The organism is Flavobacterium aciduliphilum, from assembly GCF_003268855.1.
Taxonomy (GTDB): domain Bacteria; phylum Bacteroidota; class Bacteroidia; order Flavobacteriales; family Flavobacteriaceae; genus Flavobacterium; species Flavobacterium aciduliphilum.
Genome location: NZ_QLSZ01000001.1, coordinates 11,369 through 69,039, shown reverse-complemented (window position 1 = coordinate 69,039; position 57,671 = coordinate 11,369). Strand labels below are relative to the sequence as shown.

Sequence of the window (57,671 nt, the reverse complement as noted above, 5' to 3'; positions counted from 1 at the left end):
TGGTTTTGCACCCCTTGAGGATGGATCGTATAAAAAAATTCCCCAAATAGGAAATGTCATTTTAGAAGATCATGTGGAAATCGGTTCTTGTACCACGATTGACCGAGCCACATTAGGTTCTACGATTATCAGAAAAGGCGTAAAATTGGATAATCAAATTCAAATTGCACACAATGTAGAAATTGGAGAACACACGGTCATTGCATCCCAAACAGGAGTAGCAGGCTCGACCAAAATTGGAAAGAATTGCATCATTGGAGGGCAAGTGGGTATTGTTGGACATATTACTATTGGAAATGGTGTGCGAATTCAAGCACAATCGGGTATTGGAAAAAGTTTAAAAGACAATGAGACCGTTCAAGGATCGCCTGCTTTTACCTATGGTGAGTGGACTAAATCGTATGTGCATTTCAAAAACTTGCCAACCATTGTATCAGATTTAAACGAATTAAAAAAACAAACCAAATAATAAACATAAACGAGTAAGGAATTATGGTTAAACAAAAGACCATCAAAAGTGAGATTACACTAACTGGTGTAGGACTTCATACGGGGAAAGAGGTTCAGATGACTTTCAAACCCGCCCCAATTAATAATGGGTTTACATTTGTACGAGTAGACCTAGAGGGAAGTCCTGTGATTGAAGCAGATGCAAATTATGTTGTGAATACGCAACGCGGAACCAACTTAGAAAAACTAGGGGTAAAGATTCAAACATCAGAACATGTTTTGGCTGCTTTTGTAGGGTGTGATGTGGATAATGTTATTATTGAACTGAACGAATCAGAACCGCCTATCATGGATGGTTCTTCAAAATATTTCGTGGAAGCGATTGAACAAGTAGGGGTTGTAGAACAAGAAGCAGACCGAAATTATTATGTGGTGAAAGAAGTCATTTCCTTTGTTGATGAAAACACAGGAAGTGAAATTATTGTGATGCCTGCCGATGAGTATCAAGTGACCACAATGGTTGATTTTGGTACGAAAGTACTAGGCACACAAAATGCAACTTTAAAAAATATTCATGATTTCAAAACAGAAATTGCTTCCGCCCGGACGTTTAGTTTCCTTCATGAGTTGGAAACATTATTGGATAATGGGTTGATAAAAGGAGGAGATTTGAATAATGCAATAGTGTATGTAGATAAAGAAATATCTCCCTCCACTATGGAAAACCTTAAAAAAGCGTTTGGAAAAGAGCAGATATCGGTAAAAGAGAATGGAATCTTGGATAATCTTACACTGCATTACCCCAATGAAGCGGCCCGTCATAAACTTTTGGATGTGATTGGCGATTTGGCATTGATTGGTATTCGTATTAAAGGTAAGGTGATTGCCAATAAACCAGGGCATTTTGTAAACACTCAGTTTGCCAAAAAAATGTCTAAGATTATCAAAATTGAGCAAAAGAATCATGTGCCTGTATACGATTTGCACAAACAACCTTTGATGGACATTCATCAAATAATGAATTTGCTGCCTCATCGTCCGCCATTCTTGTTGGTAGATCGAATTTTGGAAATGAGCGACAACCACGTTGTAGGGTTGAAAAATGTTACTATGAATGAAGATTTCTTTGTAGGACATTTTCCTGGAGCACCCGTAATGCCTGGAGTTCTTATAGTAGAAGCGATGGCGCAAACAGGGGGAATTCTTATTTTGAGTTCGGTTCCAGACCCAGAAAATTATTTAACCTATTTTATGAAAATAGACAATGTGAAGTTCAAGCACAAAGTATTGCCTGGAGACACATTAGTATTCAAATGTGATTTGATTTCGCCAATTCGTAGAGGAATTTGCCACATGCAAGCCAATGCCTATGCTAACGGTAAACTCGTAGCTGAAGCCGAATTAATGGCTCAAATCGCAAAAAAACAATAATTTTTGTTCCTTTGATGATTTGGTAAATTAGTGACCAATCAGAAAATAGCAAAGAACTAATTTAAGTAGATAAATTATGAATCAACCTTTAGCATATGTACATCCAGGCGCTAAAATTGCCCGAAATGTTGTAATTGATCCTTTTACAACCATTCACAACAATGTGGAAATTGGCGAAGGAACGTGGATTGGCTCAAACGTAACCATTATGGAAGGCGCGCGCATTGGTAAAAATTGCAACATTTTTCCAGGTGCTATTATTGCCGCAGTTCCACAAGATTTAAAATTTGGAGGAGAAGATTCTTTAGCCATTATTGGTGATAACACAACCGTACGTGAGTGTGTTACCATCAACAGAGGTACTATTGCTTCGGGTCAGACCAAAATTGGAAAAAACTGTCTTATTATGGCTACAGCCCACATAGCCCATGATTGCCATATTGGTGATAATGCCATTATTGTTAATGGGGTTGCTTTGGCAGGGCATGTTATTGTAGGAAATTATGCTATTATTGGCGGATTAGCAGCCGTACATCAGTTCATTCAAATTGGAGATCATGCTATGATTTCTGGAGGCTCATTGGTACGTAAAGATGTGCCGCCCTATACCAAAGCAGCTAAAGAACCCCTTTCGTATGTAGGAATCAATTCGGTTGGTTTGAGAAGACGCGGATTTACCACAGAGAAGATTCGTGAAATTCAAGATATCTATAGAATTTTATATCAAAAAAATTACAATACCTCTCAGGCTGTTGGGATTATTGAAGCTGAAATGGCAGCCTCTCCTGAACGCGATGAGATCTTGGATTTTATCAGAAATTCCTCTCGAGGTATCATGAAAGGCTACTCGGGATCGTATTAAAAAGAAATAAGCAAATACTAACAATAAATAAATTATAAAAAATGGCATCTACTGCAGATATTAGAAACGGACTTTGTATTAAACACAATCATGACATTTATAAAATTATAGAGTTCTTGCATGTAAAACCAGGTAAAGGACCTGCTTTTGTAAGAACAAAATTAAAATCATTAACTAATGGGAAAGTATTGGACAATACGTTTTCAGCAGGACATAAAATTGATGTAGTTCGTGTAGAAACACATACGTTTCAATATTTATATGCTGAGGGCAATGATTTTCATTTTATGAATACGGAAACGTATGAGCAAATTACCTTAAATAAAGACGTGTTAGATGCTCCAGAGTTGTTGAAAGAAGGAACGAATGTTATGGTTCAAATCAACACAGAAACGGATATGCCATTAGCGGTTGATATGCCTGCGTCTATTGTACTTGAAGTGACGTATGCGGAACCAGGTGTAAAAGGAAATACTGCAACCAATGCGACCAAACCTGCAAAAGTTGAAACAGGAGCTTCTGTAAATGTACCCTTATTCATCAATGAAGGCGATAAAATTAAAATTGATACAGCTACAGGAAACTATATTGAAAGAGTAAAAGAATAGTTTTGAAGTTCTCTCGTACACATACCCTAAAAGAAATTGCTCAAATAATAGGATGTACCTATATTGGATCCGATGAGTTCCCCGTGGAAGGCATGAACGAAATTCATGTGGTAACTCCTGGAGATATTGTTTTTGTGGATCACCCCAAATATTATGATAAAGCCCTTCAATCGGCGGCCACGATTGTATTAATCAATAAGGAAGTGGATTGTCCAGAAGGGAAAGCCTTACTGATTTCAGACGATCCTTTTAGGGATTTCAATACGTTAACGAATCATTTCAGACCTTTTACTGCGTCACATGCTGCGGTTTCTCCGTCGGCCAAAATAGGAGCAGGTACGGTGATTCAACCTAATTGTTTTATAGGCAATCACGTTACTATTGGTACTAATTGTATCATCCATGCTAATGTAACCATCTACGATCATTGTGTGGTTGGGAATGATGTGATTATTCATTCCGGAACGATATTGGGTGCTGATGCGTTTTATTATAAAAAACGCCCCGAAGGTTTTGATCAGTTGCGTTCTGGAGGACGCGTTGTGATTGAAGACCATGTCGGAATTGGAGCATTGTGTACCATAGACAAAGGGGTAACAGGAGATACTACTATTGGGGAAGGGACTAAAATGGATAATCAAGTGCATGTGGGTCACGATACGGTTATCGGGAAAAAATGCCTCATCGCGGCACAAACCGGAATTGCAGGTTGTGTGGTTATAGAGGATGAGGTAACTTTATGGGGTCAAGTAGGTACGACCAGCGGTATCACTATTGGAAGCAAGGCTGTTGTGTTGGGACAGACGGGTGTGACCAAATCTATTGAAGGAGGCAAAACCTATTTTGGAACCCCTATAGAAGAATCGAGAGAAAAGTTAAAGCAACTAGCGAATATAAAAAGAATCCCAGAAATTCTTAAAAAAATCTAATCATGTCACCAAAAGAAATTGTTCAGGATTTTTACAAAAATGATGTTATCCTCAATAAAGATGATGTAAAAGAATTTCTTCATGACGATTTAATTATCGAATGGAATAGTAGTAAAGGTTTTGTTCAAATGAACAAACAAGATGTACTCAATTTGTCAGATGAACTCAACAAGGCTTATATTCGTTCGAAAATTAGAATAACACACATGATTGCAGAAGGCAATCAGGTAGCAGTTCGTTATTCTCATTTTGTAAAAACAGTCGAAAATCCGAGAGAGGAAATGCTTTTGGCACACTTTTTTGTCATTTGGGAAATTCAAGACGGAAAATTGTATCGAGGGTATCAAATGAGTCAATTTTCATAAAGTATATATATAAATTTTGCAAAGAAGTAGTAAAAAACTTATGGCGAAACATGAATTACTAACTTAGGATTTTATACTTTTGCAACACATAAATTAGAAACACAATTTAATACACATACCATGAGCGTTTTAGTTAATAAAGATTCAAAAATAATTGTACAAGGATTTACGGGAAGTGAAGGAACTTTTCATGCATCACAAATGATTGAGTATGGAACCAATGTTGTTGGAGGAGTGACTCCAGGAAAAGGGGGACAAACACACTTAGACCGTCCTATTTTTAACACGGTTAAAGATGCTGTAGACCAAGCAGGAGCCGATACTTCAATTATTTTTGTTCCACCCGCTTTTGCTGCCGATGCGATTATGGAGGCCGCTGATGCTGGAATTAAAGTTATTATTTGTATCACTGAAGGGATTCCTGTTGCCGATATGATTAAAGCGTATTCTTACGTAAAAGAAAGAAATTCAAGATTGGTAGGACCAAACTGTCCAGGGGTTATTACTCCAGGAGAAGCAAAAGTAGGTATTATGCCAGGATTTGTATTCAAAAAAGGAACAGTTGGAATTGTTTCAAAATCAGGGACACTCACTTATGAAGCAGCAGACCAGGTTGTAAAACAAGGTTTGGGAATCACAACAGCAATCGGAATCGGAGGAGACCCTATCATTGGAACTACAACAAGAGAAGCTGTACAAATGTTAATGAACGATTCGGAAACAGAATGTATCATCATGATTGGAGAAATCGGAGGACAATTGGAAGCAGATGCTGCTAAATGGATTAAAGCTGATGGAAACCGCAAACCCGTTGTTGGATTCATCGCTGGAGAAACGGCTCCAAAAGGAAGAACTATGGGGCATGCAGGTGCTATCGTAGGAGGTTCTGATGATACCGCTGAAGCTAAAAAACGCATTATGAGAGAATGTGGCATTCACGTAGTAGATTCTCCTGCTGAGATTGGAAAAAAAGTGAAAGAAGTATTAGGATAATTCTAGAAATATATACTAAAAAAGGCTTTTGTTTAGAAACAAAAGCCTTTTTTGATTTGTATGAAATTTAGTTTCCTGATTTATCTACCACAATTCGAGTAGGTCTATTCGCCAATTCCCAAGCGATAGTAAAACCTAATTGCGCTCTTTTTGATAAAGCATCAAATTCAATTTTATCCACATCATCAGTTTCTTTGTGGTAATCGGCATGTGTACCATTGAATAAAAATACTACAGGAATTCTATGTTTTGCAAAATTATAATGATCAGAGCGGTAATAGAATCGGTTAGGGTCTTTACGGTCGTTGTATTTATAATCTATGGCAAGTTGTGTAAATTTGGCATTAGCCTCTTCACAAATGGTAAATAAATCAGAAGATAAATAATCAGAGCCTATGAGATAAATGTAATTGGAGTCGCTATGTCTATTATCACGTCTCCCAATCATATCTATATTAACGTCAGCTACTGTTTTTTCTATAGGAAACAAAGGATGTTCTGAATAATAACTCGAACCATATAAGCCGTGTTCTTCACCAGTCATGTGTAGGAATAGAATAGACCGCTTAGGACCTTGACCTTGTTCTTTAGCCTTTTGAAACGCTTGTGCAATTTCGAGAAGGGCTACGGTACCCGAGCCATCGTCATCTGCACCATTATAAACCACTCCATTTTTCATTCCAACATGGTCGTAGTGAGCAGATACAACAATAATTTCGTCTGGTTTTTCACTTCCTTCGATAAAAGCCCAAATATTTTCAGAATCGGGTAAATGTTCATCGTATTCTTTGTTCATGAATTCGGCAGGAACGTTCTGGTAATAACTCTCAGCCCCTTTTGGAAAGGGGATTCCCATTTTCTTGTATTGTGCAATTAAGTAATTACCCGCTTTTTTTTGACCTTTACTTCCTGTATCTCTACCTTCCATGTCATCGGAGGCAATGATTGTAAGATGAGTTTTAAGTTCAGAGGCCGTAATGGTATTGGCAAAACTTTGTTCGTTAGGAATAATTTTTTTCTGTGTTGTTACAGTATTTTTACTTCCAGAACAAGAGGCAAGCAGAAAAAATACTAAGCTAACCGAAAGGATTCGTCTTTTCATATAGAGATAATTTAATTTGTAATAGTCAAAACTTTGAAAATTGTGTACTTAGTTCACTTTTTAATAATAATTTTAGAATACTCTTTTAGTTTTGTAAATCTAAAAAAAAATAGTATTACTTTTGTTTTTATTGTAATTCAAATACAAATATTTATGCCATCAAAAGCGACAACCCCCGAGGCCTATATAGCCGAATTACCCGAAGATAGGAGAGAGGCGATGCAAAAACTAAGAGCCATTGCATTGAAAAATCTTCCTACCGGATTTAAAGAAGTTATGGGGTACGGTATGCTGGGGTATGTTGTGCCTCATGAAATATACCCAGCAGGATATCATTGTACTCCAAATTTACCCTTACCCTTTTTTAACATTGCTTCTCAAAAGAATTCAATAAATGTATATCATATGGGACTTTATGGAGACAAAACACTCTATGATTGGTTTGTGTCTGAATATGCCAAGCGATGCACCGCTAAATTGGATATGGGAAAAAGTTGTGTGCGATTTAAAAAAATGGATTCCATTCCTTACGAATTACTTGGTGAGTTGTTGTCTAAAATTACGGTTGAAGATTGGATTAATCGTTATGAAAAAATGATAAAGAAATGAATATGTTGGAGGTAATTAAAGCCAATTATAGTGTAGTTTTTGAAGAAAAATTACTAGAAGAAATAGCTTCGGTAGCTAAACTTTATGAATTTCAAGAAGGGGATATCTTAATTGATTTTGGGGATTATATTAAGAATATGCCTTTGTTGCTCTCAGGAGCCATCAAAATATTAAGAGAGGATTTTGACGAAGGGGAATTGTTGTTATACTTTATTGAAAAAGGCGATACCTGTGCGATGACTATGGCATGTTGTATGGGCGATACCAAAAGTGAAATAAGAGCTGTTGCCGAAACCAATGTGTCTTTGATTATGCTTCCTGTGATTAAAATGGAAGAGTGGTTAGGGAAGTATAAAAGCTGGAGAAATTTTGTTTTTAATAGCTACAATAACCGATTAAAAGAGATGTTGAATGCTATTGATCACTTGGCTTTTATGCACATGGATGAACGGTTGTTACATTATCTGTCAGAAAAATCTAAAATTAATAAAACTAAATTTATTCTGAGTACGCATCAAGAAATCGCTTACGACTTGCATACGTCAAGGGTAGTTATTTCTCGTCTATTAAAAGCGTTAGAGCATGAGGGAGCCTTAAAGTTGCATCGCGCTTCAATTGAATTACTAAAATAAAGATTTATTTAAAAAGATCCATTCCCGGAATACTAGGCATTCCTTCTTTGGCTACAACTCCCAATTCAGATTCATGAACTTGTGAAGCTCTTTCAATAGCTTTATTAAGAACAAGGACTAAGTAATCTTCTAATTGTTCTTTATCGGCTAACAATTGCTCATCAATTTCGATACTTCTGAGTGTTCGATTGGCTGTAATGGTAGTCTTGAGTAATCCATCGGAACTCTTCTCATCAATCAACACCGAATCAAGTCGTTTTTTTGTTTCTTCAATTTTTTGTTGGGTTTCTTTTATTTTACCCATCATTCCCATGAGGTCGCCAAACATTTTTTTCTTTTTTTTAGGTGTGCAAATATTAGAAAAAAAACTAAAACTGCAAACGACTTTACGCGTTTCTTAACGAAATCTATTGTTCATTTTAATTGTATAACTTCAAAAAAAGCTTTTAAAATAGTAATCTCTTTGTTGTAATTTTGTGTTTTAATTCGATTACCCATGCAAAAAGAAATTGTGCCTCCTATTGCCAAGAAAAAACCACATACTCTAGTTAAACACCAACAGCAACGAATAGATGATTATTATTGGTTTAACGAAAGAGAAAATCCTGATGTTATTGCCTATTTGAAAGCAGAAAATGAATATTATCAAGCTTCAACAGCGCATACAAAGTCATTTCAAGAGGCGTTATTTGAGGAAATGAAAAGCCGTATCAAAGAAGACGATCAATCGGTGCCTTATTTTTATAATGGATATTATTACATTACCCGATTTGAAAAAGGGAAAGATTATCCTATATACGCTAGAAAAAAAGGAAGTTTGGAAGCTCCAGAAGAAATCATGCTCGATTGTAATGAGATGGCGCAAGGACATGCCTATTTTCATGTGACAGGAATTAGTGTAAGCGAAGACAATCGTTTTATTTCGTATGGAGTTGATACCGTTTCGAGAAGACAATATACAATTCATGTGAAGGATTTGGAAACGCATGAGGTGTCGCCTATCAGAATAGAAAACACGACGGGTGGAGCTACTTGGGCGAGTGATAATGTGACGTTGTTTTATTCAAGAAAAGATCCAGTTACATTACGCCCAGATAAAATTTTCAAGCATGTTTTAGGGAAAGGATGTGAAACAGACGAATTGATTTATGAAGAAAAGGATGATACGTTCACCGTTTCAGTCTATAAATCAAAATCTAAGAAATACCTTATTATTGAGTCAGAAAGTACGTTAACTTCGGAATATCAAATTTTGTTATCAGCAACCCCACATGAAAAATTTAAGATTTTTCAAAAAAGAGTTAGAGAATTAGAATATTCGATATCACATTTTGAAGACCATTTTTACATCGTTACCAATAAAGATGACGCCTACAATTTTAAAGTGATGAAAACCCCTGAAGGGTCGACTTCTATTGAAAATTGGGTGGATGTCATTTCGCATAAAGAAGAGGTACTCATTGAAGGAATCGATATCTTTAAAGAGTATTTAGTTGTTTCGGAACGATTTGACGGACTCAACAAAATTAGAATCATTCCGTGGAAAAATCCTGAACAAGCATATTACCTTCCTTTTGAATTGGAAACCTATGCCGCTTATACTACAACAAATATCGATTTTGATACAGAAATTCTTCGTTATGCGTATCAATCTCTAGCGATACCCTCATCGTTATTTGATTTTAATATGCGCACTCAAGAAACGGTCTTGCTTAAAGAACAAGAAGTTTTGGGAGGTACGTTTCATAAAGACCATTATAAAGAAGAACGAATTTGGGCTACAGCCGAAGATGGAACTAAAATTCCAATCTCATTGGTTTATAAAAAAGATATTGTGTTGGATGGATCCCATCCGTTCTTGCTTTACGCCTATGGTTCGTATGGAATGACTATGGAACCGTATTTTTCAACTACGCGTCTTAGTTTGCTCGATCGAGGGTTTATATATGCGATTGCACATGTTCGCGGTGGAGAAGATTTGGGTAGAAAATGGTATGAAGATGGAAAGTTGTTAAAAAAGAAAAACACATTTACCGATTTTGTCGCATGTTCGAAACATGTTATCGCTCAAAAGTATACCTCTCCCAGTCATTTATATGCAGAAGGAGGTTCCGCTGGAGGATTATTGATGGGAGTCATTGCTAACACGAATCCTGAATTATATCAGGGCATCATTGCGCAAGTTCCCTTTGTAGATGTAGTGACCACCATGCTAGACGATTCTATTCCGCTTACTACAGGGGAATATGACGAATGGGGAAATCCTAATGAAAAAGCCTACTATGACTACATGTTGTCCTATTCTCCCTATGATAATGTTTGCGAACAAGGGTATCCAAATATGTATATTTCCTCGGGATTTCATGATTCGCAAGTGCAGTATTGGGAACCTACAAAATGGGTAGCTAAACTTCGATGTTCTAATAAAAACAATACTAAAATCTATTTGGATACCAATATGGAAGCTGGACACGGCGGAGCTTCGGGAAGATTTGAAGCATTGAAAGAAGTAGCTAAGGAGTTTTGTTTTTTATTAGATTTAGAAAAAATTAAAAGTTAGTTTAAAATAAATTACTAAATTTGCAAGGTTTGTGGTTATCGTTTTTCTAAGGAAACCGCAATACTAATTTTTTATTTATGAAAGAAGAAATAAAAGCCTACGGTACTGTTTTAGAATTAATTGGGAACACGCCTCTCATTAAACTAAATAATATTACAGAACATCTAAAAGGAAACTTTTTTGCTAAGGTAGAGGCTTTCAATCCAGGACATTCTTCTAAAGATAGAATTGCGTTATACATTATAGAACAAGCCGAACGTAAAGGTTTGCTTTCACCAGGCGATACCATAATTGAGACGACTTCTGGTAATACAGGCTTTAGTTTGGCTATGGTAAGCATCATCAAAGGATATCATTGTATCTTGGCTGTAAGTTCAAAATCTTCAAAAGATAAAATTGATATGTTACGAAGCATGGGGGCTAAAGTATACGTGTGTCCAGCCCATGTTGCTGCGGATGATGATCGTTCCTATTATAGTGTAGCCAAGCGTTTGCATGAAGAAACGAAAGGCTCTGTTTACATCAATCAGTATTTTAACGAATTGAATGTAGATGCCCACTATCATACCACAGGACCTGAAATTTGGGAACAAACAGGGGGTAAAATTACGCATTTAGTAGCTTGTAGTGGTACAGGAGGTACCATATCGGGTATTGCGAAATTTTTAAAAGAGAAAAATCCTGCTATAAGAGTTTTAGGCGTTGATGCCTTTGGTTCTGTTTTGAAAAAATACCATGAAACCAAAGAATTTGATACGAATGAAATCTATCCGTATCGTATTGAAGGTTTGGGTAAAAATCTTATTCCAACAGCCACCGACTTTGATGTGATTGATAAATTTATTAAAGTAACCGATGAAGATAGTGCCCATACTGCCAGAGAAATTGCAAAACGAGAAGGATTATTTGTAGGATATACTTCTGGAGCTGCTTTTCAAGCTGTAAAACAGTTTGCAGAAGAAGGAGAATTTACTGAAAGCAGTAATATTGTTGTGGTTTTTCCTGATCATGGGTCAAGGTATATGAGTAAGGTATTTAGTGATGATTGGATGAATGAACAAGGTTTTTTTGATAGCGAAAACATCGAAGAAATTCAGAAGATTGAATTTATAAAGTAATTGTAAAAATAGAATTGGAGAAAGTTGTCGAAAGACAGCTTTTTTTGTAAGATAAATGCCCAAAATTAATTCTAGTTTTGGGCATTCTTTATAAAAAGATTTATTTCGTTTTTTCTCCCACAAAATAGTCATTCGTACTTTTGAACAGTACATTAAATGTGGTTAAACTTCCGTAAATACGCGTAATGTATTGTTGCAAATCAATTTTTTCAGCTTCCTCAAGATTACTAGCATTTATTTTTTGTTCCATGACACGGAGTCGGTCACGAACCATAGTTATTTTGTGAAAAAAAGTATCTATAGGCACTTCTTTACTTTGTGTGGGTGTTCCGGGCTCTAGAATTAATTTTCCTCCTTTCCATTTATCAGCAATGGGGACAACTTGAGATACATCACTCCATTTTTGGAGGATGCTTTTTAAACTTCGCTCGATGTCGTAAAAACTTACCGAATCGACTTCGTCTTCAAGTGCTTCAATAATTTCAAAATCACTGTCAATAGCTATGGTTTCAAGGCCGCTATCAATAAAAGTAACCCAATATTGTTTGGCAGTTACATTCGTTACAACGCCCAATCCGAATTCAGCATGTTTAAGGCGTGAACCTATTCCTAAAATTTTCATGTTTTTTTTGTCCAAATATAAAAATCTTTAACAAATTCTTCTCAACAGACGTACCAAACTTTATTGTTAAAATTGTACTTTTGCGTTTTGACAAAGAATATGCTAGACCACGATAATACTATAGAAGTTATTGGAGCTAGAGCTCATAATTTAAAGAATATTGATATTACCATTCCAAGAGAACAATTGGTGGTTATCACAGGACTTTCGGGTTCTGGAAAATCGTCTCTAGCTTTTGATACTATATATGCCGAAGGACAACGCCGTTATATTGAGACGTTTTCTGCCTATGCTCGTCAATTCCTTGGTGGATTGGAACGTCCTGATGTCGATAAAATTGATGGTCTTTCGCCTGTGATTGCTATCGAACAAAAAACCACAAGTAAATCGCCACGTTCTACCGTGGGTACCATAACTGAAATATACGATTTCTTACGTTTGTTGTTTGCTCGTGCAGGGGAAGCTTACAGTTATAATACAGGTGAAAAAATGGTTTCTTATTCTGATGAGCAAATTAAGCAACTCATAATGGAAACCTATGAAGGAAAACGAATAGTGCTTTTGGCTCCCGTCATTCGTGCTCGAAAAGGACATTATGCCGAATTATTTCAACAAATAGGCAAACAAGGTTTTGTTAAAGTTCGCGTTAATGGTGCTGTAGTTGATATCACTCCGGGGATGAAATTAGATCGCTACAAAACACACGATATTGAAATTGTAATTGATAGACTTCAAATCGCTTCCGATGAGGACACCGCCAAACGATTGACCGAAAGCATCAAAACGGCCATGTATCATGGAGATGATGTGATGATGGTTTTGGAACATGAAACAACGGATGTGCGTTTTTTTAGTAGAACCTTAATGTGTCCAACTACCGGAATTTCGTATCAAAACCCTGAACCAAATTTGTTTTCGTTCAATGCTCCAAAAGGAGCTTGTGAATGTTGTAAAGGACTTGGAACGATATATGAAATCAATAGAAGTAAAATTATTCCTAATCCGAAGCTTTCCATTCAAAAAGGAGGTTTGGCGCCTCTAGGGGAATACAAAGCCTCATGGATGTTTAAACAATTGGAAGCTATTGGCGAAAAATTTGGTTTCAAATTAACAGATGCTCTCGAAACGCTTTCAGAAGAAGCCCTCGATATGATTATAAACGGAGGCAACGAAAAATTTTCTGTGGTTTCTAAAACTGCGGGCGTGACTAAAGAATATAAAATTGATTTTGAAGGAATTGCTACATTTATTAAAAGTCAATATGATGATAATGCCTCAACAGCGATTAAACGATGGGCAAAAGAATTCATGGATGAAATCGCATGTCCAGATTGTAAGGGTTCTCGATTAAAAAAGGAATCGCTTTATTTTAAAATACAAGATAAAAACATAGCCGATTTGTCCGCTATGGATGTGTCTGATTTGACAACTTGGTTTAAAGCATTGCCCGAAACACTTTCGGAAAAACAAAAAGTCATTGCTACAGAAATTCTGAAAGAAATCAATGATCGTTTGCAATTTTTGATGGATGTAGGGTTAAATTATCTATCCTTAAATCGAAGTTCTAAATCCCTTTCGGGGGGAGAAGCACAGCGCATTCGTTTGGCTACACAAATTGGTTCGCAATTGGTAGGAGTGCTGTATATCTTGGACGAACCGAGTATCGGATTGCACCAACGCGATAACGAACGTTTGATTAATTCGTTGAAAAACTTGCGTGATATTGGAAACTCCGTGTTGGTCGTAGAACATGATAAAGACATGATTGAATGTGCCGACTATGTGATTGATATTGGTCCGAAAGCTGGAAAATTTGGTGGGAACATTATTAGCAAAGGTACCCCAACAGAATTACTAAAAGAACATACTCTAACGGCGCAATATCTGAACGGTGAATTGCAAATAGAAGTACCTAAAAAACGTCGTGAAGGCAATGGAAAATCGATTAAACTAACTGGGGCAACGGGCAATAATTTAAAAAATGTTACTGTTTCGTTTCCATTGGGTACTCTAATTTGTGTTACAGGAGTTTCTGGAAGCGGTAAGTCGACGTTAATTAATGAAACCTTGTATCCCATATTAAATGCTCATATTTTTAATGGGGTCAAAAAACCAATGCCATACAAAAAGATTGAAGGTTTAGAACATATTGATAAAGTGATTGATATTGATCAAAGCCCTATTGGTAGAACACCTCGTTCCAATCCAGCGACGTATACTGATGTGTTTTCAGAGATTAGAAGTTTGTTTACCCTAACCCCTGAAGCGATGATTCGTGGCTATAAAGCGGGACGTTTTAGCTTTAATGTCGCTGGTGGACGTTGCGAAACTTGCGAAGGATCGGGAGTTCGAACCATCGAAATGAGTTTCTTGCCTGATGTGTATGTTGAATGTGAAACCTGTCAAGGCAAACGATTCAATCGAGAAACTTTGGAAATTCGTTACAAAGGAAAATCCATCTCCGATGTGTTAAACATGACGGTGGATGAAGCCGTAGAGTTCTTTGAAAACATCCCCAAAATCTATCGAAAAGTAAAAACTATTCAAGATGTTGGTTTGGGGTATATTACCTTAGGACAACAAAGTACCACTCTTTCGGGTGGAGAAGCCCAACGGATTAAATTGGCTACCGAATTGTCTAAAAAAGATACAGGTAATACTTTTTACATCATGGATGAACCCACTACAGGTTTGCATTTTGAAGACATTCGTGTGTTGATGGATGTGATTCAAAAATTGGTTGATAAAGGCAACACCGTGTTGATTATCGAGCATAATTTAGATGTAATCAAACTAGCCGATTATATTATTGATGTAGGTCTAGAAGGCGGAAAAGGTGGCGGAGAAATTCTTTGCACGGGAACCCCAGAAGAAATCATCAAACATAAGAAAAGCTACACGGCACAATTTTTAAAGAAAGAGTTAAAATGAATCATATCATAGTTGAGACCGAGCGATTGTGGCTAAAAAGCATCACACCTGCCATCATCAATGAATTGTTTCAAACCCAGACTAAAGATGCAATTAAGGCGTATTTAGGTTTGGATGATCTGGGTTATGACCATTACAAAGACATTTATGAAAAAGGAGTTGAAACCCATCGCTTGTCTATTTTTGTATTCCTATTGGTAGATAAGGAAACGGACCTACCTATTGGAGAATGTGGGTTTCATACTTGGAATGCTACTCATAGAAGAGCCGAAGTATTTTACAACATGCGAAACGAAGCGTTCAAGCAAAAAGGGTTGATGCGTGAAGCTTTGAAAGAAGTGTTAGCCTACGGTTTTACCGAATTAAATCTGCACCGAGTGCAAGCTTTAATTGCAGCTGAAAACCAACCTTCATTAAAATTATTACAACGATACGGCTTCAGTTTTGAAGGGACGATGCGCGAAGATTATCTGGTAGAAGGCAAAAACGAGGACTCTGAGTGCTATTCTCTATTGAAATGGGAATGGGAAAACAGCAAAAAATAAATAGGCAATAAACACCATCCTACACAAACTTTACCAAAAAAGACTTATTTTTGTAGGCTTTTCCTTATTGAAAAGGAATTGAAAAATTAATTAAAGGATATGGGATACAACGATTACAACAATGAAGATGAAAGAATCCAAGAAAAATTAAAGCAAAAAACTTGGAATGAGATTCGAACTAACGATTCTTGGGCGATTTTTAAAATCATGTCGGAGTTTGTGAATGGATATGAAACTATGGCGCGTATTGGTCCTTGTGTTTCTATTTTCGGATCGGCAAGAACCAAACCAGAGGACAAATACTACCAGTTGGCTGAACGTATTGCCTATAAAATTAGTAAAGCAGGCTATGGTGTGATTACTGGGGGCGGGCCTGGAATCATGGAAGCAGGAAATAAAGGCGCGCATCGTGGCGAAGGAACTTCTGTAGGGTTAAATATTGAATTGCCTTTCGAACAACATTTCAATCCGTATATCGATAAAGATAAAAATTTAAATTTTGACTATTTCTTTGTTCGTAAAGTAATGTTTGTAAAATATTCGCAAGGTTTTGTAGTGATGCCCGGCGGATTTGGTACGCTAGACGAATTGTTTGAAGCTATTACCCTGATTCAAACTAAAAAAATAGGAAAATTTCCCATTATTTTGGTTGGAACTTCCTATTGGTCGGGATTGCTAGATTGGATTAAAAACGTTATGATAGACCAACAAAGAAATGCTAATCCAGACGATCTGAACTTAATCAAACTAGTTGATACAGAAGATGAAGTAGTGGAAGCTTTAGATAATTTCTATAAAAAATACAATTTAAGTCCGAATTTTTAAGCGATCAGCTTTTAGTAGTTAGCCGTAAAGCTAACAGCTAATGGCTAACAGCTAATTACTTTACTATGTTTTTTAACTCGTTGCATTTTGCTGTTTTCTTACCAATAGTTTTTATATTGTATTGGTTTGTTGGGCATAAATCGAAAATTAATCAGAATTATATTTTGATTTTGGCGAGTTATTATTTCTACTCGTGTTGGGATTGGAGGTTTCTCTTTTTATTGGTATTTTCTACCTTGTTGGATTACGTTTCAGCCATGAAGATTGAGAAAAGTCAAACCAACAAAGAACGGAAAATGTGGTTATGGACGTGCGTGAGTATCAATGTAGGGTTTTTAGGCATTTTTAAATACTACAATTTTTTTGCAACTTCCTTTGCTCAAATGCTGCATTCCTTTGGTGTTACATCTAGTCCGATTTTATTGAAGTTAATACTTCCTGTTGGGATTTCGTTTTACACCTTTCACGGGCTTTCGTACATTATTGATATTTACTATAAACGCATTAAAGCAGAACGCAATTTTGTAGATTATTCGTTATTTGTTTGTTATTTTCCCTTACTAGTGGCAGGGCCTATTGAACGAGCAACACATTTATTACCACAAGTAAAAGTCCGAAGAAAGTTCAATTTTAATAAGGCGCAAGAAGGGATCTATCAAATCGTATGGGGCTTAGTGAAAAAAGTAGTTATTGCCGATTCGTGTGCCAATTATGCTAACGAAATTTTCAATCATTATACTACCATGAATTCGCTTTCATTGCTGTTAGGTTCGGTATACTTTGCCTTTCAAATTTATGGCGACTTTTCGGGCTATTCTGATATTGCTTTAGGAACCTCCAAATTGTTTGGAATTGACCTTTTGAAGAATTTTAATTACCCTTATTTTTCGAGAGATATTGCCGAGTTTTGGCGCAAATGGCATATTTCATTATCGTCTTGGTTTCGAGATTATTTATACATTCCGCTAGGAGGCAGCAAAGGCAACAAACTGTTTCAAGTGCGTAATACGTTTATTATTTTTTTAGTAAGCGGTTTTTGGCATGGAGCCAATTGGACGTTCCTAGCGTGGGGTTTTATAAATGCCCTTTATTTCATGCCATTGCTTTTGTTTAATCGCAACAGAAAACATGTTGATACGTTGGTTTTAAAAGCCAATGTCGAAGGAGTTCGAACTTTTTTGAATATCTTATTTACCTTTGCTTTGACTTGTTTGGCATGGGTGTTCTTCAGATCAAAAACACTTACAGATGCCTTACTGTATTTGAAACGAATGGCAACTGATTGGCATTTTTCTTCGCAATATTTTAGTATTGAGCGCTACAGTGAAGAATTGGTGTATTTGCTAATTATTTTTGTGTGGGTTGAATGGCAAACGAGGCATAAAATCGAACCCATATCGGGAAAATATAGTTGGGTAAAATTAGGATTCTGTTTGGCTTCTATTCTAGCACTGGGCGTGTTTTCCGATTATAAGGAGTTTATTTATTTTCAATTCTGATGAGAAAGTTTATACCCTTTTTACTCAAGAGTGCCGCTATTTTACTAGTAGCTATGATTCTTTTGGATATATTGTATACGGTAGTGTATCTTCAATCAGATTCTAGAAGTAAGATAGATTATTTGTATCAGTCTAAAAATAAAAATTACGATGTTGTTTTTCTGGGATCCTCCCGAGTAAACAATCACTTCATTCCTAAAATATTTAATGATCGGGGCTATAAAACATTCAATTTTGGTATCACTCGTTCGCGTTTGGAAGAATCGGCATTGATGTTAGAACTCATGTTGGAGCGAAACTATCACATTAAAACACTTGTCTTACAGGTTGATTTAAACATCAATTCTAACGATCATTCAGAGGCCATTCGTTCCCTTTTTATGCCCAATTTACATGTTTCTAAAACCATACGTTCCTATTACCAAAACATTCCCGAATATTATGCTTTGTTGTGCATTCCTTTTTATCGATACATGCATTACGATGCCCGAATTGGATTTAGAGAGGCCTTTAACGCAGCGATTCATAAAAAGACAAATGTTTTGGATGCTAACGGATTTCATGCTTTGATGACGAACGAACGCCCTATGGTTCCTGCTGATTTGTCTAAATATTATCCTAAGCGAAACAAAGGGTATGAAACAATAAAAAAGATATGCAAACAACATCATATCCGATTAATTGCCTTAACAACTCCCATGTGCAAGGAAACCATTAATAGAACTTATTTTAATCATTTACATGAAATTTATCCTGAAATTCTTAGATTTGAAGATTCTGTAACCGATGATAAATATTTTTCTACCTGTGGACACATGAATCGGGATGGAGCAGAATTATTTACTAAGATTGTTTTTCAATCTTTGTTTAATACTAAAAAATAACATTTGAAGAAACTACTTTTCATATTTCTTTTAAGTACACTTCACAGTGTAGCGCAGCATCAAATTCAATTGAAAGCTGTCGTAAATCATGAAAAGAAAACCCTTGCAATTTCACAAACTTTGGTCTATAACAATACGACTCAAGACACATTGCATGAAGTAGTTTTAAATGATTGGATGAATGCCTATTCAAATAAAAATTCTCCTTTAGGTAAACGTTTTTCAGATGAATTTGTACGGAGTTTTCATATTGCCTCCGATAAGGATCGAGGGGGAACCTTAGCGCTCTCTATTCAAAATAGTAAAAACACAAACCTACCATGGCACCGTCCTGAGGATTTTCCTGATTTGGTTGAAGTGCCTCTTGTGGAGCCTTTATTACCAGGACAACAAGCTACTTTTTTTTTAGAATATACAGTAAAAGTACCAAACGAATGTTTCACCAACTATGGATTTAATGATCAAGGTGAAATGACATTAAAAGATTGGTTTTTAACTCCGGCGCTCTATAGTAACAGAGCGTTTGTAAAGTACAATAATTTAAATATTGATGATGCCCCCAATGCGCTTTTTGATATAGATTTGGACATTACCACAGCACAAGATTATCAAGTAGTTTGTGATTTGCCTTTGCTTTCTTCTCAATCTAACAAGAATCATTTCAAAGGAACCCATCTCACGTCTTTAAGTTTGTATATTGATAAACACCCTACTTTCCAAGCATATAAAAATAATCAAGTAGAAGTAGTCACTAATTTTGAAGATACTCGTATCGATGAGATTACCAAAGCCTTACTCATAGATAAAATCACTAATTATGTTGGGAAGCACTTAGGTACTTATCCCAATGCAAAAATGGTAGTTTCTCAAACCGATTATGAGCAGAATCCGTTTTATGGACTCAATCAATTGCCTTCCTTTTTAAGACCTTTCCCTAATTATTTTATCTACGAATTAAAATTTTTAAAGACCTATTTGAATAATTTTGAAAAAAATTCCTTGCAACTCGATTCCAGAAAAGATAACTGGATCTTTGATGCCATTCAAGTATACTCTATGATGCAGTATATTGATGAGTACTATCCAGAAGCCAAAATGATGGGAAGTATTGGGAAGCTTCGATTGTTAAAAAGATTTCGATTAATCAATTTGGATTTTAACGAACAATACAGCTATTTTTATATGCTTATGGCTCGAAAAAACCTCGATCAGCCGTTGGGTGTGTCTAAAGACAAGTTGTTAAAATTCAATGAAAAAATTGCCTCAAAATACCAAGCGGGACTTACTTTTAGATACCTAGCGGATTATGTTGGGGAAGAAGTTTTACAAAAAAGCATACAGGACTTTGTGCGCGATGCCCAACAACATTTTACTACAGCTGCCGATTTTGAAAAAATTCTTAAAAAAAACACCTCAAAAAAATTGGATTGGTTTTTTACAACAATGCTTCATTCCAGACAGATTATCGATTTTACTTTTAAAAAAGTAACAAAAACGGAAGATACAGTGTCATTTAATTTAAAATCCAAATCGAATGTGGTTCCTATTCCTATATATGGTTTAAAAAAGAATGAAGTTGTTTTTAAAGAATGGATTGTCGATTATAAAAGCGATAGTCTTTATACTTTTAAAAGGTTGGGCGCCGACAAAATAGTGATCAATTACAAAAATACTGTTCCCGAATATAATCTGCGAAACAATTGGAAATCATTAAAAGCCTTTCCCGTTTTTAACCGACCTTTCAAGTTTAATTTGGTTAAAGATTTGGAAGATCCTGGATACAATCAGGTGCTTTATGTACCCACTTTAGAATATAATTACTATGATGGATTCATAGCTGGTATGCGTTTTCATAACAAGACGATATTGGATAAACCTTTCGGATTTGATATCACGCCATCTTATTCGTTAAAAACAGCTTCTTTATCGGGTAGAGCTTCTGGGGTTTATAATCAGTATCTTCGTGAAGGGAAGTTGTATTATATTAGATATGGATTGGGTGGTGAAAACTATCATTATGCCCCCGATGCTTATTACAAAAAACTAAATCCGAACATTACCTTCCGATTTAGAGAAAACGACTTCCGTAAAAACATAAACAAGAGTTTGGTGTTTAGGAATGTGATGGTTAATCGCGAACCCAGCGCTTTTGTACTCAGTAGCGCCGATGAAAACTACTCGGTTTTTAATATGCGTTTTTCCAATATTCAAACGGAGATTACCAAGCATAGAGGCATGATTAATGATGTTCAAATTTCTTCAAAGTTTGGAAAGATTGCTACAACGCTTAGTTTTAGAAGACTATTTAATGATAACCGACAAGTCAATCTTAGGCTCTATGGAGGCGTTTTTTTGTATAACAAAACCGAATCAAATTTTTTTAGTTTTGCCCTTGACCATCCCACAGATTATTTGTTTGATTATGATTACTTCGGGAGATCAGAAAGTTCGGGTCTCTTTAGTCAACAATATATACAAGCGGAAGGAGCTTTCAAATCAAAACTCAGCACACCTTATGCCAATCAATGGATGACCGCTCTAAACGGAAGTTTTAATATATGGAATTGGATTGAGGTTTATGGTGATGCGGGATTGTTAAAAAACAAATATGCCCAACCTCTTTTTGTTTATGATTCGGGGGTGCGTTTAAATCTTGTTACCGATTATTTTGAATTGTATTTTCCCGTGTATTCCAACAATGGTTTAGAAGTCACGCAACCACAATATGCCGAAAAAATTCGATTTATTGTCGCTTTTTCACCACAAGCACTGCTCGGTTTGTTTACAAGAAAATGGTTTTAAAATGTAAAAAAACAGCTTTGTTTTTGAGTATATTTTAAAAAAATAATCAAATAAAGACTTTTTATTAAATTATTTGTTTTTATTTGGATAATAAATTACTAAAAATTAAATTATATTTTTTTTACGGAATTACAATTATTAACACTTTTTCATTAAATTTGTTTCGTTAAGAAATCCATTTCAATTATGACTGAAATACAAACCAAAGTTGAAATTACTTTTGAAGATTTTAAAGCGGAAGTTTTAAACGATTATAGAATTGCTAGCATTAGTAGAGAGTGTAGTTTATTGGGAAGAAGAGAAGTGCTTACTGGGAAAGCCAAGTTTGGAATTTTTGGAGACGGAAAAGAAGTGCCTCAGTTAGCTATGGCAAAAGCGTTTAAAAATGGTGATTTCCGTTCGGGGTATTACCGAGATCAAACGTTTATGATGGCTATTGGGGCTATGACTATTGAACAATTTTTTGCAGGTTTGTATGGTCATACAGATATTCAATTTGATCCTATGAGTGCAGGTAGACAAATGGGAGGACACTTTGCCACCCATTCGCTTGACGAAAATGGAAATTGGAATGATTTGACAAAACAAAAAAATTCTAGCGCTGATATTTCTCCTACGGCTGGGCAAATGCCTCGACTTCTTGGATTGGCACAAGCCTCTAAAATTTATCGAAATGTAGCTGAAATCCAACAAACAAAATTTTCCGAAAAAGGAAATGAGGTGGCTTGGGGAACTATAGGGAACGCCTCTACATCTGAAGGCTTGTTTTTTGAGACAATCAATGCAGCAGGTGTACTTCAAGTGCCAATGGTAATGAGTGTTTGGGATGATGAATACGGAATTTCAGTTCATGCGAGACATCAAACTACAAAGGAAAATATTTCTGAAATACTCAAAGGGTTTCAACGAGATGAAAAGACTAAGGGGTATGAAATCATGACCGTAATGGGATGGGATTACGCTACGTTGGTGTCAGCCTATGAAAAAGCATCGACTCTTGCACGTGAGGAACATGTTCCCGTACTCATTCATGTGCGAGAATTGACACAACCTCAAGGACATTCTACCTCAGGAAGTCATGAAAGATATAAAAATGCCGAACGGTTGGCATGGGAGGCCGATTTTGATTGTATTCGCCAGATGCGTCTCTGGATGATTGAAAATGAACTTGCTACCTCAGAAGAATTGGATGCTATTGAAACACAAGCCAAAAAAGATGTTTTGGAAGGGAAAAAAGTAGCATGGAATGCATTTGTTGCTCCTATGAAAGCAGAACAAAAGGAATTGGTTTCTTTGTTGGAAACGGTAGCGCATCAAAGTGAGCAAAAGATTTTTATTGACAAATTAGCACAAGAGTTAGCCTCTATAAAAGAACCTATTCGAAAAGACATTCTTACTACAGCTCGTAAAGTACTTCGTATGTTATGGAATGATGAAGCCGCTTCGACACCGTTGGCTGCTTGGATTTTAAATTATATCGAAAAAATACAACCCAAATTTAGTTCACATTTATTTTCAGAATCGCAAGAAAACGTATTGACTTCAGAAGAGGTTTTACCCACTTATGAGGCTTCATCAGAAGAAGTAGATGCACGTTTGGTGTTAAGAGATAATTTTGATGCTCTCTTTTCAAAATACCCTGAAACACTTATTTTCGGAGAAGATTCGGGAACCATTGGTGATGTAAATCAAGGGTTAGAGGGCATGCAAGAAAAGTATGGCGCTATGCGTGTGGCAGATGTTGGAATTCGTGAGGCTACGATTTTAGGACAAGGAATTGGTATGGCGATGAGAGGGCTACGACCTATAGCTGAAATACAATATTTAGACTATTTGTTGTATGCCATCCAAATCATGAGTGACGATTTAGCAACACTACAATATAGAACCTCGGGGCGACAAAAAGCTCCTTTAATTATAAGAACGCGTGGACATCGTTTAGAAGGCGTATGGCATTCGGGATCTCCAATGGGGATGATTATCAATGCAATACGAGGTATTCATGTTTTAGTGCCTAGAAATATGACAAAAGCAGCGGGATTCTATAATACGCTTTTAGAAAAAGACGAACCAGCTTTGGTTATTGAGTGTTTAAACGGTTATCGTTTGAAAGAAAAAATGCCTACTAACTTAGGAGCTTTTAAAACACCGATTGGAGTCGTTGAAACACTTCGAGAAGGAACAGATATCACTTTAGTTTCTTATGGTTCTACTTTACGTTTAGTAGAACAAGCGGCGACAGAATTAGAACATGTAGGGATTCATGCCGAAATCATTGATGTTCAATCGTTATTGCCTTTTGACATCCGTCATGATATTGTGAAAAGTTTGGCCAAAACGAACCGTTTATTGGTGATAGATGAAGATGTTCCTGGCGGAGCAAGTGCTTATATACTTCAGGAAATTGTAGAAGTACAAAAAGGCTATCACTATTTGGATAGTGCACCTCAAACGTTAACATCTAAAGCTCATAGACCTGCTTATGGAACTGATGGAGACTACTTTTCAAAACCTTCAGTTGATGATATTTTTGAAAAAGTGTATGCCATTATGCATGAAGCCAATCCAAAAAAATTTCGAACGTTATACTAATAAAAAAAGCCTTCAAGTACTATAGTTGAAGGCTTTTTTATTACAAAAAGATTTTAATACGCCTCTTCATGAACGGTAGAAACCGCTCTTCCAGAGGGATCGTTCAAATTTTTAAAGGCTTCGTCCCATTCTAATGCAATTTGGGTACTGCAAGCGACACTAGCTTCTTGTGGCACACATAAGGCTGCGGTATCGCTTGGAAAATGTTCTGAAAATATAGTTCTGTAATAATACTCTTCTTTAGAAGTTGGCGTTTGAATGGGGAACTTATATTTTGCATGTGCCAGCTGTTCGTCGGAAACTTCTCTTGCGACAACTTCTTTTAGGGTATCAATCCAACTATAGCCTACGCCATCGCTAAATTGTTCTTTTTGTCTCCACGCCACACTTTCAGGTAACATGTCTTCAAAGGCTTTTCTAAGAACCCATTTTTCCATACGTTCGCTAGTAATCATCTTGTCACTTGGGTTAAAACGCATGGCAACATCCATAAACTCTTTGTCTAAAAAAGGTACTCTTCCTTCGATACCCCATGCCGCTAAACTTTTGTTGGCACGCAGACAATCATACATGTGTAATTTGCTTAATTTTCGCACGGTTTCATCATGAAATTCTTTAGCGTTTGGAGCTTTATGAAAGTACAAATAACCTCCAAATAATTCATCAGAACCTTCTCCAGAAAGTACCATTTTTATTCCCATAGATTTGATGACGCGCGCCATTAAATACATTGGTGTTGAGGCTCTAACTGTTGTGATGTCGTAGGTTTCTAAATTGTAAATCACATCACGAAGGGCATCTAATCCTTCTTGAATCGTAAATTTTATTTCATGATGAATGGTTTTTAAATGATCGGCTACTTTTCGAGCAGCTGCTAAATCGGGCGAACCTTCTAAACCCACTGCAAAAGAATGTAATTGTGGATACCATGCCTCGGCTGTATCGTTTGATTCAATTCTCTTTTTAGCGTATTTTTTTACGATAGCTGAGGTAATGGAAGAATCCAATCCTCCAGATAAAAGTACGCCATAAGGAACATCACTCATTAATTGTCTATGAACTGCCGCTTCTAAAGCATTTTTTAAATCTTCAATACTTGTGGTATTGTCTTTTACAGCTTCAAAATCGGTCCACTCTCGGTCATACCATTTTACCAACGCACCGTTTTTACTTGATAGGTAATGCCCAGGAGGGAAAAGCTCAATTTTAGTACAGTAGCCTTCTAGGGCTTTCAATTCTGAGGCAACGTAAAATGTGCCATATTGATCCCATCCCATATATAGTGGGATAATGCCCATATGATCACGAGCAATGAAATAATTATTGTGCTCAGCATCATAAAGTGCAAAACCAAAAATACCATTTAATTCATCGAGAAAATCGGTTCCCTTTTCTTTGTACAACGCTAAAATTACTTCACAATCACTTTCAGTTTTAAAATCATAAGTTAAAGTAAACTGCTCTCTTAGCGCTCGATGATTATAAATCTCACCATTGGCAGCAAGTATTAGATTTTTATCGGTACTCAATAAAGGTTGCTTTCCAGAAGCTGGATCGACTATAGCTAAACGTTCATGAGCTAATATTGCTTTGTCATGGCTATATATTCCACTCCAATCCGGACCCCGATGGCGAATACTTTTTGCCATATCCAATACTTGAGGTCTTATTATTTCTGACTTTTGCTTCAAATCGAAAGCACATACAATTCCACACATATTTTATTAGTTTATTTAATAAAGCAAAATTGATTTTTTTGTTTTAATAGTAAAATTAATTAAGTGTTATTGGTTTTAAATTAAAACAAATTTTTATTTATTTTGTAAAAAAATGAAACTATTTAAGGTAGGAAATGTACATCCAGATTAGAGTTTATAATTCTTTTTGGGTTAATAGAAAAGAGGATTTTATTGAATCGTTTCTATTGTATAGATAGACGCATTAATTTCAAATGTGAACCCTTTTTCTTGTCCTATTAATTTAGTTACCAAAGGAGATTGAAGAGAGACGGCAATAATTGTTTTCCCATCAATAGTGATTTTAGGGAGGGCTGCACTTATAAAAAGTAACATTCCATTGGCTTGAACCAAACTTCCTAGGGCAATTTTAGAATGCATAGTTGAAGCATCAATTTTATCAAGAATTGCTTTTTGATTGAGAATTTCTTTAAGTTTATGGTTGAGTTTTTCTTGTTCAAGATGCATCATAGAAAGTGCTGTTTCATGTTTATCACCCGCCGAACCTTTGGCATCGTTTAGGGCATCTTGTGTCAAATCGGCAATCATATCCCGAAAAATATCTATTCGGTCTTGAAGTAGTTGATTATAATGTTGAAGTATTTTTTGTTTTTGTGTCATAATCAAAATTCAACTGCAAAGTCCGTAAGATATATACAATATTTTGAGAACTTTGCAGTTACTTTTAAAAATCAAATTTATAATTAGCCCCTAGCAATACTTGTATGCCTTGTACAGGGTAGTTCAACCAACGTTCGTAATTTTGATTGGCTAAATTGTTTCCTTTGAAAAAGAACGTCAGACGTTTGTTGTGTTTATACCCTACATGTGCATTCAAATCAAAATAACTTGATAATTTCACCTCTTCCATATTTGCAACGATACCCGAAGTGATCATTTGATCTTTTCGTGATCCCACATAGAACATTGTTGAACCTGCATACCATTTTGGCGTCAAAGTTACGTCACAGGTAGCCCCTAGTTTCAAGTTGGGTAAATTCCAAGCTTGTTGCTCATTTCTAGTAGTATAACTAAAGATCGAACCGTTTATTCCTACGGAGATGTTTTTAGAAAAATCGGCCTTTAATTCGCCAAATAGCGTTACTGTTTTTACATTATCATAAACGATGTTGAAGGAATTTCCATAATGATAACCGAGTTTATCTGACATGAGTGCATCGTATATATTATTTTTAAACAAGGCTTTATTGTCTTCATTCATCACAGAGGCTCTCAGGTTATACCCTACATAATTAGCTAATTTCCCTTTCAAACCAAGATAAACATCATATTTTTGATCGGTAGGAGCTATGGCCAAAGTAGGGGATAAGAAAAAGTTTTCTTGTACAAAATCATAGTAGGTATTTTGCTTTAGTGCGCCTTCAGCACCAGCATAGGCAATCATTAAATCGCCAACCACTTTATAGGTACCCGTGATATTTGGGTAGACATACAATTTGTTTTTTGAGGAAGTAACAAGAGTATCTTTGGCAGTGCTGTAGAAAATTCCAACACCAAAATTTACCGAAAAATCCTCTTTATTCCATTGAAAAGTTGGTTTTATGCCAAAGTTTGTAAATCCGTACACGACGCTATTAGTATCAAAATAATCTTTTTGAAAGGTACCACTTACGTGATCAAGTACCATATTTGTTTTTAAAGTCACATCCATAATATCAAAATCAAATTTTGGTTGAACAACCACATGATTTTCACTTGAAGAGAAACTGTCCGAAAAATGATTATAGTTGAGCGTTACTTCTTTAAACATGCTTTCATTCACAGCTAATTTTCCGCCAAGGCTAATATTTTGATAGATATGTTTTGGATTAATCGAATGGAATAAATCCTCTTGTGCCTCTGCTGTTAAATTATCATACAAAGAGGAATTCAAACCATACCAATTGTAGCCCATTCTTTTATAACCTAGGTCGCCATTCCACGAAAAGGCTTTTGATTTGCTGCCATATGTTATATCTATCGATGAATTAGAGAATTGGTTTTTTAAAGGAACATTTTTTATGCCTCCTTGTGAAGACAAATGGTGAATCATAGCACCAACATAATCACTATTATCTAAGGTTTGAGTCAGTACTACATCGGCAGCTAGCGTTCCATAATTTCCGAAGGCAAGTGTAGCATAATTATTGAAATATTTTTCACTTTTTCCATTTTCAACATTGGCGGCTTTTCCTTTTGAAGGAGTAAAAGTTGAGGCTACTGGAACTGAAAAAATAGGGTATTGAATGGATTCTTTTTTAGCATTGTCCTCGTCATCTAGTGTAGGGGTTTCCTTTACTTTAAAGGCATCAGAAATTGTAGCAGAATAGGATTTTACAACATTGACAACCTCTGTTCCAATAGCGTCATATTTCTTTTGTGAAAAAGACAGTTGAGTTATCATAAAAAATGAAATTAAAGCTATTTTAAGGGAGATATTACGTTTCATAAGTCTATATTTTATGTGATAAGTGAACCAAATAATATTTATTAAAGGGATTATTTTACAATAGATGAGTTGGTTTTACTCTCTTCAGATTTAATAGTATCTAATTCTTTTTGTGCGTCTTGAACAACTTCAGTATACTCAGTGAAATTTTCGATGACACTTTGTAAAATTGCTGTAGCTTGGAAACTGTCTTTCAAACCGTAATAATTTTTAGCCATTACGATAAGACTTTTTGAACCAAAGTATTTATATCCCGAATAGTCTTTGGCAATTTTTTGAACAACCTTATTGGAATCCAAGAACTTTCCGTCTTTATTTTTAAAAAAGGCATCATAATAGAGTGCCTCTGCGGCAAGTTCTCCTTTAGCAATTTTTAATAAATTGGCATAGGCAATACGTGCCTTTGCTTCGTCGTTTACATTAATGGCGGCACGAGCTATAATGATTTGGGCGTCACTTTTTATTTTGTTGTCTGTTTTCGGATTAGCCAATACTTTCTCGGCATATACGACCGCATTTTGATAGTCTTTTTGCTCATAATATGCACGCATTAAATTGGCCTGTGCAAAGGTTACATTTTGTGGAAAATCAGCTTCTTTCTCCAGTCGTAATAGCACAGGAATTCCTTTTAGGTAGTCGTTTTTCTTTAAATAAATTTCGCATAGGCGCGACAAAGCTTGTTCCGTAAATTCGTTTTTCGCTTGTGCACATACATATTCATAATTTTGAGTCGCATTTTGTTCCAAACCATCAGCATAATAAAGTTGAGCTAAGTAAAAATTGGCATTAACTAGGTGTAATCCGTTTGGAAAATTCGCAATATACGAACTCAGTGTGGCAATAGCTTGTTTTTTATTGTTTTGAACATATTGTTTTTCAGCGGCTTCATAGCTGTCATTGTCTAATTCTCTATCCGATACTTCGATGTAATGTAACGATTTTACCCAAGCCGCATATTCGTCTACTTTTCCATTGTCTACATAGATTAGACGTGCTGTGCTTACTGCTTCTAGGGCTTCAGGTGTTTTTGGAAATTCAGAGGCTACTTTTTTAAACTTGTCAATAGCTAAATCATCTTTGTTGGCATTGTAATAAAGCAAACCTTCTTTTAGAACGGCTTTTGAAGCGAACGTACCATTTTTAAATTCAGCTAACAATTGGTCATACGTTTTAATTGCTAGGTCAATTTTGTTTTCTGTGACATATGTATTTGCCAATTCATATAACGCATCGTCTCGGTATTGAGACGATTTGAAGTTTTGTAAAAACTTATTAAAGTCTTCAATTTTTTTATCGTTTTTTGAAACAAAACCATAGCTAATAGCTTTTTGATAGGCTGCATAATCCGCGTCTACACTTTTTAATTCAATAGCTTTGTTGTAAGCATCCATGGCAGGCCAATATTTTGAAGTTACAAATCGGCAATCGCCCAATCTCAAATAAGAATCATTCAATCGAATTTTGTCTTCTTTTTGCGCATCTATTTGATTTTGAAAAAAAGGCGCTGCTTGTTCATATTCCTTTTGTTTGAAATAACAATAGGCAATGTTGTAATTAATATTTTTATATTCATTCGTGTTTTTGGCTTCACTCATTTCTAAAAATTGTTTAAAACTAAGCAATGCGTCATTAAAATTGTCTAATGTAAACTCAGTTTCTGCTTTCCAAAACGTGGCTCTAGCGGTGCATTTTGGGTCTTTTTGAATTCCGATAGATGTCGTAAACATTTTCAAAGCATCGTTATAGTTTCCATCGGTATAAAGTTCTAACCCACGATAGAATGTTACTTTTTGATAAGCTTGTCTATTTTCTGGATTTTTGTTTTTTTCTAATAAAGTTAGCGCTTCTTTATAATTTTTGGACGTAATGTAGGAGTTAATCAACAAGGCTTCAATTTCAGATTTACTTGAAGAGTTAGGATATTTGTTTAAAAAAGCGTTCAACACATCAGGCACTGATTGGTAGGAATTCCCAATTTCGTAACTGATTTTGGCATAATTCAGTGAGGCGTCTTCTTGAATTTGTTTGTCAAAATCGATTTCAGAAGCGGTTTTAAAAGCATTAAGTGCCTGCTGTTTTTTATCGCTATTTAAGTAACATTCAGCCAAATGATAATATGCGTTTTGTGCGACAAAATCATTTCCATCAATAATCTTGTTGAATTGTGCTATAGCATTTTCATAGTCTTTTTGTTGGTAGTAGGTATATCCTAATTGATAAAAATCGGTATTATTCCATTTGCCATTTTTACCATTATAGCCTTTTAAAAACGGAAGAGCCTCTTCATATTTTTTCAGATTGAAATAACTCTCACCAATGATTTTATTCAATTCTGATTTTTCCATAGCATTCGACTTTGACATAGCCGCTTTTCCCAGTTCTATTGCTTTTTCAAAATTTCCTAATTTGAAGTTCATGTCAGCTTGAAAGTAGGATAGCTTTTCTTTATATTTTTCCTCGCCCGAAACTTGGTCAAAATACTTTGTAGCTTCTTTATAATTATCCTCTTCATAAGACATAAACCCTAAATAATATTTGGCTTGAGCTCCATATTCTTTTGAGTTGGCTACTTTGTTGAAGTAGTTGGTTGCTTCTTTTTTATTTTTGGCTGAGAAATTAGAATATCCCCTTTGAAAATAATATTTTTCAAGTTCGTCAAAAGTTAATTCACTTTCTTCCACTTTTGCAAAATATTCTAATGCTAAAGGATAATTTCCTTTTTCAAAATAATAGGTGGCAACCCCCAAGTAGGCTTGGTTTTGTTTGGTACTTGTAGGGTAGTTTTTTACAAAATTCTCCATCAAGACATCGGCATCCGATTGATTTAAACGAATGGCGCAATTTGCTATGTAGTAAGCACAATCAGCCTGAATATCAGATTCATTGTTGTTTTGACGTACTTTATCAAATGCTATTTGAGCAGCCAAATATTGCTTGTCTTTGTACAAGGAAACTGCTTTTTCAAATTCTGAGGATTTGTTGGTATAAATTTCCGATTGTTGCGCCGAAAGTGTAGTCGCACATACGAGCGTTCCAAAGTAAAGTGTTGTGGCAATTTTTCGCATTTTTATAAATTTTTATAATACTCAAAGTTATTATTCTCATACTAATAACGAGTGATACGTACTTTTTATTATAAACATTTTTCTTAACAAATTGATAGGGCTTGGGCTTTCAAAATGTCAAGTCATATAAACCAACGATTTATGTTTATGGAAATGATAGAAAAAAATAGTCAATCTAAAATTTATATTTTCAAAATCTAAAATCTAATATCTAAAATTTATTACTTTTACCCAATAAACATTTTTTCTATGTCACAAGCAATAGTTTCTTTAAAAGAAGTAACCATTTACCAAGATCATAATGCTGTTTTATCTGAGGTCAATCTTGAAGTCACCAAAGGAGAGTTTCTATATATTATTGGAAAAACAGGAACTGGAAAAAGTAGCTTGATGAAGACATTATATGGTGATTTACCTCTGATGGATGGTGAAGGATCGGTTGTGGGATATGATTTAACAACTTTAAAAGAAAGCGATATCCCTTTTTTAAGAAGAAAAATAGGCGTTGTTTTTCAAGATTTTAAACTGCTTTCAGATAGAAATGTTAACGAAAATATGCTGTTTGTTTTGAAAGCCACAGGATGGAAAGATTTACAATCTATGCAAGAAACTATCTATGATGTTTTGGATCGAGTTGGAATGAAAGATTTTGCTCACAAGATGCCACACCAACTTTCTGGAGGCGAGCAACAACGTATAGCCATTGCAAGAGCGTTGTTAAATGACCCAGAACTTATTCTTGCCGATGAGCCTACAGGGAATCTTGACCCTCAAACCAGTGCCGAAGTTCTTGAAGTATTGAAGAAGATCAATGCTAATGGAAAAACTGTAATTATGGCAACACACGATTACGCATTGTTAATGAAATATCCTTCCAAGACCTTAAAATGTGAAGAAGGTTCTATTTTTGAAGTGGTGCAAAAATCTGTATGAAAATAAAAATAAATAGGATCTATTTCAATGCACTCTTTGTAGTCATCACTTGCTTTTTAGTCCTTTGGAAAGGAGTGGTGTATGCTCCAGATAGTGAAGGGTATCTAAGCATGTCTATTTATAGAAGTCTGGGCTATCCTAGTTTTATTTTATTTCACAAAGCTCTTTTTGGTTCAAGATATGTGTACTTTGTACTGCTGAGTCAGTTACTACTAAACTTAGGAGCTATTTTTTATTTAAAAAATAAAGTACAACAGATACTAAACCTCCCTTTTTGGAAGGCTTTTTTGTTTATGCTACTGTTGGCAATTCCTTTGTTTTATGAGATTCATGTTGCCAATGGACTTTTGTCTGAAGCACTTGCCTATCCCTTGTATTTGATAGTTTTAGCTCATTTATTTGATTTTTTGGTAACCAAAAATAGAAAGAAGGTAATTCTATCTGCCATTTTGTTACTCCTTCTGATTCAGGTGAGAGGGCAGTTCATGTTTTTGGTTGTTGTGTTGTTTTTAGCCGTTTTTGTTTCAGAAATGAGTTTTAAGTTATTAAAAAAACAGATAGGAATACTTGTGTTCATTATTTTAATTCCGTTTATTTCAGTTGGGATTGATATTTGTTTTCATAAAATTGTCCATCACAAAGCGGTAACAACACCTTGGACGGGAATTCAAATAGCCACATTACCTTTTTTTATAGCCAATCAAAAGGATTATTTAGAGTTCCCTTCCACAGAACAACAAGATTATTTTAGATTCATTTACGGCCGTTTAGAACAAAAGAATTTGCTTTTGAATCAGTTTTCAGATGATTCGACTACCAAAATGGATTATTATTTCTCGCATTACGTTCAAATTGCTAATGGGACTTTAAATAACGATGGGGAATCTTTTTTTAAAAATAATCATGTGCTTCAAGAAGATTTAGTTGTTGTAAATGATAAAATGACATCATCCATGACGATGCCTCTTGTTAAGGCTCATTTTTTTAAATGGGTTTCTTTATATTTTGAAAATATTTGTAAAGGATTGGGAACTGCCAAAAATGTTTTATTGATACTCTTTCTTTGTGTATTTAGTTTCTTTAGGTTACTATCAAAACCTATACCTGCTCTTAAAATTATTTTTATTGGAACACTTTTAGTATTGGGAAATGCAGCTCTTGTGGCCTTAGCAGAACCTACCATTTCAAGATATCTATTTTATAATAATTGGGTGCTGCTCTCGATAGTACTACTTTTATTTGATTTTTCATTTTATAAAAAAGAAGATGAATAAAGAACTATCTATCGTGATGCCGTGTCTCAATGAGGCAGAAACACTTGAATTTTGTATCAAAAAAGCACAGGATTATTTTCATGAATATAAAATCGATGGTGAAGTTGTTATCGCAGATAATGGAAGTACAGATGGATCACAAGCCATCGCTATTGCGCACGGTGCACGTGTGGTAACAGTTTCAGAGAAAGGCTATGGCAGTGCTTTAAAAGGAGGGTTTGAGAATGCCTTAGGGACGTATATCATTATGGGTGATGCCGATGATAGTTATGATTTTAGTCAGTTAAATCCTTTTATAGAGAAATTGAGAGAGGGGTATGATGTAGTAATTGGAAACCGTTTCAAAGGAGGTATCGAAAAAGGGGCTATGCCTTTTCTCCACCGCTACCTAGGAAATCCAGTTTTGTCTTGCATTGGGAGAGTGTTTTTTAATTCTAAAATTGGCGATTTTCATTGTGGTTTAAGAGGTTTTAGTGCCGAGGCATATAAAAAAATGAATTTAACTACAACAGGAATGGAATTTGCCTCTGAAATGATAGTCAAAGCCCATTTAATCAATTTAAAAATCGCTGAAGTTCCCACTACACTTAAAAAAGATGGGCGTTCCAGACCCCCTCATTTAAATACATGGCGAGACGGTTGGAGGCATTTACGATTTTTATTATTATACAGTCCAAAATGGTTGTTTTTATATCCAGGTATATTTTTAATGCTGTTTGGTTTTATTTGTTCGACATGTCTGGTTAGTTCTCCTATCCATTGGAAGTACATCACTTTTGATGTTCAAACGTTATTGTATACTATGAGTGCCTTGTTTGTAGGATTTCAATTGGTTTTGTTTTATGGGCTAACGAAAGTATTTGCCGTAACCCAACAACTATTGCCGAAAAGCAATCGATTTGATACGATTTTCAAATACATTACTTTAGAAAAAGGGCTAATTTTAGGTTTTTTTCTGATATTGGTAGGCATCACGCTTACCCTTTTTGCGGTCTCTTTTTGGTTCCAAAATCATTTCGGAACGTTAAATTTTAGAGAAACTTCAAGAGTGGTAATTCCTGCAGCATTTACTATTATAATGGGAATTCAGATTGTGTTATTCAGTTTCTTTTTTAGCATTTTAGGGCTGAAAAATTCAATAAAATGAGAACTATGAAAAAATTAGATTATTTTATTCAAAAGCAACGCTTATTACAAGCAGAGCAATACATTATAGGAGATTCAATCTTGGATATCGGCTGTCATCATGGAGAATTATTTGAGCATCTATTAAAAAAACGACCTATTTTTGGAGATGGTATAGATAGTGTATTGGAAACCCAAAAAACGACCTCAAATTACACCTTATATCCAGGATATTTTCCAAGTGATTTTCCTGAGGAAAAACAATATCACAACATCACTTTGTTGGCCGTTTTAGAACACATTCCTATTCAAGAAATTGAACACTATCCTAGAATTCTTAGTCGATTTTTGAAACCTAAAGGGCGTGTTATTATTACGATACCTTCCAAACAAGTAGATTATATTTTAGCCATATTGTTGTTTTTTAAATTGGTCAAAGGAATGGATTTAGAGCATCATCAAGATTTTGAAAGATCACTAATTAAAACAATATTTACCGCACATGATTTCAAACTCATGAAAGAGAAAAAATTTGAATTTGGTTTGAATACCTTGTATGTTTTTGAAAAAAAATAAAATATGCTGTCTATTTTAATCCCAACATACCACTATAAGGTGTACGATTTGGTTTGCGAACTTCAAAAACAATGTGAAGGTGCTGGGATTGCCTATGAGATTATTTGTCAAGATGATCATTCTGATTCAGAAAATAACTTGGAAAATGAAAAAATAAATTTATTAGACCATTGTTCGTTTAGTTCTAATGCTGAAAATTTAGGACGGTCAAAAAATAGAAATGTATTGGTTCAAAAATCAAATTTTCCTTATTTGTTATTTTTAGATGCGGATACGTTTCCGATTCAAGCGAATTTTATAGCGACCTATCTTTCGGAAATACGAGATGAGATTAAAATTCTGTATGGTGGAATTCGCTACCAAGAACAACATCCTAATCAAAAACAAGTGCTTCGTTGGATTTATGGAAGAAAGCGTGAGGCCCTCACAGTAGACCAAAGAAATAAAAATGTTTATTTGTCTTTTCTCACACTTAATTTTTTAATTCATAAAGACGTATTTCAAACAGTGTCTTTCAATGAGGACATACCCAATATGAGACACGAAGATACCCTTTTTTCGTATGAGTTAAAGAAAAATAATGTGCCTATTAAGCATATTGAAAATCCGGTCTATCATTACGGACTTGACGATTTTGACAAAGCATTGTTAAAAGAACATGAATCACTACAAGCCTTGAAAAACTTGATAGAAAACGGATATTTACCTACCGATTATGTTAAGCTTTCAAAATTGTTCTCGAAGATTACCAAATTTAAGCTTAATTTTTTTGTAGCTTTTGGATTTAAATGTATACGGCCTATTTTGCTAAAAAATATCTCTAGCTCAAATCCATCCTTAATACTTTTTGATGTGTACCGATTGGGATATATATGTACTATTTAGAAGGCTTTAAGTAATTCATCCCAGGTTTTCATAATATGACCCACTTCATATTTCAGAATACTTTTTTTTGCATTTTCACCTAACATTTCTCTTAATTGGTAACTATTCATCAAGCTTTCGAGGGCTGTACTAAATTTCTTTTCGTCTCCATTGTCAATTAAAAGACCATTGATGTTGTCTTGAATAATCGCTCTAGGGCCGCAAGGACAATCGTAGGCAATCGTAGGCAAACCACAAGCCATAGCTTCAATCAATACCATAGGAAAAGCCTCAAATCGTGATGTCATCACATAGATTGAGGCATCGAGGTATTTCGTTTCTATTTTATGGGTAGGAGTAAAGAAAATTATGGAATTTGATATTCCCATTACTGAAGCCATTTTTTGTAAATCCGATTTTTCTATATCTTTACCAATTATTTCTACACACCAATCGGGATATTTAGGAGCTAATTTTTTCCAAATGTCAAGAAATCGATCTAATCCCTTTTCATATGAATGTCGTGCAACAATAAGTATTTTTTTAGCATTCAGATTTGCTTTTTGGTCAGTTTTTAACCAATTTGGATTTGGAATGATGACACCATGATTTTTAATATTCCATTCTTTTATACTTTCGGATGATAGTGCCACAAAAACATCCATTTTACTTGCCATATATCGATTAAACAACAATAATAGTTTAGAATACCATTTTGAAAAAAAAAATTTTTTTTGTGGAGAAAGTTGCACATGAATGGAATTATGACACTCGTAAATCATTTTTTTGTTTCGTACAACTAACCGTAGCAAAAAAGTTTTATACATACTATCAGCAACAATTAAAACATCTGGATTTACAAATGAAATAATCTTTTTTATTCCTCTTAAGTATTTAAAAATAAATTGTACACGATTTCCTGATAAATCAATATCATGTAAATGTATGGATTCATCAAGGGGGTAAAACAGATTTTTGTTTCCTCTATTTTGAGTTAAAATAGAAACATCATATTGATAATGCGTTGCAAGATAATTAGCTTTCAAGCTTAAAATTCGCTCTAAACCTCCTTCAGCGTTAATTTTTGGAACTACATACAATACTTTCATGAATTTATTTTTCTTTCTTTCTTTCTTTCTTTCTTTCTTATAAAATTAGCTAATTGCATTTACAAACTCCTCATAATCCCTAATGTAATCATCTTCTTTATACACATCGGAGGCGAGTACCAAACAAACGGCACCTGATGAAAAATTTTCAAGTTCGCGCCAAATATTTGTGTGTATTAAAAGTCCTTTATTGGGTTTGTTTAAAGTTACTTTTTCAATCTGATTTCCGTCGTTTACTATAACGTCAAAACTCCCTGATAATGCCACCAAAAATTCCATTTGTTCTTTATGTGCATGCCCGCCTCTATGTGCTGTACTAGGTACGTCATAAAGATAATAAACCCTTTTTATTTCGTATGGAAGCACCTCTTTTTCTATTATAGCTAAATTACCTCTATAATCCTCTATTTTTGGTATTTCAATAATTCTTATGTTCATGTTTTATTGTTTTAAAAAGGTCAAGCCACTTCGAGCCAATGTGCTCCAATGCAAAAGATTCGACACTTATTTTCGCATTCGTTTTACAGTGTAAATATAACTCCTTATTGGTAATCATCGTATTCATTGCCTCAGTCAATTTTATTTTATTCTGATTTTCCACTAAAAGACCATTGTGTTTGTCTTTAATAATTTCATTAGGACCAGAAAAACAATCATACGATATAACGGGAGTGCCACAGGCCAATGATTCCAATAAAACAGTAGGAAATCCTTCGTTTTTACTAGTGAGTATTGTGAAAATCGCATTTTTATAATACGGAAATGGGTTTTCAACATGTCCCATAAAAAGAACTTGATCTTCTAGATGTAAATCAGAACTCATTTTTTCATAGTGTTGTCTTAAAATTCCTTCACCAATGAGAAGTAACTTAATATTTTGCTGAGGGAACATCGAATTTTTATAGCATTCTAACAAATGATCAATTTGTTTGACCGCAACATGCATATTTCCTACCGCTAGAATATAATTTGAAGGGGACTCAATTTCTTTTAATGATTCAATCGCAATAGCCTCTAAATCTATAGGATTGTAAATGGTGCACACGCTTTTATAACCATATTGTGCCTGTATTTTGTTTTTTATTTCATTAGATACAGAAATGATCGAGGCACATTTTGAAAAAATAGTTCGCGCTAGAATTTTAGAGTTTGGGAAATACAGTTCTGTCATGTAGCTGTGTACAATGATAAGGGTAGTGGCATTATAAATAAACTTGAAAATAAAAAATTCCTGCCATTGTCTATTTTTTACACGCGTATCAATAATAAAATCAAATGTGTTTTTTCTCAAAAAAGTAAAAAGTACAAAAAACCTATGCACTCGATCCCAAATAGAAATAGGATCTTTTTTGAGTTTTCCCAAATTTAGCACATTTCCAGCATAGGCATATTCGATTTTGTCTTGCACAATAACGTGATGAACCTCGCAATTTTTTTGTTCAAAAAAAAGAGAAAGTAATGCAGAACAGCGTTCTGCACCGCCTCCCGATAGATGGTCCGATACAATACAGATTTTATATTTAGAAGTAGGGGACTTCACGCTTTTTTATTTAATTTAGCAACAAATATAAGCAATAAGTGAGAATATTATTAATTGGCGAGTTCAGCAGGTTACACAATTCCTTAAAAGAAGGCTTACAAGCGCTTGGACATGAGGTAACTCTTATTGCTCATGGAGATGGATTTAAAAATTATCCATGTGATTTGTCAACAAGAGCGCAGTGGTGTGAAAGCAAAGTAGGGAATGTTTTTCGTCAATTTATTTATCGCTTCACGAAAATTGATGTGGCACAACATGAGCGTGGCATCCGATTTTGGTGGCATTCTTCTCAATTAAAAGGGTATGATGTGGTTCAACTCATCAATGAAGCATCGATACAAACCGTTCCCTTTTTTGAACAAAAGTTGTTGAAAAAAATAGTTCGTCAGAATTCTAAGACTTTTTTGCTTTGTTGTGGCGTAGATTACAGTGTAGCCCAACACCTCATCCAAAAAAAAGAACGTTATTCGATAATGAATCCTTATTTTGAAAATCCAAAAGCAGCAAAGGAATATCGTTTTATCTTTGATTTTCTTACCCCAAGTCATAAAAAAATCCATGATTTAGTGTATCAAAATATTCAAGGGGTAATTGCTTCCGATATCGATTATGTGCTTCCGATGCAGAATCACCCTAAGTTCCTTGGATTAATACCAAATCCTGTTAATATTTCAAAAATCAACTATGCAGATTTAGAAATTAAAGATAAGATTATTGTTTTTTTAGGCATCAACCGAAATACCTACTTTACCAAAGGCATTTGTTTTTTTGAAGAAGCCCTGAAAATTATTAAAGGAAAATACCCTGATAAAGTGGATGTCATTATAACAGAAAGCATTCCCTATAAAGAGTACATCACACTTTATGATAATGCACACATTGTTTTAGATCAAGTCTATGGATTCGATCAAGGGTATAATGCTCTTGAAGCTATGGCGAAAGGGAAAGTCGTTTTTACAGGCGCGGAAATTGAGTTTGAAAAGCACTACAATCTAACTGAAAAAGTAGCTGTAAATGCCTTACCCGATATGACATATTTGGTAACTGAGCTTTCTTATTTAATTGAAAATCCAAAGGAGATTATCAAAATAGGAATACGAGCTCGAGCTTTTGTTGAAAAAGAACACGATTATATTCAAATTGCTAAAAAGTATTTAAAAGCGTGGAATGGTTTATAGTTTTTCTAAATTACATCTTTATTAGTACTTTTCTAAACATATAAATCATAATCAAAAATGTACCAAAACTAGATAAAAAATACGCTTGAAGAACTCCAAGAGTTGCATAGTTTGGTAGCAAAAGAAACGATAGTAATAAAAAGGTAGTGTTAAAAACAATTTCAACAATAAAATATCTTTTCATCATCGATTTCATTACTATTTGAAAGCCAAAAGCAAGTGAAAAAAATCTAAATAAATCACCCAATAACTGCCAAACTAAAATGTTCTTAATTTTATTAAATTCTTTGGTAAAGGCAAGTTCCACTATGAATCCTTTAAAGAAAAAAACAATTAAAAGTACTACTATAAAAATTGGGACTAAATGTTTGAAATATTCTTTTAATTCGTTTCTGAATTCATTATCCGTAGTTAATGAAGCTAATTTTGGGGCATAATATAATGTTAAACCGGTATTAAAAAACATCATATAAAATCCTGAAAGTCTATTAATTCCTTCCCAAATTCCAGCTTCTTCGGTAGAATAGAGTGCTGTTATTTTATTTCTAATCAAAATTAAGGTAATAGGAACCAAAACAGCACTCAGAAATGCCATTATGGAAAATTTTTTTAGCACATTAAAATATTTTCCAACTGCCATTTTTTGGATAGAAAATTTAAAATATCCAAAACTATTCTTGATAAAAATATAAGTAATAATAAATGAGATAACATCTCCAATAGCAACAGAAAGTAAACCTCCAAACAGATTTTCTTTCCAAATTAAATAGGCAGTAATTGCAAATAATAAAATATTAGAAATTATTTGAATTATAACAATAAATTTGAATTGTTCAAATGCATTGTAAATAGCCGTCCAAAAGACATTCATTACTACCAAGGGTAAGGATAATCCGAAAAACTGTATCGGAATACTATACGAGTTTTTGAAAAAAATAAAAGTAGAAATGGGATCAGCAAAAAGTAATAATAATGTTCCTAGTGCCAAGGAAATAATCAAAAACAACCCGAAAAAAGTTGCGTATATTGAAGCGAGTTTTTCTTCATCTTCTTTGTGTTCTACAAAAAGTTTTACAACGGAGTTGCTAATTCCTAGTGTAGCTATCGACTTTAGCATTGACGTAAAGTTTCTAAAACTTCCTATCAAAGCCATACCAGAAGTACCCAAAAAAACTGAAATTACTTTTGATGAAAATAGTCCTAATACAAAACTTACTGCAACTGAAATAGAATTAATCGACAGTACTTTTATTAATGGATTATTTTTTATTTTCTGAATCATAGGATACTTTTTATTATTCTAGCAGGAACCCCTGCTGCAATTACATTGTCGGGAATTGATCGGGTCACAATCGATCCATTTCCAATAACGGAGTTTTTACCAATTCTTACTCCTTTCAAAATGGTTACATTGTCAGAAATGAATACGTTTTCTCCTATGTAAATTTCTGAACTTACTACGTCATTTGAAGTTCTTTTGTCTGGATGAAGATCGTGACCATCATTATCCATTATACTGCAATTCAACCCTATCAGTACCTTGTCTTCTATCGTTATTTTAGAAAATGCAACTGCCGTAAACTTATTGTTGATTACTACATCATTACCGATTACGATTTCACTTGATGGATATCTAGCTTCTAAATAAGTATAATTTGAATAATAATATTGAGAGGAAATTACTCCAATTTGAACGTTTTTTCCAAAATAAATTTTCCCTTCACCAGTAGTCAATAACGGATGATAACATTTTGTCTTTCCGATAACTTGTTTGCAATCAGAAAGTAATTTATACTTACTTATTCGAAGCGTTACAAAACAAAAAACTTTTATTTTTTTTAAAATATTCATCTAGTAGTTATTTAACATTTTAACAATGTAACTTACCTCATCAGTAGTCATAACAGGACTCATAGGCAAACTCAAAACTTCTTCGTGAATTCGCTCGGTAATGGGAAAAGAAAGCGATTTCCAAGGGAGTAAAGCATCTTGTTTATGAGGAGGAATAGGGTAGTGGATGAGGGTCTCAATACCTTTTTCTAAAAGATAAGTTTGCAAGTCTACTCTGTTTTTTGTCCGAATGACAAATAAATGAAAGACATGATTTTTAGTTGCATCCCAATAGGGAAGAGTTATTTTTTCATTTTTGATTTCAGACAAATACCGTGAAGCAATTTGTCTTCGGTATTCATTTTCGGCATCTAAATGTGGGAGTTTTACATTCAGGAAAGCGGCTTGCAATTCGTCCAATCTCGAGTTCACGCCGATATATTGGTTATGGTATTTTTTTTCCGAACCATAATTTCGCAACGCATAAATCACTGTTGCCAAGGCTTCGTCATTGGTGGTGACAGCACCTGCATCACCCAAAGCACCAAGGTTTTTTCCTGGATAAAAGCTAAAGGCAGCAGCATGAGATAAATTTCCTGCTTTTTTAGTTTTTAATATGGCACCATGGGCTTGTGCAGCGTCTTCAATAACCAATAAATTGTAAGCAGCGGCAAGATTGTTTATGGATTCCATATCTGCCAATTGCCCATACAAATGAACTGGCATGATTGCTTTCGTTTTTGAAGTGATTTTTTCCTCAATCCACTCAGGATTTAGATTGTATGTTTCGAGGTTAGGTTCTACTAAAACCGGTACTAAGCCTGTTTCTAAAACCGCTAGTATTGTAGCGATATACGTATTGGCAGGAACAATGATTTCGTCTCCCTGTTGCAACTTTCCAAGCTGTTTGTATCCTTTTAAAATTAAAACTAAAGCATCCAGTCCGTTGCCTACACCTATACAAAACGAGGTGCCGCAATAAGAGGCAAACCCCTTTTCAAATTGTTCTACTTCTCTACCCAATACAAACCAACCTTTGTCAAGAATCTTTTGCAGTTGCTTCTGATAGGCTTCTTGATATGGAGCATTGGTTTTTTGTAAATCAAGGAATTTTATCATGAGAGTAAAGCATCTAATTGATGATGGTGGGTGACATCAAATTCTATAAACTGTTGCACGGTTGTTTGTGCCCCAAAACTTTCTTTCCAATACGCCAAACCTTCATTGAGGGTTTTGCCATTATTCTCGGACGAACTACCAAAACTCACATAATTCTTTGTGTGATATTTTTTTATAACCGCATCAAAAAGAATATCGAGAGCTGCAGTATCCTTGCGATCAGTTCCTCCAGAGCTGTATTGAAAATGCGCTACGTTATCGGAAATAAAAAGAACGACACCCGCTTTGAGTTTGTCGTTTTGATAGGCATTAAAAAGTTTGATATGTTCTGGAAAATGAGTGGCCAACTGTTTGATTTCAGTTGCCGTATGAACTGGATCAACACCAAAACGCTCTTGTAAATTGGGAATGAGTATGTGATTCCAAAATCCGTCGTAGTTGTCATCTTCACGCACGTCAATCGCCATTGCTGAAGCCACTTTTAAAGTTCTTTTTCTATTGCGATTAGGATTGTAATCTTGTCGACCGTCTAGGGTAAGGTACACATCACTCCGCCATAACGAAGCTTTCATTAAAAAAGCAACATACTCAATTTCATCAGAAAGCAATTTATGATAAATACGGGGAAGTAATTTGATTTGAAACATGCGAATTTGTTCCTGTTCAAAAAACAACATTACCTCTTTGAATAGGGATACATAGTCTAGCAATCGTATGGTATCTTGTAACAAAATTCCTCCATAACTGAGTCCTTGGTGCGAATAAACTACTTCTCGAACTCGGTTTGCAGGAATAAGAGCAACCAAAGTAGTGTTGTCGTATATCATAAGTGAAAAATCCTCAAAACGATCTTTATGATAGTCCATATAATCCCGATAAAAAAGGAATGTAGCATTCTTAGACGTACTCACAAAAGTATCCCAAGCTGCTTTTTTTTGTGGGTTGTATGTATGGATTTGGTACCTTTTCACAATCTGTTTAAAAACGTTCGAAATTTACATAATTATTTTATAGTAAACGAGAATAGCAATTGTATATTATAAAAAACTCTGTAAATTCGCCAAAAAAACATTCCGTTTGAAACAAATTACTTCCATACAAAATGCATTAGTAAAAGCGTTGGTGCAGTTACAAGAAAAATCAAAAGTTCGAAAGCAAACCCAAACTTTTGTTATTGAAGGCAAACGTGAAATTGCCTTGGCTATCAAAGGGGGATACCACTTAAAGACGGTCTTGTTTGTACCTGAGCTCATTTCTGAAGCTGAATTGGATTTTTATAGCATGAATTCTGAAGAACAGATTGTTATTACTAAAGAAGTATATCACAAACTAGCCTACAGAGAATCTACCGAAGGAATACTTGCAATAGCGACAATGAAATCACTGGATTTGAATTTGTTAAAGCTTCCGGATAATCCATTAATAGTAGTGTTAGAATCCTTAGAAAAACCAGGTAATTTGGGCGCCATTCTACGGTCTTGCGATGCAGCTCGAGTGGATGCCGTAATCATTGCCGATTCTAAAACTGATTTATTCAATTCGAATACGATTCGTTCAAGTGTGGGGTGTTTGTTTACCAATCAAATGGCGGTTGCAACCTCGCTCGAGGCGATACAATTTCTTAAATCAAAAGATATTTCGATTTTTAGTGCGACGCTTCAAAATTCTAATTCTTATCATGAAGTAGATTATCGCGTGCCAACGGCTTTGGTGGTTGGGACCGAAGCTACAGGGCTGACATCCATTTGGCGTGAGCATGCAACCAAAAACATCATTATTCCCATGCAAGGTGTGATTGATTCCATGAATGTTTCTGTAGCTACAGCCATTTTGATATTTGAAGCAAAACGACAACGCGGATTTTAAAACGTATAAATAATGCAAAAACAATTCTTTTTAACAGTTATGATTTTGGTCTCTTGTGGAGTATTCTCACAAATTAAAGAAGATCAAGTTGATGCGGTGGTGAATCAAACCATGAAAACCTTTAACGTCCCTGGAATAGCCGTTGCTATTATCAAAGATGGTAAAGTGGTTCTGTCTAAAGGCTATGGTGTGTTGAACATCAAGACTCAGCAGAAAGTGGATGGCAATACGTTATTTGGTATTGCGTCAAATAGTAAGGCGTTTACCGCTGCTGCACTAGGCATGCTAGTCGATGAAAAAAAACTGCAATGGGATGATAAAGTCATTACCTACATACCCGAATTCAAAATGTATAACGACTATGTTACCCAAGAGTTTACGATAAGAGATTTACTTACTCATCGTAGCGGATTGGGTTTAGGAGCAGGCGATTTAATGATTTGGCCTGATGGACACGATTTTACACCTAAAGATATTATTGCTAACATTCATTTTTTAAAACCCGTTTCAGCATTTCGTACTAAGTATGATTACGACAATTTACTGTATGTGATTGCAGGGGAAGTTATCGCGCGTGTTTCGGGGATGTCGTGGTGTGATTTTATTGAATCAAGAATTATGAAACCGATTGGCATGACGCATAGTGCGGCTTCTTTTAAAAGATTGAAAGATACGTCTAATTGTATTGCGCCTCATGTGCCTACTCAGGGAAAACTCGAGGTGATTCAACGGTATACGAATCCAATTTTTGATGCCGCTGCAGGAATTTACACCAGTACGAATGACCTAAGTCAATGGGTACTTACGCAACTAAATAAAGGGAAATATGGAACAGAATCTTTATTCTCAGAAAAAGTACATAAAGAGATGTGGACACCCCAAACGATATTGCCTAATAATGGGTTTAAAACCTACACCTGTAATTTTAAAGCCTATGGATTGGGATGGCAATTGACTGATATTAATGGTCATTTACAAGTGTCTCACACAGGAGGTTTGGATGGAATCGTAACACAAACAATTATGATTCCCGCTTTACAACTCGGTATTATTGTATTAACCAATCAGCAATCGGGGGCTGCTTTTACAGCCATTTCCAATACCATTAAAGACAGCTATTTGGGACTTCCCTACAAAGATCATGTAGCGCTTTTGAGCGAAGATCGTAAACAAAAAGAAGACCAAGCGGATAAAATAACTGATGAAGTTTGGGCAAAAGTAAAAGAAAATGAGTCGAAAAAAGGAACGCAAGAACATACCAAAATATGCGGAACCTACACAGATAATTGGTTTGGAGCTATTGTAATTAGTCAAAAGAAAGGCGTCTATCGTCTGGCTTCGGTACGTTCACCTAGGCTTTGTGGCACGCTTCATTTTTACAAAGATGCCACTTTTGCAGTGCAATGGGATCACGCAAGTTTTCATGCTGATGCTTTTGTGAAAATGGAATATGCTCCCAACGGTACCGTGAATAGAATCACGATGGAAGCTATTTCTCCTTTAACCGATTTTAGTTATGATTTTCAAGATTTAGATTTCAGGAAAGTAAAAGACTAGTACCCCATGAGCACTTAAAATAAAGAAATCCAAGTTCCGTTTAAAATAGGAATTTGGATTTTTTTTTGTCAATCTGAAAAATAGTTGTATTTTTAGGCTATTCAAGCACAAACTATGAAAGAGATCGATTTAGAAGAAGAAAAAAAAGCCATAGCCAAAGAATATAAAGAGCTGCTACGCATCAGTTATCAAACCTTGTCTCCTGAGGACAAAAAGCTCATTCGTAAAGCCTTTGATGTGGCGGTTGATGCACACAAAGAACAACGAAGAAAAAGCGGAGAAGCTTATATTTTTCATCCGATAGGTGTGGCTAAAATTGTAGCTTCAGAAATTGGCTTGGGGGCCACGGGTATTGCTGCAGCATTGCTTCATGATGTTGTTGAAGATACACCGGTTACTTTGCAAGATTTGGAAAGTATGTTTAATCCTAAAATTGCCCAATTGGTGGAAGGATTGACTAAAATTTCGCAAGTAAAAAAGGATATGAACATCTCCATGCAAGCCGAAAACTTTCGGAAAATGTTGCTAACTTTGAATGATGATGTTCGTGTGATCTTGATTAAAATTGCTGATCGATTGCATAATATGCAAACCATGGATTCGATGCCTGAGTACAAACAAGTAAAAATAGCTTCGGAAACGTTGTATATTTATGCTCCTTTAGCTCATAGGTTAGGGTTGTATAACATTAAGACCAAACTAGAAGATTTAGGGTTAAAGTATACAGAATCTGCTATTTATAATGATATTGTAAGCCGAATCAAGGAAACCAAAGAAGAACAAGATGCCTATATAAAATTGGTTTCTGATGTGCTAAAAAAATCCTTAGATGATGAGTCTATTGCCTATACAATCAAAGGTCGTCCAAAATCCATTTATTCTATAAGAAGAAAAATGCTCACGCAAAATGTGAGTTTTGACGAAGTATACGATAAATTTGCGTTACGCATCATCTATAAATCGAGTCCACACGATGAAAAGTTTTTGGCGTGGAAGATTTATTCGATGGTGACAGATCATTATAGACCCAGTCCGAGTCGTTTACGAGATTGGATTTCGTCACCCAAATCGACGGGTTATGAAGCCCTTCACGTGACGGTTATGGGACCGAAAGGGCGATGGGTTGAAATCCAAATTCGAAGTGAGCGCATGGATGAAATTGCCGAAAAAGGGTATGCAGCACATTACAAGTACAAACAAGGGGCTACTGAAGAGAATGGTTTAGACATTTGGCTTAACTTACTTCGAGAAGCACTGGAAAATTCAGAAACCAATGCCGTTGATTTTGTCGAAGATTTTAAGATGAATTTGTATGCCAAAGAGATCTTTGTTTTCACACCAAAAGGCGAAATCAAATCGTTACCCAAAGGTGCGACCACACTAGATTTTGCTTTTAGCATTCACTCCGAATTAGGCGTAAAAACCAGAGGAACTCGTGTTAATGGAAAGCTGGTGCAGCTCAATCATGAGTTGAAAAGTGGCGATCAGGTCGAAATTATTACCTCTCCCAATCAAAAGCCTACCATCAATTGGTTGGACTATGTGACAACTTCGAGAGCCAAAACAAAGATTAAAAATGTACTCAATGAGGATACTAAAAAAATAGCGGAGGAAGGAAAGGAATTGCTCTTGCGAAAATTGAAGCATTTAAAAATCACGTTAAACGAACAAGTCATCAACGAATTAGTGGTTTTTTTCAAGCTAAAAACCAGCTTAGATTTGTTTTATAGAGTGGGAATAGGTGCTATTGAAAACCAGCAGTTAAAAGATTATGCCGCACAGAAAAATAATACGTTGATTAATTTCTTCAAAAGTAAAATTAAACGTGTGCCCAATGCTGCTCCAGAAGATATCAATAAACCAGAACTCACCAGCAATTATGACTTGTTAGTTTTTGGAAAAGAGCAAGACCAATTGGATTACAAATTGTCTTCGTGTTGTAACCCCATTCCAGGAGATGATGTTTTTGGATTTGTAACCATCAATGAAGGGATAAAAGTGCATAAAAAAGATTGTCCCAACGCCATTTTATTACAATCCAATTATGCCTATCGCATCATGCAAGCCAAGTGGATCGATTCGTCTCAACAAGAATTTAGAGCGATATTAAAAATTACAGGAATGGATGCATTGGGCTTAACCAATGAGTTAACTAAAGTTATTTCCAATCAAATGCACGTAAACATTCAAAGCATTTCTTTAAATGGAGATGCAGGAATATTTAATGGGCAACTTACTGTAGTGGTTCAAAACAACAGTATTTTGAAAAAATTAATTGATAATATCAAAAAAATTGATGGCATAGAAAAAGTCACACGAGTTTATACGAGTTAAAAGAACTATAATTATTCGTCATTTTCATCCATAGATTTAATATTATCATATAGAAAAGATGCAATTAACAGTTCTAGAATACTCAAAAAGACTATTAGTGCTAATTGGGTAAAAGTATTTGGAATGTTTTTGAAGAATGAAAAAGTAATAATTAGTTTTATTAAACTACAAATAAGAAACCTCATTTTTTCAGAAACCCATACTAATGTTGAAAAAGTATAAACACAAGTAGTTAATAATAGGGGTGTTTCTATGCTTGCTAATAAAGAATAGGCCATGTTCTTTTTACTGTAAGAAATGTCTTCCATATAGAATATGATAATTTGAATAAAACTGTCACATAAAAAAAACCATAAAAAAAGGATGACAAATAATAGTAAATGTTCTAGTTTTATTTTGTTCATGACCATAGTATTATTGTTAAATGCAAAAAGTTAGATTAATTTTTTAAAAATAGTAGTGCCCATTTATTATACTTTACAAGATTTTATCAAAATCGATTCCAATTGGACAAAACCCACAAAAGAAGGGTTTCACGAGTTTGTTTTTTTTGAGGCAGATGGTCGTGAATGAGTTGTTCCATTTTATAACATTTTTCGATACAGCTAAACCCCCATTGAGTACTAATTTTGTTTATAAAAAAAGTAATTCATAGCCTTCTTGAGTATTCAGTTCAGTATGATCAAGGATACCATTAACTCAAGGGTGATAATAACTATACGGTGTCCATAGGTAGTCGTTGTAGCGCAAATCTTCTTTAGTTAATTGAATCATGATTTTTTATTGAAATGATAAAACTCAAGCACTAAAAAAAGAATAAGAAGTATGATACCACCAACGAGTACTTTGACTAAGAAATTGAGAGTAGAGAATGACCCATTTTGTAAAACAGCCACGAGCAAAAAACAAAGTATTCCAAGCAGGACAATATGAACTAATATAATAAGTCTGTTTAAAATTTCATAATGCAATATTCATTTTTCAAAATTTCGATATTCAAAAGGACACCTTATAAATTTGCAATGTGTCGTGTGGAAAAAGGTGCCCTTGAATTTTGTTTTTTTTACATAAAGATTAACTAAAATTTCAATATTCCAGAGACATTCTAATATGTCTACATATATAAGGCACTTTGAGGCTGAATGCCTCTAGAATATTTACTTAACTCAACTTTTTTACTTATAATGAAATTACCAACCTACTATTTCATCCTTAAGTTGGGCAAATGTAGAAGCTGTTTTTTTTTATAAGTGTGCCACATTTTATGCAAGTGTGCCGTATTTTGATTTTATTTTTAGTCTACCTTTTTTTTAACAATAAATTAACAAAAAATCAGTTTCATAAACAACAAACCTACCACCTAATCTCTTTAGTGCGATGCTTCCTGCATCAGCATGACAAACAATACCTTAAACCTAAATCAACCACATAGAATCATAGTTTTAATAGTTTTTATTTCAAGGCGTTTCACTTGGGATAGAATACCCAGTGCTTTGATTTCAACGGTTAACTTTAAACTTAGAACTTTATATTTCGTGCTTTGTATTTTCTACTTAATGAACTGATTACTCACAACTAATCACTGATCACTTCAACCTTAGTACTTTAGAATATTCTACTTCGTATTTTGTACTTGATAAACTTTTAAACTCATTAATCCCCAAAAGATACCCCCTAAAACCTCAATCTACCCCCTAATCCCTTTAGTATAATGCTTCTTTTACATTTAATTCGGTTCATAATATTATGAAGTAGTCTCGGGATATTATGAAAAGGGTTCAGGATATTATCAAGCAAGCTCAGGATATTAGGTAAAGGACTCATAATAGTATGGAGGAAGTTCAGAATATTAGGAACACTTCCATGAGGAAATAACCATACAGAACTTAAAAAATCATCAAAGGATTGAAATAAAATCAAAATGTGGCACATTTGCTAAAAATATGGCACAGTTTTTAAAATCTCAACAAATAATTTTGTTATTCAAATTATAGTATTTATGAAAAATCGATACACTTTGCTTTCGTATCTTGTAGAAAATGAAAATTATAAATGTGATTTTGCATCTATTCTTAACGATATATTTTTTATTGACCATAGTACAATTATAGTAGAACTCCCAATAATTGATATAGCAGAAATTTATATTGAAAAAAAAAGAGGGTATAAATATAATGTAATATTTTTTTTAGGAATGATACTTTGCATAGGTTTACTATACAACAGTAAAATTTTTGATTTTCAAGTCCTATTATCTGTACTATCATTCATATTAGGAGTCCTTATGATTAGATATAAGAAGTATTCTTATTTTTTTTCGTAAAAACACAAACAAAAACGATACGGTTTCAATTAACACTCCACGAAAAAGAAGAGGCCAAGGAATTAATAATTATTATCAAAAGAAAATTAAAACTTTTAAACACAACACCCACCCCCTAAAACCTAATCCCCACCACCTAATCCCTCCAATGCGATGCTTCCTGCGTCAGCATGACAAACGATACCTTAAACCTAAATCAACCACATAGAATCATAGTTTTAATAGTTTTTATTTCAAGGCGTTTCACTTGGGTTAGAACACCTAGTAGGTTGTATTTTGTACTTGATAAACTTTTAAACTCATAAACCCATTAAACCCCGAAACTACCCCCTAATCAAACCTATTATGTTCAATTTTTTAGCCTCTATACTCATGTGAATATACTTTTCAAGGCAAAAAAAGTAAAATATATTCAATATTTTTAAAAATAAAATCAAAATGTGGCACACTAGCTAAAAATGTGGCACACTTAAAAAAAATTGCTACTCTAAATTGCACCCGTTTTTAATATGGTAAGGTGTGATGAAGTATTGCTTCATAATTAAATATCAAAAAAATCACTATACACTATGTAGCTATATGCCACCCTAGTGAAGAGTGTTTTTCTCTATTTAAAACTTGTGCATCCCTAAATTATATATACATATATATGAAAAAAAAGTTTTTTTTAACTCTAGCGATTACGACTCTAGTTACATTATGTGTCCCTCAAGTCTATGCGCAGGGTGATGGACCAGCCCCACCACCTGCGGATGAGCAAGATGGACCAGCCCCACCACCTGCGGATGAGCAAGATGGGCCAGCACCCCCCCCTCCCTCTGCACCTATAGATATGTGTGTGCCTTTTTTATTGGCATCGGCACTTTGCTATGGGTATCGGTTAAAAAGAGAATAAGATTTACTATGGTTTGTCCTGTTAAGAGGATGTCGCTTTTTTCTCTGTTACAAACAGATTGCGTATTAACATTAAAATAAAATTTGATAATTTGAAAACAATTACAATGCAAACCAAGAAAAAATCAATTTCAATTCAAAGGTTGTTCGTTGTGGTTTTTATGGGTTTCTGCAGTATGTTACAAGCACAAGTGCAAAATAATGATATTTTGTATGTAAGTAACAACAGCAGTCTCTATGTGGAATCGGGCAATTTTGCCTTTGGCGCAGGAGGACAAACCCAAACGACTCGAACTCCCAGTACACATGGAATTGTGATCTTTGCTGCTGGAGTTTCCACAAGTGGGGCTTCAGACAGCCATTATTTAGACGGATATGGGAGTACTCTAGGCACGAGTGCTTTTTTGATGCCCGTGGGGCAATCAGGGATATATGCGCCTATACAAATCACACCGTCTACCAATGCAGGTGTAGCAGCGGCTTATTATCATTCTAATGCTCACAATTTGAGTTCTGAAATGGATACTGGCATTTATAATGTATCGTATACAGAATATTGGGATGTAAATGGAGTTAATGCTGCTTTAACGTTAACGTGGCGCACTTCAAGTGCATTGTCCACGTTAGTGAGTAGTTTAAATAATTTAACCATCGTAGGATATGATGGTAACAAATGGGTAGAGATTCCTTCTGTAGTCGATGCTACTTCAATTTTAGGAGGAACGAGTACAATCGATTCAGGATCTATTCACTCTTCAAGTGCCGTGAATTTAAGCTTGTATCAAGCCATTTCTTTAGGTAGTAAAGGGCCTACATCGTGTAATCCTTTGGTTGCCTTTTCGGGTCAAACCAAAACTTGGAATGGAAGCAGTTGGATAGGAGGAACGCCTAGTTTGAGCGATGCAGCTATTATTAGTGCTCCCTATCATGCAGGGTCATTTTCGTGTAACAGCCTTACGCTTAATGCTGATGTCACGCTCGATGACAACCAATATGCAGACATCATGTATGACGTATCGGGAACTGGAAAAATCATTATGTCTAGCGAAGCCAGTGTAGTACAACATGCTAATGGAGTAGGAGCTCCTAGTATAGAATTGACTAAACGCACCCGTTCGGTAATGCGTCGGTATGACTATATTTATTGGGGAACTCCCATATCGGGTGATTTTTTTGCACAGTTAGATGGGGCACAAGCGAGTACCAGTAACCAGTCGAGTGCTTTTGACATGAAATATAAATATGTATCTGGTTCTGGTGGAGGTTGGCAACCGCTAACCGCTGTTGAAACAGGTAAAGGATTTATTACTCGTATCAAAAACCAAGCGCCCTTTACCAATACTACCAACACTGATTATATAAATGTGAAGTTGACTGGGGTCTCGAATAACGGGGATGTGACAGTGCCTATAACGAATAACCCAACGTTTCCAAATGGTGGAACCAGTCACGTACTATTGGCCAATCCGTATCCTTGTGCCTTAGATGCTGATAAATTTTTAGTAGAAAACACGAGTGTCGATGGCGTGGTATATATATGGACTTCAGCCACTCCACCAGGTCCAAATTATTCACAAGCTGATTATATTGCCTACACACGTGCGGGGGTAGTAATTCCAAATAACATTGCAGGTACGTTTATGGGTAAAATTGCTTCAGGACAAGGTTTTGAGGTGAAATCGTTGACTAATAGTGGTTCCGTAACCTTTACCAATTGTATGCGTTTAACAGGAAATAACAACAACTTCTTTAAAAACAGTGCGATGGTAACGGGGACTTATGACCGGTTTAAATTGAACATGACCGGCGCCAATGGTGTATACAGTCAAATTTTGATTGGTTACTACCCAGAAGCTACTCTAGGTTATGACCGCATGTATGATGCTGGACGCAATTCAGTTAGTACGGCGCAATTGTATTCGATTTTCCCTACTGATGGACGCAAATTAGCAATCAATGCCCGACCTTCCTTTTTTGACACCGATGTGGTGCCTTTGGGGGTGTCTAAATCGACTACCAATTCTGAAAGCTTTACGATTAGTTTGTCTGATGCAGAGGGTATTTTTACGACCAATAATGTCACCATCTTTTTGCACGACCTTGACCAAAATGTATATTACAACTTAGCTAATGGACCGTATACTTTTACTACAGCGTCTACAGCATTGAATAACCGTTTTGAGGTTGTGTATCATGATGCTTCGTTACAAAACCCATCGTTTGAAGCGACTCAAGTTAATGCGGTAATCAAAAATGAGGATTTAATGGTTCAAGCTAATGACACCATTACTGAGCTTACTGTTTTTGATATTACAGGTCGAAAAATCATTGAGCGTATGGGCGATAACAGCAGTTTGTTGCATACACCGTTCCATTACCCTCAGTCGGTATATATTGCTAAAGTGAAGTTAGCCAATGGTTCTCAAACTACAATAAAATTGATTAATAAAAATTAACATCATGAAAAAAAATATTTATAAATTCTTAATAGCCTCTTTGTGTTTAATGGCAGGGGCAGGCTATGCACAAGTAGGCGTTGGAACAACAACCCCCAATGATTCTGCGGCTTTGGAGGTATACAGTACCTCTAAAGGTTTATTATTGCCAAGATTAACAGCGTCGCAACGCGATGCCATCACATTACCAGCCAAAGGTTTGATGATATTTAATACTACGGCCAATGAGTTACAAACAAATACTGGTACACCTTCCTCTCCAATATGGACGGCATCAGGTGTGGGGGCTACAGGACCTCAAGGAGCGACTGGAGCTACAGGTGCTGATGGATTAAGTTCCTATCAAATATGGTTGAATGCAGGGAATACAGGAACCCAAGCCCAATTTTTAGCTTCGTTACGAGGAGCCACGGGTGCCACGGGAGCTACAGGAGCCACAGGACCACAAGGAATTCAAGGTTTAACTGGAGCTACAGGACCTCAAGGACCTGCAGGAGCTAATGGAGTAGGAGGTGTCACTACTGCGGGTACAAATATCACCATTACAGGTGCGGGTACTGTAGCGTCGCCTTATGTAGTGAGTGCATCTGGATCTGCTACATCTACTACAGCTTCCAACGGACTTACTGCTTCAGGAAGTGATGTCAAATTAGGAGGTACATTAAGTTCAAATACAACTATCGATCAAGGGGTCAACAACCTTACCTTTTCTGGTACAGGTACAACAATTGTAGGTGGTAGTTTTCAAACACAAGGATTGTTATATGCAAAACCCCCAAGAGTGCATCCAGTTGCAAGTTCCATAACATGGCAAGCTGATGACGTGGTAATTCTTTTGCAATCAACACATACAGGTAATATAGTTTTTCCATCAGCTTCTGCTAATCCAAATCGTCTAATTGGTATCAACAACAGATCTGGTTCTGCACGTATTATTACAAATACTACAGGTGGTGACACAGGGATTTATGCTAATGAAGCGCTAACTCAAATAGCGTCTGCTTCAGGAGTTTCATGGTTTATTTCAGACGGAACTTCTTGGAGATTATATAGTGGAAGACCATAACAAATTCTAATTTTATTAATTTAATTATGAATAAAAAAGTAATAATTACCCTTTTTGTATTAGCCGCATTCTATTCGGTATCGCTTAAAGCTCAGGTTAATACTAATCAAGTTCCTCAAAATGCAATTTCTGGTGAGAATGCATTTATTGATGCGTCTACAAATTTTAACGACGCCAATTCGTTAGGGAAAGGATTAGTTTTTCCACGTACCGATTTGACGGCATGGGAATTTAAAACAGATGCCCTAGATGGTATCATGTTTCCCAACGCTTTTGATGGGATGATTGTGTACAATACCGCTACTGGAAACACTCCTTCGGGGCAAGGTGATGTGGTAGCAGTAACGCCTGGTTTTTATTATTTTTTCAATCCCGATGGAAATTTCGATATTACAACAGGCCATTGGGTGCGAATAGGGGGGGCTGATCAGAGTCATTCTTTAGTTTCTGGTGCAGGTACACCCGATAATAACTCAGGGACAAATGGTGATTTTTTCATTGATACGACTAATAATGTTATTTATGGGCCTAAAGCTGCTGGAGTTTGGCCACCTACAGGAACTTCACTAGTAGGACCTGCTGGAGCACAAGGTCAACCAGGTGCGACTGGAGCCGATGGACAAAATACTTATCAAATATGGCTCTCACAAGGAAATTCAGGTACGATATCGCAGTTTTTAGACTCATTAAAAGGAGTTGCTGGAACTAATGGAGCCACTTGGAATAGTGGTGCTGGTATACCTTCAGATGCTTTAGGTTCAAATGGGGATTATTATTTGAATACGACAACAAATGATGTTTATTTAAAAACAGCAGATACCTATAGTATCATAACAAATATTAAAGGAGCAACAGGACCTGCTGGTTCAAATGCTACTGTTACGGGAACTGCCCCTATTGATGTGACCTCAGGAGTTGTAAGTATAAATGATTCAGGAATAACTACTACTAAACTAGCTGATAATTCTGTAACTTCTGCTAAGATATTAGATGGAACAATTGTAGATGCTGACATCAGTGACAGTGCTTCTATATCGGATACCAAATTAGCTACTATTAGTGCAGTTGGAAAAGTAGCGAACAGTGCGACTACAGCAACTTCGACCAATACTCCTAGTACAATTGTTTTAAGAGATGCTTCAGGAAATTTTTCGGCAGGTAGTATAACTGCAACTAATATTAGCGGAAATGGTTCAGGACTTACTAATGTTACGGCTTCTGGTTTTTCAGGAACACTAGGTGTTTCTAATGGAGGTACAGGAACAACTACATCAACAGGGACAGGCAGTGTTGTATTGTCAAATTCACCAACACTGGTTACCCCAAACTTAGGGACACCCACCACATTAGTTGGAACGAATATTACAGGAACAGCAGCTGATTTAAGTATTGGAGGGAATGCTGCTACAGCCACCACTGCAGGTAATGTAACCGGAACAGTTGCTATAGTTAACGGAGGTACAGGAGCTACGACATCCTCTGGAGCTTTAACTAATTTAGGAGCTCAATCTACCAGTAATTTATCATCCAACGTCACAACTGATACAGGTTCTACTACAAAGTACCCAAGTGTAAGTGCAGTAGAATCTTATGTGGGCACACAAATTACCAGTAACGTTACACCAGATGCGACTTCAACTATAAAAGGAAAAATACAATTGGCTGGAGATTTAAGCGGAACAGCTGCATCTCCTTTAGTGGCAGCAGGAGCTATCGACAATAGTAAAATCTCATCAATAGCTGCTATAGCGGATACCAAATTAGCCACTATTAGTACATCAGGAAAAGTGGCCAATTCAGCTACTACAGCCACAGCAGTGAAAACGCCAGGCACTATTGTTCTGAGAGATGCTTCAGGAAATTTTTCAGCAGAAACTATTACAGGTAATTTAGTAGGAAATGCATCAACAGCAACCACTGCAACCAATACAGCCGTTACTGATGACACTGCTACTGCTGTAGCGGTATATCCAACTTTTGTAACCGGAACTACGGGGAATTTACCTCAGAAAATATCA

General features: G+C 35.4%; 45 protein-coding genes (1 of these 45 cut by a window edge). 30 read left to right on the top strand and 15 right to left on the bottom strand.

What is annotated here, in order from left to right; all coding sequences use genetic code 11:
- From lpxD to sucD, 7 genes are all read left to right on the top strand, one after another.
- Positions 1-469, top strand: partial view of a UDP-3-O-(3-hydroxymyristoyl)glucosamine N-acyltransferase gene (gene lpxD / locus CLV55_RS00280; protein ID WP_112111743.1) — the end only. 551 nt of this gene lie to the left of the window's left edge; only the last 469 of its 1,020 coding nucleotides appear in the window; its start codon lies off the left edge, out of view; it ends in the stop codon at positions 467-469.
- Positions 470-492: 23 nt separating this feature from the next.
- A complete protein-coding gene (locus CLV55_RS00275; RefSeq protein ID WP_112111742.1) occupies positions 493-1,881 on the top strand; it encodes a bifunctional UDP-3-O-[3-hydroxymyristoyl] N-acetylglucosamine deacetylase/3-hydroxyacyl-ACP dehydratase in 1,389 nt (462 codons plus the stop codon).
- A 76-nt stretch (positions 1,882-1,957) separates the two neighbouring features.
- Entirely contained in the window at positions 1,958-2,743 is a 786-nt protein-coding gene (gene lpxA / locus CLV55_RS00270) for an acyl-ACP--UDP-N-acetylglucosamine O-acyltransferase (RefSeq protein WP_112111741.1), read from the top strand.
- Between the two features lie 41 nt (positions 2,744-2,784).
- Positions 2,785-3,351 carry an elongation factor P gene (gene efp / locus CLV55_RS00265; RefSeq protein WP_112111740.1) on the top strand — a complete coding sequence of 189 codons (567 nt, stop codon included), beginning with the start codon at positions 2,785-2,787 and terminating at the stop codon, positions 3,349-3,351.
- 2 nt (positions 3,352-3,353) lie between these two features.
- Positions 3,354-4,280: a UDP-3-O-(3-hydroxymyristoyl)glucosamine N-acyltransferase gene (locus tag CLV55_RS00260; RefSeq protein ID WP_112111739.1), complete on the top strand. Its 927-nt coding sequence runs from the start codon at positions 3,354-3,356 to the stop codon at positions 4,278-4,280.
- Between the two features lie 2 nt (positions 4,281-4,282).
- Positions 4,283-4,645, top strand: a complete 363-nt coding sequence (locus CLV55_RS00255; RefSeq protein ID WP_112111738.1) for a nuclear transport factor 2 family protein — start codon at positions 4,283-4,285, stop codon at positions 4,643-4,645.
- Positions 4,646-4,765: 120 nt separating this feature from the next.
- Positions 4,766-5,638, top strand: a complete 873-nt coding sequence (sucD, locus tag CLV55_RS00250; protein ID WP_112111737.1) for a succinate--CoA ligase subunit alpha — start codon at positions 4,766-4,768, stop codon at positions 5,636-5,638.
- A 67-nt stretch (positions 5,639-5,705) separates the two neighbouring features.
- Here sucD and CLV55_RS00245 read toward each other — a convergent pair whose 3' ends face one another.
- Positions 5,706-6,740 (bottom strand): M28 family metallopeptidase, encoded by a 1,035-nt coding sequence (locus CLV55_RS00245; RefSeq protein WP_112111736.1) that lies wholly within the window; start codon positions 6,738-6,740, stop codon positions 5,706-5,708.
- Positions 6,741-6,893: 153 nt separating this feature from the next.
- Here CLV55_RS00245 and CLV55_RS00240 point away from each other — a divergent pair, with 153 nt between their 5' ends.
- Both CLV55_RS00240 and CLV55_RS00235 read left to right on the top strand, forming a co-directional pair.
- Positions 6,894-7,349, top strand: coding sequence for a DUF1801 domain-containing protein (locus CLV55_RS00240; protein ID WP_112112196.1), 456 nt, complete (start codon positions 6,894-6,896; stop codon positions 7,347-7,349).
- 2 nt (positions 7,350-7,351) lie between these two features.
- The gene (locus tag CLV55_RS00235; RefSeq protein WP_112112195.1) at positions 7,352-7,981 is read left to right on the top strand and encodes a Crp/Fnr family transcriptional regulator; all 630 of its coding nucleotides are present in this window, start codon (positions 7,352-7,354) and stop codon (positions 7,979-7,981) included.
- A 4-nt stretch (positions 7,982-7,985) separates the two neighbouring features.
- Here CLV55_RS00235 and CLV55_RS00230 read toward each other — a convergent pair whose 3' ends face one another.
- Complete coding sequence (locus CLV55_RS00230; RefSeq protein WP_112111735.1) at positions 7,986-8,309, bottom strand: YbaB/EbfC family nucleoid-associated protein; 324 nt, start codon at positions 8,307-8,309, stop codon at positions 7,986-7,988.
- Between the two features lie 168 nt (positions 8,310-8,477).
- Between CLV55_RS00230 and CLV55_RS00225 the strand changes: the two genes are divergently transcribed.
- Positions 8,478-10,541 (top strand): S9 family peptidase, encoded by a 2,064-nt coding sequence (locus CLV55_RS00225; protein ID WP_112111734.1) that lies wholly within the window; start codon positions 8,478-8,480, stop codon positions 10,539-10,541.
- A 77-nt stretch (positions 10,542-10,618) separates the two neighbouring features.
- Entirely contained in the window at positions 10,619-11,659 is a 1,041-nt protein-coding gene (locus CLV55_RS00220) for a PLP-dependent cysteine synthase family protein (protein WP_112111733.1), read from the top strand.
- Positions 11,660-11,759: 100 nt separating this feature from the next.
- Here CLV55_RS00220 and CLV55_RS00215 read toward each other — a convergent pair whose 3' ends face one another.
- Positions 11,760-12,281, bottom strand: coding sequence for a hypothetical protein (locus CLV55_RS00215; protein ID WP_112111732.1), 522 nt, complete (start codon positions 12,279-12,281; stop codon positions 11,760-11,762).
- Between the two features lie 99 nt (positions 12,282-12,380).
- Between CLV55_RS00215 and uvrA the strand changes: the two genes are divergently transcribed.
- The 7 genes from uvrA to CLV55_RS00180 all read left to right on the top strand — a co-directional run bounded on the left by uvrA (position 12,381) and on the right by CLV55_RS00180 (position 24,359).
- Positions 12,381-15,212, top strand: coding sequence for an excinuclease ABC subunit UvrA (uvrA, locus tag CLV55_RS00210; RefSeq protein ID WP_112111731.1), 2,832 nt, complete (start codon positions 12,381-12,383; stop codon positions 15,210-15,212).
- Positions 15,209-15,757, top strand: coding sequence for a GNAT family N-acetyltransferase (locus CLV55_RS00205; protein ID WP_112111730.1), 549 nt, complete (start codon positions 15,209-15,211; stop codon positions 15,755-15,757). The genes uvrA and CLV55_RS00205 overlap by 4 nt, the downstream gene beginning before the upstream one ends.
- A gap of 99 nt (positions 15,758-15,856) precedes the next feature.
- Positions 15,857-16,582 (top strand): LOG family protein, encoded by a 726-nt coding sequence (locus CLV55_RS00200; protein WP_112111729.1) that lies wholly within the window; start codon positions 15,857-15,859, stop codon positions 16,580-16,582.
- A gap of 65 nt (positions 16,583-16,647) precedes the next feature.
- The gene (locus CLV55_RS00195) at positions 16,648-18,081 is read left to right on the top strand and encodes an MBOAT family O-acyltransferase (RefSeq protein WP_112111728.1); all 1,434 of its coding nucleotides are present in this window, start codon (positions 16,648-16,650) and stop codon (positions 18,079-18,081) included.
- Positions 18,081-18,965, top strand: coding sequence for a hypothetical protein (locus CLV55_RS00190; protein ID WP_112111727.1), 885 nt, complete (start codon positions 18,081-18,083; stop codon positions 18,963-18,965). The genes CLV55_RS00195 and CLV55_RS00190 overlap by 1 nt, the downstream gene beginning before the upstream one ends.
- 3 nt (positions 18,966-18,968) lie before the next feature.
- Positions 18,969-21,767: a gluzincin family metallopeptidase gene (locus tag CLV55_RS00185; protein ID WP_245902658.1), complete on the top strand. Its 2,799-nt coding sequence runs from the start codon at positions 18,969-18,971 to the stop codon at positions 21,765-21,767.
- A gap of 186 nt (positions 21,768-21,953) precedes the next feature.
- Positions 21,954-24,359, top strand: a complete 2,406-nt coding sequence (locus tag CLV55_RS00180) for an alpha-ketoacid dehydrogenase subunit alpha/beta (RefSeq protein WP_112111726.1) — start codon at positions 21,954-21,956, stop codon at positions 24,357-24,359.
- Positions 24,360-24,412: 53 nt separating this feature from the next.
- Here the strand turns inward: CLV55_RS00180 and asnB are convergent, their stop codons facing one another.
- The 4 genes from asnB to CLV55_RS00160 form a co-directional block, all read right to left on the bottom strand.
- Entirely contained in the window at positions 24,413-26,077 is a 1,665-nt protein-coding gene (asnB, locus tag CLV55_RS00175; RefSeq protein WP_112111725.1) for an asparagine synthase B, read from the bottom strand.
- 189 nt (positions 26,078-26,266) lie between these two features.
- Positions 26,267-26,716 (bottom strand): hypothetical protein, encoded by a 450-nt coding sequence (locus CLV55_RS00170; protein ID WP_112111724.1) that lies wholly within the window; start codon positions 26,714-26,716, stop codon positions 26,267-26,269.
- Positions 26,717-26,780: 64 nt separating this feature from the next.
- Positions 26,781-28,544, bottom strand: coding sequence for a TonB-dependent receptor (locus tag CLV55_RS00165; protein WP_112111723.1), 1,764 nt, complete (start codon positions 28,542-28,544; stop codon positions 26,781-26,783).
- A gap of 50 nt (positions 28,545-28,594) precedes the next feature.
- Positions 28,595-31,609 (bottom strand): tetratricopeptide repeat protein, encoded by a 3,015-nt coding sequence (locus CLV55_RS00160; protein ID WP_112111722.1) that lies wholly within the window; start codon positions 31,607-31,609, stop codon positions 28,595-28,597.
- Positions 31,610-31,858: 249 nt separating this feature from the next.
- Between CLV55_RS00160 and CLV55_RS00155 the strand changes: the two genes are divergently transcribed.
- From CLV55_RS00155 to CLV55_RS00135, 5 genes are read left to right on the top strand one after another with little or no spacing between them, the layout of a single operon-like run.
- Positions 31,859-32,542 carry a cell division ATP-binding protein FtsE gene (locus CLV55_RS00155; RefSeq protein ID WP_112111721.1) on the top strand — a complete coding sequence of 228 codons (684 nt, stop codon included), beginning with the start codon at positions 31,859-31,861 and terminating at the stop codon, positions 32,540-32,542.
- Positions 32,539-33,816, top strand: a complete 1,278-nt coding sequence (locus tag CLV55_RS00150; protein WP_112111720.1) for a hypothetical protein — start codon at positions 32,539-32,541, stop codon at positions 33,814-33,816. The genes CLV55_RS00155 and CLV55_RS00150 overlap by 4 nt, the downstream gene beginning before the upstream one ends.
- Entirely contained in the window at positions 33,809-34,963 is a 1,155-nt protein-coding gene (locus tag CLV55_RS00145; protein ID WP_112111719.1) for a glycosyltransferase family 2 protein, read from the top strand. The genes CLV55_RS00150 and CLV55_RS00145 overlap by 8 nt, the downstream gene beginning before the upstream one ends.
- 5 nt (positions 34,964-34,968) lie before the next feature.
- Positions 34,969-35,517 carry an SAM-dependent methyltransferase gene (locus CLV55_RS00140; RefSeq protein WP_158527006.1) on the top strand — a complete coding sequence of 183 codons (549 nt, stop codon included), beginning with the start codon at positions 34,969-34,971 and terminating at the stop codon, positions 35,515-35,517.
- A gap of 3 nt (positions 35,518-35,520) precedes the next feature.
- A complete protein-coding gene (locus tag CLV55_RS00135; protein WP_112111717.1) occupies positions 35,521-36,402 on the top strand; it encodes a glycosyltransferase family 2 protein in 882 nt (293 codons plus the stop codon).
- On the opposite strand, the gene CLV55_RS00130 is transcribed toward CLV55_RS00135, so the two are convergent.
- The 3 genes from CLV55_RS00130 to CLV55_RS00120 are packed head-to-tail and all read right to left on the bottom strand — an operon-like array spanning position 36,399 to position 39,030.
- Complete coding sequence (locus CLV55_RS00130) at positions 36,399-37,490, bottom strand: glycosyltransferase family 4 protein (RefSeq protein WP_112111716.1); 1,092 nt, start codon at positions 37,488-37,490, stop codon at positions 36,399-36,401. The genes CLV55_RS00135 and CLV55_RS00130 overlap by 4 nt on opposite strands.
- Positions 37,491-37,535: 45 nt before the next feature.
- On the bottom strand, positions 37,536-37,928 hold the full coding sequence (locus CLV55_RS00125) for a sugar 3,4-ketoisomerase (protein ID WP_112111715.1): 393 nt from the start codon (positions 37,926-37,928) through the stop codon (positions 37,536-37,538).
- The gene (locus CLV55_RS00120) at positions 37,909-39,030 is read right to left on the bottom strand and encodes a glycosyltransferase (RefSeq protein WP_112111714.1); all 1,122 of its coding nucleotides are present in this window, start codon (positions 39,028-39,030) and stop codon (positions 37,909-37,911) included. Before CLV55_RS00120 ends, CLV55_RS00125 begins: the two co-directional genes overlap by 20 nt.
- Positions 39,031-39,068: 38 nt before the next feature.
- Here CLV55_RS00120 and CLV55_RS00115 point away from each other — a divergent pair, with 38 nt between their 5' ends.
- Positions 39,069-40,208 (top strand): glycosyltransferase, encoded by a 1,140-nt coding sequence (locus CLV55_RS00115; RefSeq protein WP_112111713.1) that lies wholly within the window; start codon positions 39,069-39,071, stop codon positions 40,206-40,208.
- A 10-nt stretch (positions 40,209-40,218) separates the two neighbouring features.
- Here CLV55_RS00115 and CLV55_RS00110 read toward each other — a convergent pair whose 3' ends face one another.
- From CLV55_RS00110 to CLV55_RS00095, 4 genes are read right to left on the bottom strand one after another with little or no spacing between them, the layout of a single operon-like run.
- A complete protein-coding gene (locus CLV55_RS00110; protein WP_112111712.1) occupies positions 40,219-41,490 on the bottom strand; it encodes an O-antigen translocase in 1,272 nt (423 codons plus the stop codon).
- A complete protein-coding gene (locus CLV55_RS00105) occupies positions 41,487-42,059 on the bottom strand; it encodes an acyltransferase (RefSeq protein ID WP_112111711.1) in 573 nt (190 codons plus the stop codon). Before CLV55_RS00105 ends, CLV55_RS00110 begins: the two co-directional genes overlap by 4 nt.
- Positions 42,060-43,157, bottom strand: coding sequence for a DegT/DnrJ/EryC1/StrS family aminotransferase (locus CLV55_RS00100; RefSeq protein WP_112111710.1), 1,098 nt, complete (start codon positions 43,155-43,157; stop codon positions 42,060-42,062).
- A complete protein-coding gene (locus CLV55_RS00095; RefSeq protein ID WP_146739512.1) occupies positions 43,154-44,128 on the bottom strand; it encodes a GNAT family N-acetyltransferase in 975 nt (324 codons plus the stop codon). Before CLV55_RS00095 ends, CLV55_RS00100 begins: the two co-directional genes overlap by 4 nt.
- Before the next feature lie 106 nt (positions 44,129-44,234).
- On the opposite strand from CLV55_RS00095, the gene CLV55_RS00090 reads away from it, so the two are divergent.
- From CLV55_RS00090 to CLV55_RS00080, 3 genes are all read left to right on the top strand, one after another.
- Positions 44,235-45,023, top strand: coding sequence for a TrmH family RNA methyltransferase (locus CLV55_RS00090; RefSeq protein WP_112111708.1), 789 nt, complete (start codon positions 44,235-44,237; stop codon positions 45,021-45,023).
- Positions 45,024-45,035: 12 nt separating this feature from the next.
- Entirely contained in the window at positions 45,036-46,580 is a 1,545-nt protein-coding gene (locus CLV55_RS00085) for a serine hydrolase (RefSeq protein WP_112111707.1), read from the top strand.
- 114 nt (positions 46,581-46,694) lie between these two features.
- Positions 46,695-48,914 (top strand): RelA/SpoT family protein, encoded by a 2,220-nt coding sequence (locus tag CLV55_RS00080; RefSeq protein WP_112111706.1) that lies wholly within the window; start codon positions 46,695-46,697, stop codon positions 48,912-48,914.
- Between the two features lie 11 nt (positions 48,915-48,925).
- On the opposite strand, the gene CLV55_RS00075 is transcribed toward CLV55_RS00080, so the two are convergent.
- Positions 48,926-49,222, bottom strand: a complete 297-nt coding sequence (locus tag CLV55_RS00075) for a hypothetical protein (RefSeq protein ID WP_146739511.1) — start codon at positions 49,220-49,222, stop codon at positions 48,926-48,928.
- Positions 49,223-52,223: 3,001 nt separating this feature from the next.
- Between CLV55_RS00075 and CLV55_RS00060 the strand changes: the two genes are divergently transcribed.
- The 3 genes from CLV55_RS00060 to CLV55_RS00050 form a co-directional block, all read left to right on the top strand.
- Positions 52,224-54,587: a hypothetical protein gene (locus tag CLV55_RS00060; RefSeq protein ID WP_146739510.1), complete on the top strand. Its 2,364-nt coding sequence runs from the start codon at positions 52,224-52,226 to the stop codon at positions 54,585-54,587.
- 4 nt (positions 54,588-54,591) lie between these two features.
- On the top strand, positions 54,592-55,653 hold the full coding sequence (locus tag CLV55_RS00055; protein ID WP_146739509.1) for a hypothetical protein: 1,062 nt from the start codon (positions 54,592-54,594) through the stop codon (positions 55,651-55,653).
- Positions 55,654-55,679: 26 nt separating this feature from the next.
- On the top strand, positions 55,680-57,671 hold a 1,992-nt coding region (locus tag CLV55_RS00050; protein ID WP_394338215.1), incomplete at its 3' end, for a beta strand repeat-containing protein.

Bases quoted from the DNA above. Each gene is read 5' to 3' on its own strand.
- CLV55_RS00275 (WP_112111742.1), top strand. From the start codon at position 493: ATGGTTAAACAAAAGACCATCAAAAGTGAGATTACACTAACTGGTGTA.
- lpxA (WP_112111741.1), top strand. From the start codon at position 1,958: ATGAATCAACCTTTAGCATATGTACATCCAGGCGCTAAAATTGCCCGA.
- efp (WP_112111740.1), top strand. From the start codon at position 2,785: ATGGCATCTACTGCAGATATTAGAAACGGACTTTGTATTAAACACAAT.
- CLV55_RS00255 (WP_112111738.1), top strand. From the start codon at position 4,283: ATGTCACCAAAAGAAATTGTTCAGGATTTTTACAAAAATGATGTTATC.
- sucD (WP_112111737.1), top strand. From the start codon at position 4,766: ATGAGCGTTTTAGTTAATAAAGATTCAAAAATAATTGTACAAGGATTT.
- CLV55_RS00245 (WP_112111736.1), bottom strand. From the start codon at position 6,740: ATGAAAAGACGAATCCTTTCGGTTAGCTTAGTATTTTTTCTGCTTGCC.
- CLV55_RS00240 (WP_112112196.1), top strand. From the start codon at position 6,894: ATGCCATCAAAAGCGACAACCCCCGAGGCCTATATAGCCGAATTACCC.
- CLV55_RS00235 (WP_112112195.1), top strand. From the start codon at position 7,352: ATGTTGGAGGTAATTAAAGCCAATTATAGTGTAGTTTTTGAAGAAAAA.
- CLV55_RS00230 (WP_112111735.1), bottom strand. From the start codon at position 8,309: ATGTTTGGCGACCTCATGGGAATGATGGGTAAAATAAAAGAAACCCAA.
- CLV55_RS00225 (WP_112111734.1), top strand. From the start codon at position 8,478: ATGCAAAAAGAAATTGTGCCTCCTATTGCCAAGAAAAAACCACATACT.
- CLV55_RS00220 (WP_112111733.1), top strand. From the start codon at position 10,619: ATGAAAGAAGAAATAAAAGCCTACGGTACTGTTTTAGAATTAATTGGG.
- CLV55_RS00215 (WP_112111732.1), bottom strand. From the start codon at position 12,281: ATGAAAATTTTAGGAATAGGTTCACGCCTTAAACATGCTGAATTCGGA.
- uvrA (WP_112111731.1), top strand. From the start codon at position 12,381: ATGCTAGACCACGATAATACTATAGAAGTTATTGGAGCTAGAGCTCAT.
- CLV55_RS00205 (WP_112111730.1), top strand. From the start codon at position 15,209: ATGAATCATATCATAGTTGAGACCGAGCGATTGTGGCTAAAAAGCATC.
- CLV55_RS00200 (WP_112111729.1), top strand. From the start codon at position 15,857: ATGGGATACAACGATTACAACAATGAAGATGAAAGAATCCAAGAAAAA.
- CLV55_RS00195 (WP_112111728.1), top strand. From the start codon at position 16,648: ATGTTTTTTAACTCGTTGCATTTTGCTGTTTTCTTACCAATAGTTTTT.
- CLV55_RS00190 (WP_112111727.1), top strand. From the start codon at position 18,081: ATGAGAAAGTTTATACCCTTTTTACTCAAGAGTGCCGCTATTTTACTA.
- CLV55_RS00180 (WP_112111726.1), top strand. From the start codon at position 21,954: ATGACTGAAATACAAACCAAAGTTGAAATTACTTTTGAAGATTTTAAA.
- asnB (WP_112111725.1), bottom strand. From the start codon at position 26,077: ATGTGTGGAATTGTATGTGCTTTCGATTTGAAGCAAAAGTCAGAAATA.
- CLV55_RS00170 (WP_112111724.1), bottom strand. From the start codon at position 26,716: ATGACACAAAAACAAAAAATACTTCAACATTATAATCAACTACTTCAA.
- CLV55_RS00165 (WP_112111723.1), bottom strand. From the start codon at position 28,544: ATGAAACGTAATATCTCCCTTAAAATAGCTTTAATTTCATTTTTTATG.
- CLV55_RS00160 (WP_112111722.1), bottom strand. From the start codon at position 31,609: ATGCGAAAAATTGCCACAACACTTTACTTTGGAACGCTCGTATGTGCG.
- CLV55_RS00155 (WP_112111721.1), top strand. From the start codon at position 31,859: ATGTCACAAGCAATAGTTTCTTTAAAAGAAGTAACCATTTACCAAGAT.
- CLV55_RS00150 (WP_112111720.1), top strand. From the start codon at position 32,539: ATGAAAATAAAAATAAATAGGATCTATTTCAATGCACTCTTTGTAGTC.
- CLV55_RS00145 (WP_112111719.1), top strand. From the start codon at position 33,809: ATGAATAAAGAACTATCTATCGTGATGCCGTGTCTCAATGAGGCAGAA.
- CLV55_RS00140 (WP_158527006.1), top strand. From the start codon at position 34,969: ATGAAAAAATTAGATTATTTTATTCAAAAGCAACGCTTATTACAAGCA.
- CLV55_RS00135 (WP_112111717.1), top strand. From the start codon at position 35,521: ATGCTGTCTATTTTAATCCCAACATACCACTATAAGGTGTACGATTTG.
- CLV55_RS00130 (WP_112111716.1), bottom strand. From the start codon at position 37,490: ATGAAAGTATTGTATGTAGTTCCAAAAATTAACGCTGAAGGAGGTTTA.
- CLV55_RS00125 (WP_112111715.1), bottom strand. From the start codon at position 37,928: ATGAACATAAGAATTATTGAAATACCAAAAATAGAGGATTATAGAGGT.
- CLV55_RS00110 (WP_112111712.1), bottom strand. From the start codon at position 41,490: ATGATTCAGAAAATAAAAAATAATCCATTAATAAAAGTACTGTCGATT.
- CLV55_RS00105 (WP_112111711.1), bottom strand. From the start codon at position 42,059: ATGAATATTTTAAAAAAAATAAAAGTTTTTTGTTTTGTAACGCTTCGA.
- CLV55_RS00100 (WP_112111710.1), bottom strand. From the start codon at position 43,157: ATGATAAAATTCCTTGATTTACAAAAAACCAATGCTCCATATCAAGAA.
- CLV55_RS00085 (WP_112111707.1), top strand. From the start codon at position 45,036: ATGCAAAAACAATTCTTTTTAACAGTTATGATTTTGGTCTCTTGTGGA.
- CLV55_RS00080 (WP_112111706.1), top strand. From the start codon at position 46,695: ATGAAAGAGATCGATTTAGAAGAAGAAAAAAAAGCCATAGCCAAAGAA.
- CLV55_RS00075 (WP_146739511.1), bottom strand. From the start codon at position 49,222: ATGGAAGACATTTCTTACAGTAAAAAGAACATGGCCTATTCTTTATTA.
- CLV55_RS00055 (WP_146739509.1), top strand. From the start codon at position 54,592: ATGAAAAAAAATATTTATAAATTCTTAATAGCCTCTTTGTGTTTAATG.